This window comes from Mycobacterium sp. E796, assembly GCF_001672815.1.
GTDB lineage: Bacteria > Actinomycetota > Actinomycetes > Mycobacteriales > Mycobacteriaceae > Mycobacterium.
On sequence record NZ_LZKK01000306.1, the window covers coordinates 1 to 41,294 of the forward strand.

A 41,294-nucleotide genomic window follows, 5' to 3' on the forward strand; every position below is an offset into this window, starting at 1 on the left:
CCACGTTCGCCGCCGCCGACAGCGACGTCGTCCGGCTGGACTTCCCGCCGGCGTCGGCGGTGCAGGTGCTCGCCGGCTGGCAGTCGTGGCTGGGTGCCGCGGACCGAAACACTTGGGGGATCGTCGATCTCTCGGTGGGCAGCCAGCCGAACTGCCACGTGCTGGCGACCTGCCCGGCGGGCGCCGGCTCCGGTGTGGTCGACGCTATCAAGTCCGCGGTCGGCGTCGCGCCGACCGCCGTCGTGAACAAGACGCTCGGCCATATGGACCTGGTGACGTATCTGGCCGGGGGCAGCTCGACTGGGTCGCCCGTGGGGTTCGTGGCCGGCTCAGACGTGCTCGCGACGATGAATTCCGCTGCGGCGCACGCCGTTGCGACCGCGATCGGGCAGTGGCCGGCGTCCGGCGGCAAGGCGGCGGTGCTGATCGACCCGCTGGACGGCGCGGTCGGCGACGTGCCGGCCGGAAACACGGCCTTCCCGTGGCGCCAACAGTCGGTGCTCTTGCAGTGGTACGTCGAGCCCGCCGCCAACCAGGTGGCCGCCGCGCAGCAGTGGCTGAGTTCCGCACACCAAGCGGTGCAACAGTTTTCGGTCGGCGGCTACGTCAACTACCTGGAGGCCAACAGCTCGCCGTCGCGCTACTTCGGCCCGAACCTGTCGCAGCTGGCCACCGTTCGACAGAAGTACGACCCCAACCGGGTGATGTACTCGGGGCTGAACGTCTGAAAGGCTAGCGGCCGAGCAGGCGATTTCGCTGCTCGGTGTACTCCTCATCGGATATCAACCCCTCGTCGCGCAGCCGGGCGAACTCGCGGATCTCGGCGGCGATTCCCGTCACCACGGTGCGCGGCTCGCCGTCGGCGGACGCGTCTTCACCCGTTGCCGCCGCCTCGTCGTTAACCGCCCGCCCGGCGACCGCGGTCGCGGCGAGCGGCGCGCGATCGCGCCTCCCGACGGCGTCGCGGACCGCGCTTCCGGCCGTGCCCGCCAGGGCCATCTCGCCGAACGTGCTGTCGAAGCCGGGCGCCAGCGCCGGGGCGGCGGCCGCCGGAGCGGCCGGCAACGCCAGCGCGATGGGGCGCACCGCCGGTGTGCCCGCCGCCCAGGTGGGCGGGACCGAAAGCCCGCCGATCGAGTCGGACTCGCCCAGCCCGGCCGACACGGCGGTGGATACCACGTTCGGCGTTGTCGCCGGGCCTGGCGGCGTCACGGTCCGCACCACCGACAGGGGTGGGCCATTCGCGTCCCAATCACTGACGATGTCGTCGGTGTGCAGACCGGTCTCGGCGCCGATGAGGTCGATCGGCATGGACACCGCCCCCAGGGGTGCCAGCGGGGCGTCGACGCTGTATGCGATCGCGTCGGCGCCGACGTTGATCAGGTCCAACGGCGAGTGCACGCCGAGCGCGTCCGCGGCGCCACCCGCCGCCCCGAACATCGAGGTTGCCGAGGTCCCCGACGTCATGGCGCTCTGCACCGCGCTCTGCGTGGACCCGGCGGGGATTGCGGCGGCCTGGCTGAGGGCGCCTGCCTGAGCGGCCGACCCGGCCGGGTTGGTGCTCTGCTGCGGTGGCGCAAACGGGGCCAGCTGTGTGGCAGCCGCCGCGGAACCCGCATAGCCGTACATCGCGGCCGCGTCCTGCGCCCACATCTCGCCGTACTCGGCTTCGGTGGCCGCGATCGCCGGGGTGTTCTGCCCCAACAGGTTGGTGGCGACGAGCATCGCCAGCTGCGCGCGGTTGGCCGCGACCTCCGGCGGCGGCACGGTCGCGGCGAAGGCGGTCTCGTAAGCGGCGACGGCGGCGATGGCTTGCATCGCCGTCTGCTCGGCCTGTACCGCGGTCGCGCTCAACCACCCCACATAGGAACTGGCGGCCGCCGCCATGGTCACCGCTGACGGGCCCAGCCACGGCCCGGCGGTGAGGCCGGAGACCACCGATTCGTACGAGCCGGCCGCCGAACGTAATTCCGCGGCTATCAAATCCCATGCCTGGGCGGCGGCCAGCATGGGCCCCGACCCGGGACCGGCATACATCAGGCCCGAGTTCACTTCCGGTGGAAGCGTCGCGAAATCCATTGCGCGGCCCTTATTCAGCCGATCGCGAACGGCTCGTGCCGGCGCCGATGCGCCCAGCTATGGACGACAAATGCTCCCCCTTGATGGTCGTGGACGACGCGCGGGCTGGTACGCCATGCGGTCGACGAATGCTGTGCGGTGGTCAATTTGCCGCTATGTCACGTGCTCCCCTGATCGGCTGCAGGCGCCGAACGTTGTCCTCATTCGCCTCCAGTCCTGGCTCCTCACAATCACATTCGCGGTCGTTCTGCGGGTCGTTGGCGACCGGCCGCGGGGAGGGCCGCCCCTTGCGCAGCGTGGCGATGAGCTCTCGATACGGCCCGACCAGGTAGACGGTGTCGCCGGCGCTGAGCCGCGCGTCGCGGCGCGGGTGCAGCCGCACCGGCGCGTCCTCCCGGGTGATCGCGATCACCCGGGTTTGCGTCGAGACCTCGAACATCTGTAGCCCGTCGAGCTCGCTGCCGGCCTGCACATACATTCCGCCGATCAGGAACGAGCGATTCCCGACCGAGAAGGTCCCGAGCACCTGTAAACCCATCGCCGCCCCGATGAACCACGGCGCGGCCAGTTCCACTGTGGACCTTACGTTTTCGAATCCGAACCGCTGGGCGACCACGGACCCCAGGTCGTGGTCGTAAACCCGCAGGACGAGCGGGACCTTGCTCCACCGGGTGCCGATGGGGCCCGGTTCGGAACCCAACATCTCGCGCACCACGATCCCGGTTTCGATGTTGACCATGTCGTCTCGGGTCAGCACCGCGACCGCGCGGGCGGTGTCCACCCGGGCCGCCTCCATGGTCGAGCGTAATGTCGCGTCCCCGAAGATGACCGGCACGTCGAGTTCGGCGGCCGTCGGTAGGAACTGGTTGTTTGGGTCGCGCTCGATCACCGCGACGTCGTACCCGGCCTCGGTCAGGTCGGTGACGACCCGGACCCCGAGCGCGCTCAATCCGACCACGATGATGTGGTTGCGGAGGTGGCGCGCCCGCGGGCCTGCGGACAGCGCCAGAAACCGCCGTGACAACAGCACGTCGGCGATGAATGCGACCAGCAGGGCGGTGGTGGTCACGCCCGCCAGCATCAAAACGGCGGCGTACAGGCGCAGCCAGGTCGGCTGTTTGGCGAAGCTGAAGTCGCCGTAACCCGTCGTCGTGATGGTCTCGTTGGTGAAGTAGAACGCGTCGGTCCAGGACATGCCCGGGTGGGTGTACGAGAAGTGCAGCAGCGTCGTCGAGCCGATCACCAAGAGGATCAGGGCGACGATCACGGGGTAGAAAGCGGGGTTGACCTCGTTCGGTAGCGCTCGCACGGCGTACAGGACGCGGCGCAGCCGGGATTGACGAGACCGCATCCGCGTTTGACGCGGGATCTTGACGCCGCAGGCGTTGACCTCTTCGGTGGTGCCGATCATCGCCGTCCAGTCGCCGGCATTGACCCGGAAGTCCCGTCCCGGGCACACCACCACCTCGCCGGAATCGGCCGAATCCTCGTTGGGCACGGTTGCGACCGGTGCGAGGTCGCCGTAGATCTCGCGCAGCGACGCCTCGAACGGCGCCTCGGCGCCGAAGACCATGAACTCGATGCCCGCCGCCTCGAAGGGATGCGTCGTGCGCGCCAGACACGCCTCGACCACCGCGGCGGCAGCCAGATCGGCGACGCCGAGGATGGAGTTGGGTCCCTCGTCGGCGGCGACCGCTGCGCGCAGCACGTCGTTGGCCACCCGCGCGACCACGCGGATGTCCGGGTTGGCCTTCCGCGCCAGCAGCGCGATCTCGAGGTTGGTGGCGTCGTCGTCTCCCGCGCACACGACCGCCGTCGCCGACGCGACCCCGGCCCGGGCCAGTTCCGTCTTGACCCGGGCGCCGGCGAGTTCGGAGTCCAGGAGCCTGGCGACGCGCGCTCCGGCTCTGTTCAGCTCATCGACAATGGTCGACGCCAGCGCATCCTCACCGCTGACGATGATGCACTGGTTCATGACGTTGCATTCCTCCCCGAACCACAGCTACCCCTCCGTCTAACCGATGACCGGATAACCCACGCGCCCCGATGGTGCGCGGATACGCGAAACCGGTAGTGGCGCAACATCATTTATGCCGCGCCGGCTTTCGCGCGCTCCTCCAAGGAAATGGAGATCTAACTCGATGCTAACAGACAGATTCAGGAGACGGCGAATGACGAAGGGTTCCGGCCCCTGAGCCGGGCCCCTGGGCGGTCCAAGGTTGCCTACTGAATGGGCTGGAGCACAACAGAATCCAGGTGTCACAACTCCATATTGTGGCAATACGCATAAAGATGGGACGTCGAAGATGATCCAGAATCATTGCTGTAGAACGCCGTTGAACTACCTGTGGATCCGCTGTCCAGACATGTGTTCGTCGTCGGATTGCGCGCATTACACAGAAGTGCCTATCCCACAAGGGGTTCCATTGTCATGCCGGCCGTGTCGGGCCAAATCGAATGATGAGCGTCCATTGCCAATAGGGGGCGTTGTGTTACGGACTGGTCACAGCGCTGGGAGATTCCTGGCAATCCCTCTGGCAATTTCCTGTGGTTACCGCCATTGACCGAATGGTGCGATGCGACAAGAGCGATTGGGGCATATACGCTTTCGGCGGGCCGCACGGCTCTGGGGGATCATCTTCGTGTCAGCTCTGAATAGGGGGAAAGGGATCCGTTTCTGTGGCAACACCTTTGGCTGAGCGGCGCGCTGTCGATCACAAGCCGTGGTCATCATTTTCCGACGTCTGCAAACGCGGCTTGCTGGGCAAGCCCCTGATCAACTCGCAGCTCGAGCATGAGAAGCTCTCGAATCCCGTCGCGCTCGGTGTGCTGTCGCCCGACGCGATCTCGTCCACTGCATACGGCTCCGAGCAGATCATGATCGAGCTGTTGCCGGCGGCCGGGATGGCGGCGTTCGCCCTGCTGCTGCCCATCACCGGGGTCATCCTCTTGATCCTGGTGCTGGTCGCGGCGTCGTATCGCCAGGTCGTCATGGTGTACACGCGGTCCGGCGGGTCTTATGTGGTCGCGCGGGAGAACTTCGGGCCGCGGGTTGCACAAGTGGCCGCCGCGGCGCTGCTGATCGACTATGTGGTCACCGTCGCGGTCCAGTGCGCGGCCGGAACGGTCGCGGTGGCATCGGCGATACCCGTTCTGGGGCCCTACAGCCTGGAGATCACCGTCGGCATGGTGCTGTTGATGTGCTTTGCCAACCTGCGCGGATTGCGCGAGGCCGGGGCGCCATTCGCGATGCCCACCTACGCCTTCGTGACCATGGTCTCGCTGACGATCGTCGTCGGGATCGTCCGTGAACTGTCCGGCAACCTGCCGACCTATGATCCTCAGCACATCGCCGGGGCGGTGCCGGTCCACCAGGGCAGCGGGCTGGTGATGGGCGCGACGATCCTGGTCGTGTTACGCGCGTTCGCCAACGGCGGCTCGTCACTGACCGGGGTCGAGGCCATCTCCAACACCGTCACCACCTTTCGTAAGCCGGAGGGCGTCAACGCCCGCCGGGTGATGACGATCATGGCCGGCATCCTCGGATTCCTGCTCGCGGGCGTGGCGTGGCTGACGCACGTCACGCACGCCGTTCCGTACGCCGACGGGTATCCGTCGATGCTGTCCGAGATCGCGCGGGCCGTTTTCGGCCACGGGGCGATCGGCAATGTCCTCTACATCCTGGTGCAGGTGTCGACCGCGGCGATCCTCTACACGGGCGGGAACACCAGCTTCAACGGCTTCCCCGCGTTGGCGAGTTTCGTTGCCGGAGATCGGTTTCTGCCACGGCCGCTGATGAAGCGCGGCCATCGGCTGGTGTTCTCCAACGGCATCATCGCCCTGACCGCCCTGGCGGTGGCGCTGCTCGTCATCACCGGAGGTTCGGTTGACGCGCTGGTGCCGTTCTATGCGATCGGGGTGTTCACCGGCTTCTCCATGGCCGGTTACGGCATGACCAAGCACTTCTGGACCCGCCGCGGCTCCGGCTGGCGTCGCAAGGTGCTGATCAACCTGTCGGCCGGAATCCTCTCGACCGTCGTGGTCGGGATCTTTGCGGTGGCCAAGTTCACCGAGGGTGCCTGGCTGATCGTCATCGTCTTCCCGCTGCTGGTGCTGGGCCTGATGCGACTCAACAAGCAATACCGCGCGGAGGCGTCCGTGTTGGAGATGTCCCGCACTGAAACGCCGGTCCTGGCCAAATACACCCGGCATCGCGTCTTCGTGTTCGTGGATGCCGTCGACCTCGCGGAGGTCGAGGCGCTGCGGTACGGAAACGGCCTGCACGCCGACGAGCTGACCGTGGTGCACTTCGTGATCGACTCCGACCACGCCGCCCGCCTGCAGAAGCGTTGGGAGGTCTTCGAACACGACACTTCGCTGCGGATGGTCGACTGCCCCGACCGTCACCTGGGGCGCGCCGCCCATGCGCTGGTGTTGCGGGTGCACGACCAGCACCCCGACACCAGGGTGACCGTGCTGTTGCCGCGGCGGAGCTACTCGCCGCTGGTCGGCCGGCTGCTGCACGACCGGACCGCGGACAAGATCGCTCGCGCGGTCAGCCGGATTCCGGGTGCGGCCGCGCAGATCGTCCCGTACGACATCGAGTCCCGGATCGCGGAAGTCACGCGCGCGGGATGAGGCAATCCGGCCCTCGAGAAAGGGATGCTGTGACGCAACTGGGTGGCGAAATACCGCTCTCCTTCACCGACAAGTGCAAGCGGCTGTTCCTGGGACAGCCGCTGACCACCGACAAACTGGACGGCGAGAGATTGCCGAATCCCATTGCGCTGGGAGCCCTTGCGCCGGACGCCATTTCGTCGACGGCGTACGGCACCGAGCAGATCATGATCGAGCTGTTGCCGGCGGCCGGCATGGCGGCGTATGCGTTGGTGCTGCCGATCACCGGGGTAATCCTGGTGATCCTTGCCCTGGTGTCCGCGTCGTACCGTGAGGTCGTGATGGCCTACACGCGGGCCGGCGGTTCCTACACGGTCGCACGGGAGAACTTCGGACCGCGGGTAGCGCAGGTGGCGGCGGCGGCGCTGCTGATCGACTACGTGGTCACCGTGGCGGTGCAGCCCGCGGCGGCGACGGTGGCGTTGGTCTCGGCGATTCCGCCGCTGCGGCCCTACCACCTGGAGATCACGCTGGGGGCGGTAGTCCTGATCTGCCTGGCCAACCTGCGCGGCCTGCGGCGGTCGGGTCGCACGTTCGCGATGACCACCTACGCCTTCGTCGCAATGATCACGGTGACGATCCTGACCGGCTTCGTTCGCGAAATGTTCTGGGGTCTACCGAGATACGATCCGCAGCACATCGCCGGTGCGGTGCCGGTCCATCAGGGTGGCGGTCTGGTGATGGGTGCGTCCATCCTGATCGTGTTGCGCGCGTTCGCCAACGGCGGCACCTCACTGACCGGCGTCGAGGCCGTGTCCAACACCGTCAACGTCTTTCGGAAGCCGCAGGGCCCCAACGCCCGTCGCGTTCTGACGTGGATGGCGTGCATCCTCGGGTTCTTGCTTGCGGGTGTGGCCTGGCTGGCGCACGTCACCCACGCGGTGCCCTATCTCGACGAGTACCCGTCGATGCTGTCAGAGATCACCCGTGCGGTCTTCGGCCACGGCGTGATCGGCAACGTCCTGTACTTCGGGGTGCAAGCATCGACGGCAGCCATCCTGTTCACGGGATGCAACACCAGCTTCAACGGCTTTCCCGCGTTGGCCAGTTTCGTTGCCGAGGACCGCTTCCTACCGCGGCCCCTCACGAAACGCGGGCATCGCCTTGTGTTCTCCAACGGCATCTTCGTGCTGACCGCGCTGGCCATGGTGCTGCTCGTCATCACCGAAGCCAAGGTGAGCGCGCTGGTGCCGTTCTTCGCGATCGGCGTGTTCACCGCGTTCGCGATGGCCGGGTACGGCATGGCCAAGCATCATCTGACCGGGCGCGGGCCGGGCTGGCGATTCAAGCTGGCGGTGAACCTGTCGGCGGGGATCATGTCGACGCTCGTGGTCGGGATCTTCGTGGTAGCCAAGTTCACCGAGGGCGCCTGGCTCATCGTCATCATCTTCCCGCTGCTGGTGCTGGCCCTGATGCGGCTGAACCGGAAGTACCGCGACGAGGCGTCGGTCCTGGAGATGACGTGCGCCGAGGACCTCGACCTCGCCCGGCATCCGCGCCTGCAGGTGCTGGTGTTCGTGGACACGATCGATCTGGCCGAGATCGAGGCGATGCGGCTCGGCTATGGGTTGCACGCTGACGAACTCACCGCGGTGCACTTCGTGATCGACGTCGATCATGCCGTCCGGCTCCGGGAACGTTGGGATCGCTTCGAGCATGACACCGACCTGTGGTTGATCAACTGTCCGGATCGTCACCTGAGCCGTGCCGCACACGAATTGGTGCTGCGGGTGCTCAAGGACCACCCGGACACCAGGGTGACGGTGCTGTTGCCGCGCCGCACCTACTCGCCCCTGTTGGGTCGGCTACTGCACGACCGCACCGCGGACAAGATGGCCCGCACCGTGAGCCGCGTCCGGGGTGCGACCGCCATCATCGTTCCCTACGACATCGAGTCGCGGATCGCGCGGTTGGCCCCCGGCGGCGTCGACGCCGCCCCCACCGAAGTGGTCGGCGCCGTACCGTCGCCCATCTCGGCGCTGGTTGGCGACTGACCTCAGCCGGCCGCGGGTCGTTTGGGGTCACGGGACCGGCCCGAAGGCCCTATCGAACGGAGCCACGCCGGAGCCAGGTGGCCCGTGTGGGTTTCCGGAACGGCATCATCAGCGGCGCGGGCGGCGACATATTCTGCTGCGGGATACCTTCGGCAATCTTCGTGGAACTATTCCGGCCCGCACCGCGTCTAACGACGAAGCCGACGAAATAACCTGTGCCACTTTGGGTTCGGTCGTCACATTGCGGCGGTTCTTGTCGGTGGGCGTGGTTAGTTTGGGGTCATGAGTTCTGGCAGCGGTGACCGGGAGGCGTTGTCGGCTGCCCTGGATCGCTGGGACGCCGACTTCGAAACGGTGGCCGCGTTTGACTGTGAGGCGTTGACGACCCGCGAGCACCTCGCGTTGCTCGAGCGTTTCGAGAGGATGCGCCGGCGCATCCCGTCTCTGGAGCATCCGATCATCAATTCCGTTGCCCGGCAGGCGACCGCCGAGGAGTTGGGCGGCAAGCTGTCGCATGCGATCGCCGAGGCCACGCTGATCACCCGCGCCGAGGCCTCGCGGCGCATCAGTGAGGCGGCCGAGCTGGGGCCGCGCCACGGCCTGACCGGGGAGCGGTTGGCGCCGGTGCTGCCCGCCACCGCCGCCGCCCAACGCGAAGGCAGCCTGGGCACCGGACAGGTCGCGGTCATCCGCAAGTTCTGGCATCAGCTGCCCGGCTGGATCGACCAGGCCACCCGCGAACAAGCCGAAGCAAAGCTGGCCAGCGAGGGCACCCGGTTTCGTCCCGAACAACTGGGCGCGCTGGCCGACACGCTAGCCGACTGCCTCAACCCCGACGGCACCTACACCGACGACGACCGCGCCCGCCGGCGCGGGCTGACGTTGGGTCCTCAAGGCCCCGATGGGATGTCAGAACTGCGCGGCTGCCTGACCCCGGAAGCCCGCGCGACGTGGGAAGCAGTGTTGGCCAAGCTGGCCGCCCCCGGCATGTGCAACCCGAGCGATGACACGCCGACGGTGGACGGAGCGCCTAGCCAAGACGCGATCGACAAAGACGCCCGCTCGCCCGCACAGCGCAACCACGACGCCCTCAACGCCGCGCTACGTGCGCTGCTGTGCTCGGGCACGCTGGGCCAGCACAACGGGCTGCCCGCCTCGATCATCGCCACCACCACCCTGGCCGAACTCGAAGCCGCCGCCGGACGCGCCCTGACCGGCGGCGGCACCATCCTGCCGATGAGCGACGTCATCCGTCTCGCCCGCCACGCCCGGCACTACCTGGCCATCTTCGACAACAACGGCAAAGCCCTGGCGCTGTATCACACCAAACGCCTGGCCTCCCCCGCGCAACGAATCGTGTTGTACGGCAAGGACCGCGGCTGCACCGCCCCCGGGTGTACGGTGCCCGGCTATTACAGCGAAGTCCACCACGTCACCGACTATGCGCAATGCCACACCACCGACGTCAACGACCTCACCTTCGCCTGTGGCTGCCAACACCGCATGCTCCACCCCGACGGCTGGACCACCCGCAAAAACACCAAGGGTGAAACCGAATGGATCCCCCCACCCCACCTCGACCGCGGCCAACCCCGCACCAACACCTACTGGCACCCCGAAAAACTCCTCCGCACCGGCGACGATGAAGAGGACGACGAAAGCCACGCCTAGCGTCCCGGCCGCGAGTAGCCTCACAGCCACCGATCGGGGGCAAGGAGGCGCCAGGTGTCGTATATCCTCGCCGCGCCCGAATGGTTGTCGGCTGCTGCCGAGGATCTGGCCGGGATCGGGTCCGCGGTGGACGCGGCCAACGCGACCGCGGCGAACTCCACGACGTCGCTGTTGGCGGCCGGCGCCGACGAGGTGTCGACGAGCATCGCCGGGTTGTTCGGCGCACACGGCCTGGCGTTCCACGCGATCACCGCGCAAGCGGCGCAGCTGCACGAAAAGTTCGTCCTCACCCTGCAGGCCAACGCCGGCGCGTATCTGAGCACCGAGATCGCAACGGCCGAGTCGCTGTTGGGGACCCCGCTCGTCCAGGGGGCGGCGGCGGGTACGCGGATCACGGTCCCCGGCGCGGGACCGCTGTACTACCCGAACTTCATCAGCGAGCTGCCGTATCTAGGGCAGTTGCTCTATGCGGGCAGCGTCCCGGGCCCCATTTCCGTGTCGATCCTGCAGGGGTATGACCTGCTGAACCATGCCATCGGCGAGAATTGGTTCCCCGGCACCACTTCTCAGGTGGTCAACTACCCGGCCAGCATCGGCCTCATCAGCGGGAGCCTGGCCGCTCCCGGAGTCAACGAGGCCCTCGCCATGGGGCAGCGGGCGCTCAACGACCAGATCTTCAATGCCTTCGCAAACGGCAGCGGTGCACCGGTGCGCATCGCCGCGCTGTCGGAGGGAACGCTCGTCGTCAACCGCGAATTGGCCGCCCTGGCGGCCGACCCGACCGCTCCACCGCACAGTGCCCTGCAGTTCGCCCTGTTCAACGGCCCGGAAACCGGCCTGTTCCACGTCTACCTGCCGAACGGCGTGACCGTGCCCTTCGTCGACTACACGTCGCAGGGCCTGCCGAACACCCAGTACGACGTCAGCGTGGTGTTCGGCCAGTACGACTTTTTCGGCAACCCGCCCGACCGGCCCTGGAACATCCCGGCGTGGATCAACGCGCTGGCCGGCGGGATGTACCACCACAACACCACATCGCTGGCTTCGATGTCGGACGCGGTGCAGCTGTCCAGCACGACCACTTCCCTGGGCGGCACGATCACCACCTACATGATCCCGTCACTGACCCTACCAATGTTGTTGCCGCTTCAGCAGGTTGGCGTCCCGCAACCGATCGTCGACAATCTCAACTCGTTCCTGGAACCAATCGTCAACGACGGCTATTCGTCCCTGACACCGAACGCGGGGCCGTACTTCTCCCAAGGCGTGCTGCAAGGCTTGCCCCCGCTGCCGAACCTCTTCTGGTGACGCGAATGAACTACGCGGCCAACGCCGCTCGAATGCACACGGTGACGTACGGCAGCGCCAGACCGTTCGAATTTGCCAGCGCCGGATGGGTGGCCAGCAACTGGCGCACCTGGTCAAGCGTACGGGTGCGGACCTCGGTCGGCGAGGTGATGCAGTAGCTGCGCGACGCCACCAGATCGATCAACGCTTGCGGCGTAAGGTAATTCGTCCACTCGACCTGATGACGCTCGGGCTCGGTGAACGACGCCGACAGCGACACGTCGAAGCGGCCCCGGTCACCGTCGGAGCCGATGATCTCGCCCAGCTCGCGCACCCAGCCCATCCGCTCGTCGCGGGTGTTCCACACCAGGCCGAGCCGCCCGCCCGGCCGCAGCACGCGGGCCACCTCGGGGATGGCCCGCTCGGGATCCACCCAGTGCCACGCCTGCGCGACGACCACGGCGTCAACGCTGTTGTCCTCCAACGGAATCTCTTCCGCGGTGCCCAGCAGGGCGCGGGTCTCCGGCAGCGAGGAGCGCAGCACCTCGAGCATGTCGGGAATCGGGTCGACGGCCACCACGTCCAGGCCGCGTTCCACGAGTCGGGTGGTCAGCTTGCCGGTGCCCGCGCCCAGATCCAGGACGTGGCGTGCGCCGCGCGGGATCAACCAGTCGATGGCCTCTGGTGGATAGGAGGGGCGGCCACGCTCGTAGGCGGCGGCCGCCGAGCCGAACGAGAGGGAGCGTTCCTCGCTGGAGCGGGTCACCTCGGACATGCCGAGTCCGCCAAATCGAGCGTCTTGCGGATCAACTTGCCAACGGCCTCGGACTCCACCAGGAACCCGTCGTGCCCGCAGATGGAGTCGACGACGTGCAGCTCGGAGCAGCCGGGCAGCAGCTCGGCCAGCTCCTCCTGCAGCCGCAGCGGGTAGAGCCGGTCGGAGGTGATGCCCCCGACCACCACCGGCACCGGGCAGCCGCGCAGGGCGCGCTCGACGCCGCCGCGGCCGCGGCCGACGTCGTGACTGCTCAGCGCCTCGGTCAGGACGACGTAGCTGCCGGCGTCGAAGCGGGCCAACAGCTTGTCGCCCTGGTGCTCGAGGTAGCTCTGCACGGCGTAGCGGCTGTCCGCGCCGCCCTGCTTGTCGTTGGCGAAGCGGGTGTCCAGCTCGACCTCGCCGCGGTAGGTCAGGTGTGCGAAGCGGCGGGCAATTGTCAGCCCGGCGTCCGGCGACTGCCCTGTCTCGTAGTAGTCGCCGCCGTGCCAGTTCGGGTCGGCCTTGATGGCCGCGACCTGCGTGGCCTGCGTGCCGATCTGGTCCGCGGTGGCACGAGCGCCGACCGCCAACAGCAGCCCGGCGCGCACCCGATCGGGGTGGCCGACTATCCACTCCAAAGCCCTTGCGCCGCCCATGGATCCGCCGACGACGGCGGCCACCCGGTCGATGCCCAGGGCGGCCAGCGCGGCGACGTCGGCCTCCACCTGGTCACGCACCGAGATCAGCGGAAACCTTGAGCCCCAGGGCTTTCCGTCCCGGGCCAGCGAGCTGGGGCCGGTGGAGCCGCGGCAGCCGCCGAGCACGTTGGTGGCCACCGCGCACCAGCGGTCGGTGTCGATCGGCGCTCCCGGCCCGGCCACGCCGTCCCACCAGCCGGGTGTGGGATGCCCGGGCCCGGCGGGCCCGGTGATGTGCGAATCGCCGGTGAGCGCGTGCAGCACCACCACCACGTTGTCGCGCGTCGGCGACAGCTCGCCCCAGCGCTGGACCGCGATGCAGACGTCGTCGATCACCGCACCGCTTTCGGTGGTCAGCGAGCCGATGTGGACGAGGCCGATCTCGCCTTCGGCGGGCAGCGTCTGTGTCGGGACGTCGGAGATCGTCATGTCGAAACCCCTCAGAACGCCGCCACGGCCTGCGGGTCGGCGGCCCCGACACCGATCTTGCGGGCCGCGGCGAAGCCGAGCTCCAGGTCGGCCAGGATGTCGTCGATGCCCTCGATGCCGACGGCCAGTCGCACCAGGCCGGGGGTGACGCCGGTGGACAGCTGCTCCTCGGGGCTCAGCTGGGCGTGGGTGGTCGACGCCGGGTGGATCACCAGCGAGCGCACGTCGCCGATGTTCGCGACGTGGCTGTGCAGCTGCAGCGCGTTCACGAACGCCTTGCCGGCCTCGATGCCGCCGGCCAGCTCGAACGCCAGCACGGCCCCGGTTCCCTTGGGCGCCAGCTTCTTTCCCCGCTCGTACCAGGGCGAGCTGGGCAGGCCCGCGTAGTTGACGGACACGACGCCGTCGTGTGCCTCCAAGAACTCGGCGACCCGCTGCGCGTTGGCGACGTGCCGCTCGACGCGCAGGCTGAGCGTCTCCAGTCCCTGCGCCACCAGGAACGCGTTGAACGGCGCGGCGGCTGACCCGAGGTCGCGCAGCAGCTGCACGCGGGCCTTGAGCGCGTAGGCCGGCGGCCCCAGCTCGGCGAACACCACGCCGTGATAGCTGGGGTCGGGCGTGGTGAATCCGGGGAAGCGGCCCTGCGTCCAGTCGAAGGTGCCGCCGTCGACGATCACGCCGGCGATCGCGGCGCCGTGCCCGCCCAGGTACTTGGTGGCCGAGTGCACCACGATGTCGGCGCCCTGGGTGAACGGCTGGATCAGGTAGGGCGTCGCGATGGTGTTGTCGACGATCAGCGGCACGCCGTTGGCGTGGGCGACCCCGGAAACCCCGGGGGTGTCGAGGATGTCGATCTGCGGGTTGGAGATGGTCTCACCGAAGAACGCCTTGGTGTTCGGGCGCACCGCGGCCTGCCACGAATCGAGGTCGTCGGGATCGTCGACGAAGCTGACCTCGATGCCGAGCTTCGGCAGCGAATAGTGGAACAGGTTGTAGGTGCCGCCGTAGAGCCGCGGGCTGGACACGATGTGATCTCCAGCACTCGCGAGGTTCAATATGGCGAATGTCTCAGCCGCCTGGCCGGAGGACAGGAACAGCGCGGCCACCCCGCCCTCGAGCGCGGCGATGCGTTGCTCGACGACGTCGGTGGTCGGGTTGCCGATCCGGGTGTAGATGTTGCCCGGAACCTCGAGCCCGAACAGCGCGGCGGCGTGCGTGGTGTCGTTGAAGACGTAGGACGTGGTCTGGTAGATCGGCAGGGCGCGGGCGTTGGTCGCGGGGTCGGGACTTTGGCCGGCGTGGACCTGCTTGGTCTCGAATGACCACGTTTCGTATGGCTGATGCGCGGTCGGATCTGTTTCGGGACTGGTTTCGTTGTTTTGGGAGCTCACGTGCGGTGTGCTTTCTTCTCAGAAGGGCATGAATTCGGGTATCGGGAAGTGCGCGGTCGAATTACCGACGGCAGGCAAAGCCGCAGACAAAGCCATGCGAATGAGCTTGATGAATGCGCATCACGTTTCCCCTCTAGTCAGGGGTCCGGTATGGCGGACCCGCGCTTGCCGCGCAGCCTGTGGCTACTAGACCTGGTCTTTCACCCGGGGCACCCCACCGCGGTTGGAGGGTTGCCGGCCAGCAAGCCGGGGCTTAGCGCTGGCGCTCATGACCGATGTGAAGCCTATCTCATAGCGGCTCGCCGATGCCAACAGAGATGCCAACACAGATGCCAACGCCGATGCCAACAGACCGGCTCGCCTGCGGGTCGACACCTGTCCAAACACCCTTGATAACGTGGCAACCAGAACGCTGAGAACCCATCAATGTCTGACCAATGATGCCGGGAGATGGACCGTGTGCGCCGAACAGCCGACCGTCATCTACACGCTGACCGACGAGGCGCCGCTGCTGGCGACCTACGCGTTCCTGCCGATCGTGCGAGCCTTCGCCGAGCCGGCGGGCATCAAGATCAAGACCAGTGACATCTCCGTTGCCGCTCGGATCCTCGCCGAGTTCGGCGACTACCTGACCGAAGAGCAGCGGGTGCCCGACGACCTGGCGGAACTGGGCGAGCTGACGCAGCGGCCCGACACCAACATCATCAAGCTGCCGAACGTCAGCGCCTCGGTGCCCCAGCTGATCGCCGCCGTCAAGGAGCTGCAGGGCAAGGGCTACCAGATCCCGGACTTTCCGCAGAGCCCGAAAACCGACGAGGACAAGGAAATTCGCGCCCGGTATGGCAAATGCCTGGGCAGCGCGGTGAACCCGGTTCTGCGGCAAGGCAACTCGGACCGGCGCGCGCCCAAGGCCGTCAAGGAGTACGCGCGCAGGCACCCCCACAGCATGGGGGAGTGGTCGCCCGCCTCGCGCACCCACGTCGCCACTATGCGGCACGGCGACTTCTACCACGGCGAGAAGTCGATGACGCTGGACCGCGCGCGCAACGTGAAGATGGTGCTGCGGACCAAGAGTGGGGAGACCCTCGAGCTCAAGCCGAAGGTCGAGCTGCGCGACGGCGACGTCATCGATTCCATGTTCATGAGCAAGAAGGCCCTGGTCGAGTTCTACGAGGAACAGATGCAGGACGCCTACGAGACCGGCGTGATGTTCTCGCTGCATGTCAAGGCGACCATGATGAAGGTCTCCCACCCGATCGTCTTCGGCCACGCCGTGAAGGTCTATTACAAGGAGGCGTTCGCCAAGCACCAGGAGCTGTTCGACGAGCTGGGCGTCAACGTCAACAACGGGCTGGTCGACCTCTACGACAAGATCGAATCGCTGCCGGCGACGCAGCACGAGGAGATCATCCGCGACCTGCACGCCTGCCACGAGCACCGCCCCGAGCTGGCGATGGTCGATTCGGCCAAGGGCATCACCAACTTTCATTCGCCCAGCGACGTGATCGTTGATGCGTCGATGCCGGCGATGATCCGCGCCGGCGGCAAGATGTGGGGCGCCGACGGGCGGCAGAAGGACACCAAGGCCGTCAACCCCGAGTCGACCTTCTCGCGCATCTACCAGGAGATCATCAACTTCTGTAAAACCCACGGGCAGTTCGACCCGACGACGATGGGCACCGTCCCCAACGTCGGCCTGATGGCGCAGCAGGCCGAGGAATACGGCTCGCACGACAAGACATTCGAGATCCCCGAAGACGGCGTCGCCGACATCGTCGACCTCGACACCGGGGAGGTCCTGCTGACCCAGAACGTGGAAGAAGGCGATATCTGGCGGATGCCGATCGTCACCGACGAGGCGATCCGCGACTGGGTCAAGCTGGCGGTCACCCGGGCGCGGAACTCGGGCATGACGGTGGTGTTCTGGCTGGACACCGAACGGCCGCACGAGGTGGAGCTGCGCAACAAGGTCAAGAAGTACCTCAAGGAGCACGACACCGAGGGCCTGGAAATCCAGATCATGCCGCAGGTGTGGGCCATGCGCTACACGATCGAGCGCGCGATACGCGGGCAGGACACCATCGCCGCGACCGGGAATATCTTGCGCGACTACCTAACCGACCTGTTCCCGATCCTGGAGCTGGGCACCAGCGCCAAGATGCTGTCCATCGTGCCGCTGATGTCCGGCGGCGGAATGTACGAAACCGGGGCGGGCGGTTCGGCGCCGAAGCACGTCCACCAGCTGGTCGAGGAAAATCATCTGCGCTGGGATTCCCTCGGCGAGTTCCTCGCTCTGGGAGCGTGTTTCGAAGATATCGGCATCAAGACCGACAACCCGCGCGCCAAGCTGCTCGGCAAGACGCTGGACGCGGCGATCGGCAAGCTGCTGGAGAACAACAAGAGCCCGTCGCGCAAGACCGGCGAACTCGACAACCGTGGCAGCCAGTTCTACCTGGCGCTGTACTGGGCCGGGGAACTCGCCGCGCAATCCGACGACGACGAGTTGCGCGAGCACTTCGCCGCGCTGGCCGAGGAGTTGAGCAAAAACGAGGACGCGATCGTCGCGGAACTCGCGCAGGCGCAGGGCGAGCCGGTCGACATCGGCGGCTACTATCGCCCGGACCCGGAGAAGACGACTGCAGTAATGCGGCCGAGCAAAACGTTCAACGAAGCGCTGGCAGCTTCGCAGTCCTCCCAGGGCTGAGAGCCGCGAGAAGAAGGTCGAACTCGATATGTCTGACGAATCCAAGATCAAGGTCAAGGGCCCGGTGGTCGAGCTCGACGGCGACGAGATGACCCGCGTCATCTGGAAGCTCATCAAGGACATGCTGATCCTGCCCCATCTCGACATCAACCTGGAGTACTACGACCTGGGCATGGAGCACCGCGACCGCACCGACGACCAGGTGACGATCGACGCGGCCTATGCGATCAAGAAGCACGGCGTGGGCGTCAAGTGCGCGACCATCACGCCGGACGAGGCGCGGGTTCACGAGTTCAACCTGAAGAAAATGTGGCTCTCGCCCAACGGGACCATCCGGAACATCCTGGGCGGCACCATCTTCCGCGAGCCGATCGTGATCTCCAATGTGCCGCGGCTGGTTCCGGGCTGGACCAAGCCAATCGTCATCGGCCGGCACGCTTTTGGTGACCAGTACCGCGCGACGAACTTCAAGGTCGACAGGCCCGGCACCGTCACGCTGACGTTCACGCCGGCCGACGGCAGCGAGCCCATGGTGCACGAGGTGGTGTCCATCCCCGAGGACGGCGGCGTCGTGATGGGGATGTACAACTTCAAGGACTCCATCCGCGATTTCGCGCGCGCCTCGTTCGCCTACGGCCTGAACGCCAAGTGGCCGGTGTACCTGTCCACCAAGAACACCATCCTCAAGGCCTACGACGGCATGTTCAAAGACGAGTTCCAGCGCATCTACGACGAGGAATTCAAGGAGCAGTTCGAAGCCGAGGGCCTGACCTACGAGCACCGGCTCATCGACGACATGGTGGCGGCCTGCCTCAAGTGGGAGGGCGGCTACGTGTGGGCCTGCAAGAACTACGACGGCGACGTGCAGTCCGACACCGTCGCGCAGGGCTACGGCTCGCTGGGGCTGATGACGTCCGTGCTGATGACGGCCGACGGCAAGACCGTCGAGGCCGAGGCCGCGCACGGCACCGTCACCCGCCACTTCCGGCAGTATCAGGCCGGCAAGCCGACCTCCACCAACCCGATCGCCTCGATCTTCGCCTGGACGCGGGGCCTGCAGCACCGCGGCAAGCTGGACGACACCCCCGAGGTGATCGAGTTCGCCCAGAAGCTCGAAGAGGTCGTCATCGCCACCGTCGAGGGGGGCAAGATGACCAAGGATCTCGCCATCCTCATCGGCCCCGAGCAGGAGTACCAGAACAGCGAGGAGTTCCTGAACTCCATCGCCGAGAACCTGGAAAAGGCCCTAGCCGGCTGACTCCTCGCGGCCCGCGACCGGGCAGTGCTCCTCGATGAATTCGGTGATCACCCGGGTGATGCGCTCGGGCGCCTCGAACATCGGAATGTGTCCCACGCCATCGAGCTTGGTGACTTGGTGACTGTCCTTGGGCAGCTGTTCGGTGAAATGCCGGCTGAACCGGGGGGACGGCAGGATCCGGTCCTTCTCGCAGATCACCAGATGGGCCGGGACGGCGTTCTGCGCGACCTCCCGCAGGCCGTGCAGCAACAGCGCCTTGACCAGCAGCTGGAAGTAGGCCGGGCAGTGCGCGACGTCGTCGATGCAGCCGAGCAGTTGAGCGTCGCTGACGCCGTCGGGCTTCGCGCTGATCGCGTAGGTGGCCAGTTGCCGGCTGAACGGCAGGCGCAGCACCTTGGGGCCGAACGCCCAGGCCGCCACCAGCAAGGGGATGCCCAGGACGAACTTGGCGATCACCTCGAACTTCGCCGGGGTCCAGCGCGTCCAACCGCCGGCCGGGGCGATGCCGGTGACGGTGCGCGCCCGGCCGCGGCGCTCCAGCTCGAAGGCGACCCAGCCGCCCAGCGAGTTGCCCACGATGTGGGCGGTCTTCCAGCCCAGTTCGTCCATCTGCTGCTCGACGTGGTCGGCGAGCACTTCGGACGACAGGAACCAGGTGCCGGCCTTCGGCCCGCCGTTGTGGCCGGCCATCGTCGGGGCGAAGACTTCGTAGCGGCCGGTATCGGCCAGCTGCCGCGCCACGTCCTCCCACACCGCCTGCGACAGCAAGAACGGGTGCAGCAGCAGGATCGGTTCTTTAGAACCTTCTCCGGAACCTTCTCGGAAACCTAGGTGGATCGGCGGACGGCTCCCCACGTTGCTCCCCATGGGTCCGACAGTAATGGCGGTACCGCCGGTACTGCAAACATGGCCCGGTCCGCGCGTGAAAAGATCGGGGCACCATGAGCACCGCTACCGGATCCAGCCGGCTCTTCTCCGGCGTGCAGCCCACGTCCGACTCGCTTCACCTCGGTAACGCGCTGGGCGCCATCACCCAGTGGGTGGCGCTGCAAGACGACCACGACGCGTTCTTCTGCGTCGTCGACCTGCACGCCATCACCATCCCGCAGGATCCCGAGGCGCTGCGACGGCGGACCCTGGTCACGGCCGCGCAGTACCTGGCGCTGGGTATCGACCCCGGGCGCAGCACGGTCTTCGTGCAGAGCCACGTGCCCGCGCACACGCAGTTGGCATGGGTGCTGGGGTGCTTCACCGGCTTCGGCCAGGCGTCGCGGATGACACAGTTCAAGGACAAGTCCACGCGCCAGGGCAGCGACTCGACCACGGTGGGCCTGTTCACCTACCCGGTGCTGCAGGCGGCCGACGTGCTGGCCTACGACAGCGACCTGGTGCCGGTGGGCGAGGACCAGCGCCAGCACCTCGAGCTGGCGCGCGACGTCGCGCAGCGGTTCAACAGCCGCTTCCCGGACACCTTCGTCGTCCCCGACGTGCTCATCCCCAAGGTGACCGCAAAGATCTACGACTTGGCCGACCCGACGTCGAAGATGAGCAAATCGGCGGCCACCGATGCCGGGCTGATCAACCTGCTCGACGACCCGGCGTTGTCGGCCAAGAAGATTCGCTCCGCGGTGACCGACAGTGAGCGCGAGATCCGTTACGACACCGAGGCCAAGGCGGGCGTTTCGAACCTGCTGACCATCCAGTCGGCGGTTACCGGGGTCGGGATCGACAAGCTCGTCGAGGGCTACGCCGGGCGCGGCTACGGCGACCTGAAGAAGGACACCGCGGAGGCCGTGGTCGAATTCGTGAGCCCGATCAAGGCGCGCGTCGACGAATTGATGGCCGACCGTGCCGAATTGGAGTCGGTGCTGGCGGCCGGGGCGCAGCGCGCCGAGGAGGTCGCCGGGAAAACCGTTCGGCGGGTTTACGATCGGTTGGGCTTCCTTCCGGTACGGGAATAGGGTTGCGCATGAGCGAGCCGGCCAAGCCAGGCATCCTGGATCGGCTGCGTTCCCGGTTTCGATGGCTCGACCACGTCATGCGCGCCTATCAGCGTTTCGATGAGCGCAACGGTGGGTTCTACGCCGCCGGCCTCACCTACTACACGATCTTCGCGTTATTCCCCTTGCTGATGGTGGGTTTCGCGGCGTTCGGGTTCCTGTTGGCGCGCCGGCCGCAGCTGCTTGCCACGATCGACGACCACATCCGGTCCGCGGTGACCGGCGCGCTTTCCCAACAGCTGGTCGACCTGATGAATTCGGCGATCGATGCGCGAACCTCGGTCGGCCTGATCGGGCTGGCCACCGCAGCCTGGGCGGGCGTGGGCTGGATATCGCACCTGCGCGGCGCGGTGACCGAGATGTGGTGGGACAAGCGCATCGAATCGCCGGGGTTCCTGCGCAACAAAATCTCCGACCTGCTGGCGATGGTGGGGACGTTCACCGTGGCGCTGGCCACCGTGGCGCTGAGCACGCTCGGGCACGAGGCGCCGATGGGCGCGGTGCTGAGATGGCTTGGCATACCGGAGTTTTCGGTGTTCGACTGGCTGTTCCGGCTCTTCTCGATAGTGATCTCGTTGTTCGTGTCGTGGTTGCTGTTCGCCTGGATGATCGCCCGGCTGCCACGCGAGAAGGTCGACCCGGTCGCCTCGATGCGGGCCGGCCTGCTGGCGGCCATCGGCTTCGAGGCGTTCAAGCAGGTGGCGTCGCTTTATCTGAGGGCGGTGCTGCGCAGCCCCGCCGGGGTCGCCTTCGGCCCGGTGCTGGGCCTCATGGTGTTCTCCTACGTCACCGCGTACCTGGTGCTGTTCGCGGCCGCGTGGGCCGCCACCGCGTCCGACGACCCGCGGGCCAAGCACGTCGACCCCCCGCCGCCCGCGATCATCGCCCCGCGGGTGCAGCTGGACGAGGGACTGTCCACGCGTCAGACGCTGACCGCGATGGGCCTGGGAGCCGCCGGGGCGTTGGCGTTCTCCCGGCTGGCCCGCCGGCTGTTCACGCAGGGAAAATGACCCCTGCTTTACACTCGGTACGCGAGCAGCTGCGCAGCGCGCGGTGACCTGCGTCACACGAGGAGCTACCTGTCCCATGAGTACGGGCGAATTCGAGTTCGTCATCGTTGGAGCGGGCTTCAGCGGCATCGGCGCGGCGATCCAGCTCAATCGGCTCGGCTACCAGGACATCGTCATCCTCGACCGCGAGGACGACCTGGGTGGGACCTGGCACGTCAACCGGTACCCGGGCCTGGCCGTCGACATCGCTTCCACCACCTACTCGTACTGGTTTGAACCCAACCCGTACTGGTCCCGCCTGTTCGCCCCCGGCCCCGAATTGAAGCGATACGCCGAGCACGTCGCCGACAAATACGACGTGCGCCGCTACATGCGGTTCAACACGGTCGTCGAAGGCGCGCGCTGGGACGAGGACGCGCACAGGTGGCGGGTGGAGTTGGCGGGCGGCGAAACGCTGACGGCGCGTTTCCTGATCACCGCGACCGGCTTCCTGTCGCAGCCGCGTACCCCGGACATTGCCGGCATCGAGAGTTTCGCCGGCAAGGTCATCCACACCACGGCCTGGGACGATGACTACGACCTCGAGGGCCGCCGCGCGGCAATCATCGGAACTGGGGCGACCGCGGTGCAGTTGATCCCCGTGCTGGCCGGCAAAGTCGCCGACCTGACCGTGTATCAGCGCACAGCGATCCATGTGGTTCCCAAGATCGACTTCGCGATTCCCGCGTGGCTGCAGCGGGTGTTCGCCCGGGCACCGAAGGTGCAGCGGCTCGTTCGGCATCTGACCGACTTCTTCTTCGAAATCATGATCGTGACGGGTGTGCTGCATTTCCGCACGTTCCGACGGCTGACGATCGTCGCCGCGGACCTGGCCAAGATCAGCCGGTTCGTCTCGATACGGGACAAGGAGCTGCGCCGCAAGCTGACGCCCGACTACGACTTCGGCTGTAAACGGCCCACGTGGTCCAACAGCTACTACCGCACCTTCACCGAACCGCACGTGCACTTGGAGACCAACAGCATCGAGCGGATCGAGCCCGACGGCATCGTCACCGCCGACGGGCGCAAGACCGTCATCGACACCCTGGTGCTCGCAACCGGTTTCGATTTGTGGGACGCCAACTTCCCCGCGGTCGAGATGATCGGCCGGCAGGGCCGAAACCTCGGAAAGTGGTGGCGCGAGAACAGGTTCCAGGCCTATCAGGGGATGTCCGTCCCGTACTTCCCGAACTACCTGAGCCTGGCCAGTCCGTACGGGTTCTGTGGCCTGTCGGTCTTCAACAACGTGGAGTACCAGATGCGGCACATGGACCGGCTTTTCGGTGAGTTGCAGCGGGTGGGTGCGACCGAGTTCGAGGTGACCGAGGAAGCAAACACCCGCTTCCTGGACAAGATGACCGAGCTCCTCGACGACACTATTTTCTACGCCGGCAACTGCGCCACCTCGCGGTCGTACTACTTCAACAGCAGCGGCGAAGCGAGTCTGCTGCGGCCGACGCCGACGGAAAACGCGATCGAGGAGGCGTCAAGCTTTCCGTTGAGTGACTACGCGATCCGCTAACCCGCCAACCATTCGCCGCGCACCATGACGGCGATCACCTGCCAGGCGCCGTCCAGCACAACCAGATTCGCGTCGTAACCGGCCCGCAGGGCGCCCACCCGCTCGAGGCCCAGCGCGCGCGCCGGCGTCGTCGCCGTCATTGCCACCGCGGCGGCCAGCCCCGTGTCTCCGGCGTCCGAGGCGGCCGCGTCGCGGAAGAGCCGATCCATGGTGGCGGTGCTGCCGGCGATCGTGGACGTCCCGTGCACCCGCGCGACGCCGGACACGACGTCGACCGGCACCGCGCCGAGCCGAAACGTCCCGTCGGCGCAGCCGGCCGCGGCCAGCGCGTCGGTCACCAGGGCGACGCGGTCGGGCCCCGCCGCCGCGACGACCGCGCGCGCCACCTCGGGGTGCACGTGCACGCCGTCGGCGATGAGCTCGACGGTCACCCCCGGGTCGCGCAGCAGCGCGAGCGCGGGCCCCGGTTCGCGATGGTGCAGCGGCGGCATCGCGTTGAACAGGTGGGTGGCGACCGTGGCGCCCGCGGCGATGGCCCGTTGGGTCTGCTCGTAGGTCGCATCGGTATGGCCCACGGCCACAACCACATTCGCGTCCGAGAACCGCCGGATCGCGTCGTCGGCGCCCGGCAGTTCCGGCGCCAGCGTGACCATCCGGACGGCGCCGCCGCCGGCGGCGAGCACGGCGTCGATCTCGGCGGGGTCCGGGTGGCGCATCCGGGTGGGGTCGTGCGCCCCGCACCGGGCCGGGCTCAGCCACGGCCCCTCCAGGTGGATGCCCGCGATGGTGCCCCGCTCGGTGGCCGCGGCGAGCGCGCGGACGCCGGCGATCAGCTCGGCCGGCGCGGCGGTGACCAGGCTGGCGAGCGTGCTGGTGGTGCCGTGCCGCTTATGGAAGTCCGCGGCCGCGTCGATGGCGTCGCCGTCGGTGTAGGAGGCGCCGCCGCCGCCGTGCACGTGCATGTCGACAAAGCCCGCCACCACAACGCAATTCGGGAAGTCGCGGTCGGCCGGCCCGGGCGGCGGGCCTGCGCCGCAGGCCCGGATCCGCCCGCCGGACGTCTCGAGCCATCCCGGCCGGCAGACCTGCCCGTCGAGAACCATCGTCCCCGCCGAGATCAGTCCCATCGGCCGCCGTTCTCCCAAAAGTGCCTGATGTCCTCGAGCTGGCGCCCCTTGGTTTCCGGGGCATACCGGTAGACGAAGCCGAAGGCGATCAGCGTGAGGACCACGAAAACCGCGAAAGTCCCCGCGCCGCCCAGTGAATGCAGCAACGTCAGGAAGACGGCGGCGATGATCGCGTTGCCCACCAGGTTGGAGGTGAGCATGGTGCTGGAACCGATGGAGCGCAGCCGCGTCGGGAAGCTCTCGCTGGCGTAGACCCAGCCGAGCGAACCGAAACCCGCTGTGTAGCCGAAGATGAACAGCAGGATGCCGGCGAACCCGAAGACCAGGCCGGCGCCGCCCAGGCGGCCCTGGGCGAACACGGCCATCAGGACGAGGTCGGCGGCGATCATCATGGCTATGCCGCACAACAGGATTGGGCGCCGTCCCACCCGGTCGACCAGAAGCAGCGACGTGCCGACTGCCGCCAGCCCGGCGACCTGTACCAGCGCCGGCAGGGCCAGCAGCGCGAAATTGCCCGTGAAGCCCATCGCTTCGAATATCCGGGGGCTGTAGTAGATGATCGCGTTGATGCCGGTGATCTGAATCAGGAAGCCAAGCGTGACCACGAAGACGGTGGCCCGCCGATACGGCGGTCGCAGCATCTCGGAAAAGCCGCCGCTCCCTTCGCTCAAGGCGGTTGCTATCTCGGCCAGCTCTTCGTCGGTGTTCGCGGTCGGCTCCGCGCGCAGCAGCGCGGCGCGGGCGTCGTCGACCCTGCCCTTGAGCACATACCAGCGGGCCGTGTCGGGCATCCGAATCAGCAAGGGCAGCAGCAGCATTGCGGGCAGGGCGGCCAGTCCCAGCATCCACCGCCAGGCGTGCGCGCCGGCCAGCAGGTAACCCGTCAGGTAGCCGACGACGAGTCCGCTGACGATCGCAAGCTGATAGGCCGTCAACAGCGAGCCCCGCACCGCGGCCGGTGCCGACTCCGCCACGTACACCGGCACCACCACCACCGTCACGCCGATCGTCAGGCCCAGCAGGAAGCGCGCGGCCAACAGCATCGGCAGCGAGACCGAGAACGCACCGAGAAGCGCGAACGCCGCGTAGGCGACGAGGATCGCCACCACCGATTTCTTGCGGCCGATCGCGTTGGCGAGCACGCCGGCGCCGAGCGCGCCGGCGATCTGGCCGATCACCACCATCGTCGTCAGCAGCTCCTGCTGCCGGGTGGTGAGCCCGAAGTCGTCGGTGACGAACAGCTGCGCGCCGGCGATGATCGACAAGTCGTAGCCGTAGATGACCCCGACGCTGGCGGCGGTGAGTCCGAGCGGCAGCCCCCGCCGTGGTCTCAACGGTGCTGCGGTCGGCGGTTCATTGAGCGTGCGACCATGATCAAACTAAACACGATGACGGTTCCGATCGCGGCGACACCCACCCGCACCGGCAGCGCGTCCCCTGACGGCATCAGCGGGGCGGCCTGGGCGCCTTGTCGGTCGGCCGCGCCGTCGTGCCGGGCCGGAATCAGCGACGGGTCGGGTTCGATCAGCGTGCCGACCTGGGTGCCCTGCGGCGTGGAAAACCCGTAGTCCAGCAGGTGCGCCGCCTGCTCCCACGGCGCGATCGGCTGCCGCGTCCCGTGCAGCAGCACCGCCACCAGCCGGCGCCCGTCGTGGTTGGCCGCGCCCACGAACGTCTGCCCGGCGTCGTCGGTGTAGCCGGTCTTGCCGCCCAGCGCGCCCGGGTACTTGTAGAGCAGCTGGTTGTCGTTTTCCAGCTCGTAGCCGGGGTGGTCGCCGTGGCCGGGGAAGTTGAAGGTCCGGGTCGCGACGATGTCGGCGAAGGTGGGGTTCTGCCAGGCATAGCGGTAGAACAGGCCGATGTCGTAGGCCGACGTGCTCATGCCGGGGCCGTCCAGCCCGGACGGGGTCGCCACCCGGGTGTCGCGGCCGCCTAGCTTGGCGGCCAGCACGTTGATCTTGTCCAGCGCCTGTTGCATCCCGCCCAGCTGCACCGCCAGCGCGTGCGCCGCGTCGTTGCCGGAGTGCATCAACAGGCCGTGGAGCAACTGATTGACGGTGAACACGCCGCCCTCGGTCACGCCGACCTTGGTGCCCTCGGCGGCCGCGTCGTCGGCGGTGCCCTCGACGGACTTGTTCAGCGGAAGCGCGTTGATGGACGCCATGGCGACCAGCACCTTGATGATGCTGGCGGGGCGGTGCCGGCCGTGCGGGTCCTTGGCGGCGATGACGGCGCCGCTGTCCAGGTCCGCCACCAGCCACGCGTCGGCCGACACGTCGCCGGGCAGCGGCGGCGTCCCGGGTGCCGCGACGACGCCGCAGCCGCCCAGCGCCTCGCCGCCGACCGGCTTGGGGGGCACCGCCAGCGGGATCGGCGGGTCACCGGCGGCCGGGACCTCCGAGGAGTCCACCGCGGGCGGGGTGTTGACCTGGTACGGGCAATTCGGCGGCCCGGCGTTGGGGCCGGGGGCCGGTTCGGCGGACGCGAGCGGTGCCGCCATCGGGGCGGCGGCCAAGAAAACCACCGCTGCCAGGCACGACGCGGAACGTAACAGGGTCATTGTGTGAGCAGACTAGGCGATCGGACACCGAATTCCCGGGAGCCGCGCTGTGACTGATGGGGCGGATGTTACAAAGCCGCCCGGGTGCGCGGGCGCCGCGCCGGCCCAGTACGCTGACACCATTCAAAGCAACGGGTTTTGGTCTCGCACATGGTCCGGGCGCCGGCGCGACGGCGACGGTCCGCGGTCGCTGGAGCAACTGCTCAAGCAGGTCGAGAAGGGCACCCAGGTTCGCAGTTCCGGGCACGAGCGAATCCTGGAAGAGCTGAAGTCGCATCGCGACAGCGCGGAGGGCGCCGACCTGAAGTCCGCGCTGACCTGGCTGTGCAACGCGCAGACCCGCCTGGGCAGCGATCCGACCACGGCCCATTCCCGCGAGGTACTGCTGGCCGCGTACGAGGTCAAGCGGGTCCTCGCTACAGCCGGCCCGACTCCTCGCTGAGCACGCCGCGCAGGGTGGCCTCGATGGTGTCGAACTCGGGTTGGCCGCTGATCAACGGCGGCGCCAGCAAGATGACCGAATCGCCGCGGTCGTCGGTGCGGCAGTACATCCCTGCCTCGAACAGCGCCGCGGACACCCGAGGCAGCAGCGCCCCGCGTTCGTCGTCGGTGAAGGTGTGCTTGGTCGCCTTGTCCTTGACCAGTTCGACGCTGTAGAAATACCCCTCGCCGCGCACGTCGCCGACGATCGGCAGGTCGTAGAGCTTCTCCAGGGTGGCGCGGAAACTCGGCGCGTTGTGTTTGACGCGCTCGTTGAGCCCCTCGCGCTCGAAGATGTCGAGGTTGGCCAGCGCCACCGCCGCCGACACCGGGTGCCCGCCGAACGTATAGCCGTGCGGGAACATGGTTTTGGCGTCGTTGAACGGCTCGAACAACCGCTCGCTGGCGATCATCGCGCCCAGCGGCGAGTAGCCCGACGTCAGCCCCTTGGCGCAGGTGATCATGTCGGGCACGTAGCCGAGGTCTCCGATGTCTGATGAGCAGGCGAACATCGACCCGATCCGCCCGAAGGCGCAGATCACCTCGTCGGAGACCAGGAGCACGTCGTAGGAGTCGCAGATCTCGCGCACCCGCTCGAAATAGCCTGGGGGAGGCGGGATCGAGCCGCCCGCGTTCTGCACCGGCTCCAGGAACACCGCCGCGACGGTCTGCGGTCCCTCGAACTCGATCGCCTCGGCGATCCGGTCGGCGGCCCAGCGCCCGAAGGCCTTGGAGTCGTGGGCAAACGGCGCGGGCGCGCGGTAGAAGTTCGTGTTCGGCACCCGGAAGCCGCCCGGGGTCACCGGCTCGAACGGCGCCTTGTACTTGGGCAGGCCGGTGATCGCCAGCGCGCCCTGAGTGGTGCCGTGGTAGGCGACCGCCCGCGAAATCACCTTGTGCTTACCGGGTTTTCCGGTCAGCTTGAAGTACTGCTTGGCCACCTTCCAGGCGGTCTCGACGGCCTCGGTGCCGCCGGTGGTGAAGAAGATCCGGTTCAGGTCGCCCGGGGCGTAGCGCGCGAGGCGCTCGGCGAGCTCGACCGCGGGCGGGGTGGCGTAGCCCCACAGTGGGAAGTACGCCAGCGTGCTCGCCTGCCGGGCCGCGACCTCGGCGAGTTCGGCGCGCCCGTGGCCGACCTGCACGGTGAACAGCCCGGACAGCGCGTCGAGGTAGCCCCTGCCGCGGTCGTCGAAGATCCTGACGCCCTCGCCGCGGGTGATGACCGGCGGCGCGATGCCGGGGCCGTGCCGGGCGAAGTGCAGCCACAGGTTGTCAGTCATCTCGTCCGCGAGCGTAGCGTCGCGGTTGTGACCTCCGCAGCGCAGCAGGTCGGCGAGTTCGAGGCCCTGCGACCGCATCTCATGTCGGTCGCCTACCGGCTGACCGGCACGGTGGCCGACGCCGAGGACATCGTGCAGGACGCCTGGCTGCGCTGGGACAAGCACGACAGCGAGGTCAACGACCTGCGGGCCTGGCTGACCACCGTGGTGAGCCGGCTCGGCCTGGACCGGTTGCGGTCGGCCGCGCACCGCCGCGAGACCTACACCGGCAATTGGCTGCCCGAGCCGGTGGTCACCGGCTTCGACGGGGCGGACCCGCTGTCCGCGGTGGTGGCCGGCGAGGACGCCCGGTTCGCGGCGATGGTCGTGCTCGAGCGCCTGTCGCCCGATCAGCGGGTCGCGTTCGTGCTGCACGACGGATTCGCCGTGCCCTTCTCGGAAGTGGCCGAGGTGCTCGGCACCAGCGAGGCCGCCGCGCGCCAGCTGGCGTCACGGGCCCGCAAAGCCGTGACCGCTGAACCGGCCCCAATATCCGGGGCGCCCGATCCCACGCACAACGAGGTGGTCGGCCGGCTGATGGCGGCCATCGCCGCCGGCGACCTGGAGGCCGTCGTCTCGCTGCTGCATCCGGGCGTGACGTTCACCGGCGATTCAAATGGCAAGGCGCCCACCGCCGTTCATGTCATTCAGGGATCGGACAAGGTGGCCCGGTTCATCTTCGGCCTGGCCCGCCGCTACGGCGACGCGTTCTTCACGGCGAATCAGCTGGCGCTGGTCAACGGCGAGCTGGGCGCCTACACCGCGGGCAGCCCCGGCGACGACGGGCACTGGGAGATGCGGCCGCGGATCCTGGCGATGACAGTGCGCGACGGAAAGGTCTGCGCGCTGTGGGATATCGCCAACCCCGACAAGTTCACCGGCTCTCCGCTGCGGGAGCTGCCTCACTAGCCCACGGGATGCGGCACGCGTCACCGGAATTGAAGCCCTGCTCGGTGATGCCCAGCGCCGAGTTCACCCGCGCCCGCATGTTCTCCAAGCCGATCTGGTACGTCAGCTCGAACACGCCGGCGTCGCCGAAGCGGGCGCGCAGGTCGGCGACCTGCTCGTCGGTGACGGTGTGCGGGTCGGCCGTCATCGCGTCGGCGTAGGCGATGGCCGCGCGCTCGTCGTCGCTGAATGCCGGTGAGGTGGCGTAATTGTCGATCTCCTTGAGGCGCTCCATGTCGAGGCCGTCCAGGCGCTGCAGCATGGAGCCGAAGTCGACGCACCACGAGCAGCCAATCTGCCGCGCGGTCCAGTACACCGCGAGCTCGCGCACGCTGACCGGAAGCGTCTTCGACGCCCGGTCGACCATCGTTTCGTGCACGGCGCCGGCGATCATCAACCTGCGGTGGTGCGCCGACACGGCGAACGGCTCGGGGACCTGGCCGTAGCGCCGCTTGGCCACCCGGTACATGGCCCGGGTCAGCAGCCCGGCCCGGTTGGGTGGCAGGGGTTCGATGCGGGTTTTCTGTGTCATACCCCTCTGACGGGGTGGGGTGCGAAAGTGTGACACATACCTGCGGTATGCGGCTACTGTCTCGACCGGGGTAGCGATTGGAAGTTGACGATGACCGCGCTGTTTAGCCGGTGGTGGCGGGCCGACCAGTACGACTGGCTCTCCGGTTACCTTGCGTCGCGGGGCGTCAGCGGTGCCACCCGGGCCGGGCTGGCATTCATTTCGGCGTCGATGGTGCTGTGCCTGATCGCGCTGCTGGCCGGCTCGGACGGTCCCCGTGGGGCGGTTCCGGTGGCGATGATGTGGGCCGCCGCCGGCGGCGGGGTGGCGGGGGTGGTGCTGTGGGCCTGGCGCTGGCCCACGCGCACCCAGTCACTCATTTTCGCCATCACCTGCAATACGGCCGTCGCCCTCGCGTGCCTCGCCCACCCGAACCCACTGGCCGCGCTGATCGGGTGCGTTGCCTTCGCGACCTTCGGCGCCTACATGGCGTTCTTTCACACGATGGGTTTCGTGCTGTACAACTTCGCGGTGGCCGCCGCCGTCGGCTCCTGGGAGGCGCTGTCGCTGGCCAGGTCCGGACATCCCAGCCTCGCGGGGGTGGACCTGTGGCTGGTGATCGAGGTCAACATCGCCCTCCCGGTGGCTATTCTCATCCTGGTGCGCGCCCTGGCCGGGGACCTGCTGCGCGCCGACCGCGATCCGTTGACGGGCCTGCTCAACAGGCGCGCGTTCGCGCACGAGGCGCTGGGGATGATGTTGGCCCGCCGGGGCATCGACTCCCACCTCGTGGTCATGCTGATCGACCTCGACCACTTCAAGGCTCTCAATGACAGGTCCGGCCACGCCGCGGGGGACCACGCGCTGGTCCAGGTCGCCCAGGCGCTGCTGGCCGCCGCCGACGACCAGGCGGTGGTGGCGCGCAGTGGCGGCGAGGAATTTCTGTTGGCCGGGACGTCCGCGGGCTGCAACGCCGAGTCGTTGGCCGCGCGGATGTGCCGGGCCATCGCGGCCTCGGCCGCGGGGGTGACCGCGAGCATCGGCACCGCCTGCGCCCGCCTGGACGACGCCGCTGACGACCCCCAAGCGCTGCTGAAGGAGTTGATCAGCGCCTCGGACGCCGCGATGTATCGGGCTAAACGGTTGGGCGGCAACCGAAGTCATCACCACGAGCTCTGCTGACCCCTGGGCACCGACCGTCGGCCCACTCCGCGTGGTCGAGGTGGTTTCCCGCTAAGAGGTCCGGGTACCCGATTTCGACCCCGCCGGCCAGCCGGTGCGGCAGGGTTCGAGAGGGTGAGGAGACAGTGATGACCTCTCAAAATGATCAGGAATCAGAAAACACGCGCCTGGAGCACTTCGACGATCCCGAATTGGGCAGCGGCGCACGCGACACCGGTTCGGATACCCCGGAGCATGGCACCGGGGACCGTCCAGTCGGAACTGTGGACGAAGACGCCAACCCGCCGATGAGCGATCCGAGCGCGCCGGACACCTACAGCGGCACCGGGGAGTTACCTCCGCAGGACACGGGGAGTGCCGTCCCGCCGTACGAGGGACGCCAATAGGGCGCCGCGGTCGACGCCGCGGCGAAAACAAGCCCCGAGTCGCGGCGCCCTAGCGCGAGAACATGGTCGCGCGCTTGACCTCCTGGATCGCCTTGGTCACCTCGATGCCCCGTGGGCAGGATTCGGTGCAGTTGAACGTGGTCCGGCAGCGCCACACGCCGTCGACCTCGTTGAGGATGTCGAGGCGCTCGGCGGCGGCCTCGTCACGGCTGTCGAAGATGAAGCGGTGCGCGTTGACGATCGCCGCCGGGCCGTAGTAGCTGCCCTCGTGCCAGAACACGGGACAGCTGGTGGTGCAGCACGCGCACAGGATGCACTTGGTGGTGTCGTCATAGCGGGCGCGGTCGGTCGGGCTCTGGATGCGTTCCCGCGTCGGGGGGTTGCCGGTGGTGATCAGGTACGGCTTCACGGCACGGTAGGCGTCGAAGAACGGCTCCATGTCGACGACGAGGTCCTTTTCCACCGGCAGCCCGCGGATCGGTTCGACCGTGATGGTCAGGGATTTCCCCGGTTTGTCGGGCAGCAGGTCGCGCATCAGCACCTTGCAGGCCAGCCGGTTGACGCCGTTGATGCGCATGGCGTCGGAGCCGCACACGCCGTGCGCGCAGGACCGGCGGAAGGTCAGCGTCCCGTCCAGGTAGCTCTTGATGTAGATCAGTAGGTTGAGCATCCGGTCGCTGGGCAGGCAGGGAACCCGAAAGCTTTGCCAGCCACCGGTTTTCGCGAAGGCGTCGGGCTGGTCGGGGTTGAACCGGGCGATCTTCACGGTCACCATCACCGCGCCCTGCGGCACCGGCGGCAGGGGCGGCTCCAAAGTCTCGACCTCTGTTTCGGCCGTCATCAGTACTTCCGTTCCTTGGGTTCGTAGCGGGTCTGCACCACGGGCTTGAAATCCAGCGCGATGTCGCTGAGCAGGTCGGTGCCCTGCTTATCGGCCCCAATTTCCTTGTAGGCCATCGTGTGGCGCATGTAGTTGACGTCGTCTCGGTTCGGGTAGTCCTCGCGGGCGTGGCCGCCGCGGGACTCCTTGCGATTCAGGGCGCCGACCACGGTGACCTCGGCCAGCTCCAGCAGGAAGCCGAGCTCGATGGCCTCCAGCAGGTCGCTGTTGTAGCGCTTCCCCTTGTCGTGCACGGTTATTCGCGAGTAGCGCTCCTTCAGCGCGTGGATGTCGGTGAGCGCCTGCTTGAGCGTCTCCTCGGTGCGGAACACCGCGGCGTTGTTGTCCATCGACTGCTGCAGCGCGCCGCGGATGTCGGCGACGCGCTCGTTGCCGTGCTCGGAGAGGATGTCGGCCACCCACCCGACGACCATCGCCTCCGGCTCCGGCGGCATGTCGACGAAGTCGTGCCCCCGCGCGTAGCCCACCGCGGCGATGCCGGCCCGGCGGCCGAACACGTTGATGTCCAGCAGCGAATTGGTGCCCAGCCGGTTGGCGCCGTGCACCGACACGCACGCGCACTCGCCGGCCGCGTACAGCCCCGGGACGGTGGAGGTGTTGTCCCGCAACACCTGTCCCGTGACGGTCGTCGGGATGCCGCCCATCACGTAGTGACACGTCGGGTAGACGGGCACCAGCTCGTGCACCGGGTCCACGCCCAGATACGTCCGGGCGAACTCGGTGATGTCGGGCAGTTTGGACTCCAGCACGTCCTCGCCCAGGTGACGGACGTCGATGTACACGTAGTCCTTGTGCGGGCCGGCGCCGCGGCCCTCCAGGACCTCCAGCACCATCGAGCGGGCGACGATGTCGCGCGGCGCCAGGTCGACGATCGTCGGCGCATAGCGCTCCATGAACCGCTCGCCCTCGCCGTTGAGCAGCCGACCCCCCTCGCCGCGCACGGCCTCGGAGATCAGGATCCCCAGCCCGGCCAGCCCGGTCGGGTGGAACTGGTGAAACTCCATGTCCTCCAAGGGAAGTCCCTTGCGGAAGACGATGCCGATGCCGTCGCCGGTCAGCGTGTGCGCGTTGGAGGTCGTCTTGTACATGCGGCCCGACCCGCCGGTGGCGATGACGACGGCCTTGGCGTGGAAGACGTGGATCTCGCCCGTCGCGAGCTCGTAGGCGACCACGCCGGTGGCCACCGGCCCGGTCGGGGTCTGGGTGAGCACCAGGTCCAGCGCGTAGAACTCGTTGAAGAACTGCACGTCGTGCTTCACGCAGTTCTGGTACAGCGTCTGCAGGATCATGTGGCCGGTCCGGTCGGCGGCGTAGCAGGCCCGGCGCACCGGGGCCTTGCCGTGGTCGCGGGTGTGCCCGCCGAAGCGGCGCTGGTCGATGCGGCCCTCGGGGGTGCGGTTGAAAGGCATCCCCATCTTCTCCAGGTCGAGCACCGCGTCGATGGCTTCCTTGCACATGATCTCCACGGCGTCCTGGTCGGCGAGGTAGTCGCCGCCCTTGACGGTGTCGAACGTGTGCCACTCCCAGTTGTCGTCCTCGACGTTGGCCAGCGCCGCGCACATGCCGCCCTGGGCGGCGCCGGTGTGGCTGCGGGTCGGGTAGAGCTTGGTCAGCACCGCGGTCCGCACCCGCGGCCCCGCCTCGACGGCCGCACGCATCCCGGCACCGCCCGCGCCGACGATCACCACGTCGTATCGGTGTTGCTGGATCACGGCCGCTCGCCTCCCTCGATCACGAGATGTTCGGGTCGAATGTCACCAGCACGTAGGTGCCTAGCACCAACGTGAACCCCATCGACAACAGCAGCAGGCTATTGAGCCAAAACCGGGTGGAGTCCTTGCGGCTGTAGTCGTCGATGATGGTGCGCAGCCCGTTGCCGCCGTGCAGCTGCGCCAGCCACAACAGCGCCATGTCCCACATCTGCCAGAACGGCGAATGCCACCGCTGGGCCACGTAGTTGAAGTCGATGCGGTACACGCCGTCGTCCCACATCAGCATGATGAACAGGTGCCCGATGGCCAGGAACACCAGCGCGATCCCGGAGAACCGCATGAACAGCCACGCGAACTTCTCGAAGTTGGGGATGCCGGCGCGCCGCCGCGGGGAGCGGGGATTGTCCAGGCTGGCGGGACGGTCGTAGAAGCGCTGTTTGACCGGCGCCGTCTGGCCGCGCCCGAGCTGGAGGTCGGGGCTGCTCATCGCAGGTGCTCCGCGATGTGGATGCCGGTCACCACGCCGGCGGGCACCATCAGCAGCAAAAAGACGACGATGACGATCAGGAACATCAGCCGCTGGTAACGGGGCCCCTGCGACCAGAAGTCGATCAGGATGACCCGGATGCCGTTCAGCCCGTGGAACAGCACCGCGGCGATCAGGCCGTACTCCATCAGGCCGACGATCGGGGTCTTGTAGTCGCCGACCACCGCGTTGTAGGTCTGCGGGCTCACCCGCAGCATCGCGGCGTCCAGCACGTGGACGAACAGGAAGAAGAAGATCGTCGCGCCGCTGATGCGGTGCAGCACCCACGCCCACATGCCGGGGTCGCCCCGATACAGGGTCCGGGGTGGTCGCCGCTTGCGCGCGGCGGCAGTGCTCACCAAGTCCCCACCGCCTTATGAACAGTTAGCCGGACAAGTCAGCCTAACCCTGCCAGCTGGCAGGCCGGACCGTACAGCCGCCAGGCGAAGTGTCGTGTCAGAGTTAGTCTGGCTGTCTTGTATCGGCCCGTAGGCGAGCGGAGTGGGTATGCCTGATGTCGATTGGAAAGCGCTGCGCGACAACGCGATCCGGGCCGCGGCGGGGGCCTACGCACCCTACTCGCGGTTCGCCGTGGGAGCGGCCGCGCTGGTCGACGACGGCCGAGTGATCACCGGGTGCAATGTGGAGAACATCTCATATGGCCTTGGTCTCTGTGCCGAGTGCGGTGTGGTGAGTGCCCTGCACGCCACCGGCGGCGGCCGGCTGGTCGCGCTGGCGTGCGTGGACGCCCGGGGGGCCACCCTGATGCCGTGCGGGCGATGCCGTCAGCTGTTGCTCGAGCACGGCGGGCCGGAGCTGCTGATCGACCATCCCGCCGGGCCGCGCCGCCTCGGCGAGCTGCTGCCCGACGCCTTCACCGCGGACCTGCCCCGGGAACTGCCTTGAGCGACATCACATTTGACGGGGCAATTGACGGAGCCTTCGACGCGCCGACGGTGATCCGGACCAAACGCGACGGCGGGCGGCTGTCCGACGCCGCCATAGACTGGGTGATCGACGCGTACACGCACGGCCGCGTCGCCGACGAGCAGATGTCGGCGCTGCTGATGGCGATCGTGTGGCGCGGCATGGACCGCGGCGAGATTGCCAGGTGGACGGCGGCCATGCTGGCCTCCGGCGCGCGGCTGGACTTCCGCGACCTGGGCGTCCCGACCGTCGACAAGCACTCGACCGGCGGCGTCGGGGACAAGATCACCCTGCCGTTGGTGCCCGTCGTCGCCGCCTGCGGGGCCGCCGTGCCCCAGGCGTCGGGCCGCGGGCTCGGGCACACCGGCGGCACCCTGGACAAGCTGGAATCCATCGCCGGGTTCACCGCGCAGTTGTCCACCGGGCGGATCGCAGAACAGCTCCGCGACGTCGGCGCCGCCATCTTCGCCGCCGGCGAGCTGGCCCCGGCCGACGCCAAGCTGTACGCGCTGCGCGACGTCACCGGCACCGTCGAGTCGCTGCCGCTGATCGCCAGCTCGGTGATGAGCAAGAAGCTGGCCGAGGGCGCGGGCGCGCTGGTGCTCGACGTGAAGGTGGGATCCGGGGCGCTGATGAGCTCGGAGGCGGCCAGCCGGGAGCTGGCGCACACCATGGTCGAGCTGGGCGCGGCGCACGGGGTGCCCACCCGCGCGCTGCTGACGGACATGAACCGCCCGCTGGGCTCGACGGTCGGCAACGCGCTCGAGGTCACCGAGTCGCTGGAAGTGCTGGCCGGCGGCGGGCCGCCCGACGTGGTGGAGCTGACGCTGCGGCTGGCCGCCGAGATGCTCGACCTCGCCGGCCTCGGCGAGGTCGACCCCGCCCGCACGCTGCGCGACGGCACCGCAATGGACCGCTTTCGCCGGCTCGTCGCGGCCCAGGGCGGCGACTTGTCGGTACCGTTGCCGATCGGTTCGTGTTCCGAGACCGTGACCGCTCACCGGGGCGGCACAATGGGCGATATCGACGCGATGGCAGTGGGGCTGGCAAGTTGGCGGCTCGGCGCGGGCAGGTCCCGTCCGGGCCATCCGGTGCAGTTGGGGGCGGGAATCAGGATCCACCGCCGCCCCCGGGAGCCCGTCGCGGCCGGCGAGCCGCTGTTCACCCTCTACACCGATACCCCCGAACGCTTCGATGCCGCGCTGGCCGAGCTGGCCGGCGGCTACAGCGTCGAGGACACGCCGCCGATTTCCCGGCCGCTGATCATCGATCGGATCGCCCAGTGATCGAACTGAACCAGATCAAAAAGGCGCCGAAGGCCCTGCTGCACGATCACCTCGACGGCGGCTTGCGGCCGTCGACGGTGATCGACATCGCCGGCCAGACCGGCTACGACGGGCTGCCCGCCACCGACGTCGACGAACTGGCGAAGTGGTTTCGCACCCGCTCGCACAGCGGCTCGCTGGAGCGCTACCTGGAGCCGTTCTCGCACACCGTGGCGGTGATGCAGACCCCCGACGCCCTGTACCGCGTCGCCTACGAATGCGTGGAGGACCTGGCCGAGGACTCCGTCGTCTACGCCGAGGTGCGGTTCGCCCCCGAACTGCACATCGACCGCGGGCTGTCCTTCGACGAGATCGTCGACGCCGTGCTGGCGGGATTCGCCGCCGGCGAGAAGGCCTGCGCGGCGGCGGGCCGGCAGATCAAGGTGCGGCTGCTGGTCACCGCGATGCGCCACGCCGCGGTGTCCCGCGAGATCGCCGAGCTGGCAATCCGGTTCCGGGACAAGGGCGTGGTGGGATTCGACATCGCCGGCGCCGAGGCCGGCAACCCGCCGACCCGGCACCTGGACGCCTTCGAGTACATGCGAGACCACAACGCGCGCTTCACCATTCACGCCGGTGAGGCGTTCGGGCTGCCGTCCATCCACGAGGCGATCGCGTTCTGCGGCGCCGACCGGCTCGGCCACGGGGTGCGCATCGTCGACGACATCGAGGTCCTCGACGACGGCCGCGTCCGGCTGGGTCAGCAGGCATCCATCCTGAGGGACAAGCGAATTCCGCTGGAGCTGTGCCCCAGCTCGAACGTGCAGACCGGCGCCGTCAACAGCATCGCCGAGCACCCGTTCGATCTGCTGGCCCGCACCCGTTTCCGGGTCACCGTCAACACCGACAACCGGCTGATGAGCGACACCTCGATGAGCCTCGAAATGTCGAGGCTCATCGAGGCTTTCGGTTATGGATGGAGTGATCTGGAGCGGTTCACCATCAACGCGATGAAGTCCGCGTTCATCCCCTTCGACGAGCGACTGGCGATCATCGACGAGGTGATCAAGCCACGGTACGCGGTGTTGATCGGCTAGCCGCGCCTAGCGCGGCAACCCGGTGCGGTGACGACGGCCCGTCACGGCCTCCCAGATCGCGATCAGGACGACGGCGGCGGCGACTCCGATGAAGAACGGGATCCACGCGATTCCGCCGTTGGCGTTGTGGTATCCGAACTGCGCGGCCACGGCCGAGCCGATCAGACCACCGACGGCGCCGATGACGACCGTCATGATCATGCCGATGTTCTGTTTGCCCGGCATAACCAGGCGCGCCACCAAACCGATGACCGCGCCCACGATGATGGCCAGGATGATTGATCCGATCATTGCAGCTCCTGTTGTCTTTACGGCGCCCCTTGCGGGCACCGCCTTGGAATGCGGGTTCCCCGAACCACCCGGCTTGTAACACAATTCGGTTCGGCGCCCTGAGGCTGTGGGCTACACCGACAGCGGATCGACTGTGATGCCGATCGCCCGCACGGTGCTGGCCAGGTGGGTCCGCACGGCGCTCAGCGCGCCCGGCAGGTCGCCGTCGCGCAGCGTCTCGGCGATGACGCGGTGCTCGTCCATGATCGTCGTCGTCCGCGCGGGGTCGCCGAGCGCCGATTCGCCGATCATGCGCATCTGGCGGTCCCGCAGCGACGAGTAGAACCCGGACAGGATGGGATTGCCGGATTCCTCCAGCGTGACCGTGTGAAAGGCGCGGTCGGCGTCCAGGAATTCCCGCCAGTCGCCGGCGGTGGCGGCGTCGCGTTGCCGCTTCAGCTCACCCGACAGCCGTTCGTACACCGCGGCGCGGGCGGCGGGGCCGCGCCCCACCACCTTCGTCGTCGCGAACTGTTCCAAGATCAGCCGCGCCTCGATCACGGAACGGGCCTCGTCGGGCGACACCGGGACGACCAGGGCGCCGCGCTGCGGAAACAACCGCAGCAGCCCTTCGGCCTCCAGCCGGAGGAACGCCTCGCGGACGGGGGTCCGGGACATGCCCAGCGCCGCGGCGACGTCGCCCTCGCTGATCAACTCCCCGCCGGGAAACTGGCCGGTGAGCACCTGCGCCTTGACGTACTGAAGGGCGCGGTCCTTGGCCGTGCCGGCGCGCGGGTTGGTGACAGCCACCATGCCTTCCTTCAGGCCTTCCTTGAGGCCTTTCTTGCAGCTAAGTCGTATCCCAGATGTGTCCCATGAAGGTACACCAAACGAAGGCCGCGGCACTTCGGTTGACTACTGAGATGGTTGACTGCTGAGATACAAGAGAGATACGTTATAGGTACAAGACGCACCCTAGCTGAAGGACTTCTGCCATGTCGACCTTGGGAACAGACCAATCGGTGGTCCCAAACCTGGACCCGACCGTCCCCGCGCCCATGACCAATGTCGCCGAGTTCGGCTTCGAGGGCCGGTTCGAAGACTGGGCCGACGACGCCTGTTATTTCGAGTACTCGAAGGCCGCCAACCCGATCGGGTCCGGACATGCCCCGCAGGTTCCGATTACCCGCTTCGGTCCGGAGGTCTACCTCGATCGGCCGACGGGCGTGTTCCCGCTGGACCTGTCGGGGCAGCTCGGCATCGAGACCGGGCCGGCGACCAGCCCCGCCCTGCTGGCCAACTTCGTCCACATCCGCGCCGGTGAGCAGATCGACGCCTCCCCGAACGCCACCTCGCAGCTGTACTACGTCCTGTACGGGCGGGGCTTCGCGGCGATCAACGGCCGGCTCGTCAAGTGGGAGAAGGGTGACTTCCTGACGCTGCCCGCGGGCAACGAGTCGGTGTTCTACGCCGACGCCGAGACGGTCATGTACTGGGTGCACGACGAGCCGCTGCTGCGCTACCTCGGCGTGACGGCCACCCAGCCGCGGTTCCGTCCCACCAAGTTCTGCCGGTCCGACGCGGTGGCCAAGCTGGAGGAGATCGCCGCCCGCCCGGGCGCCAACGAAAAGAGCCGGGTCAGCGTGCTGCTGGCCAACGCCAACCAGGAGCAGACGATGACCATCACCCACGTGCTGTGGGCGATGTTCGGCGTGCTGCCTCCGCAGCAGGAGCAGCGCCCACACCGGCACCAGTCCGTCGCGCTGGACCTGATCCTCGACGCACCACCCAGCGGCTGCTACACCCTGCTGGGCACCCGCCTGGACGAGCGCGGCGACATCGTCGACCCGATCCGGGTGGACTGGCAGGCCGGAGGCGCCTTCACCACCCCGCCGGGCATGTGGCACGCCCACTACAACGAGACGGACACGCCCGCCCACCTGATCCCGATCCAGGACGCCGGGCTGCAGACCCACCTGCGCAGCCTGGACATCAAGTTCACCCAGCGCCGGGATCTGGTCGCCGGCTAGAGTCCATGCGGCCTCGATGCAGCCTCGTCGTTTGACGAATAGGGTGGCTGGACATGAAGCTGCCGCTGCTGGGACCCGTGTCGCTGACGGGCTTCCAGAACGCCTGGTTCTTCCTGTTCCTGCTGGCCGTGGCGCTGCTCATCGGGATCTACGTCGTGGTGCAGTTCGCGCGCCGGCGCCGGGTGCTGCGGTTCGCCAACATGGAGGTGCTGGAGCGGGTCGCGCCGCTGCGCTCCGGGCGGTGGCGACACGTGCCGACGATCCTGCTCGCCGCGTCGCTGTTCCTGTTGACCACCGCCATGGCCGGGCCGACGTCGGACATCCGGATCCCGCTCAACCGCGCGGTCGTGGTGCTGGTCATCGACGTCTCGGAATCCATGGCGTCCACCGACGTCGCCCCCAACCGGCTGGCCGCCGCGCAGGAGGCCGGCAAGAAATTCGCCGATGAGCTGACGCCGGCCATCAACCTGGGCCTGGTGGAATTCGCTGCCAACGCCTCGTTGCTTGTGTCGCCGACCCCGCAGCACGAGGCGACCC

Annotated in this window: 33 protein-coding genes, 3 pseudogenes and 1 riboswitch; of the genes and pseudogenes, 19 read left to right on the plus strand and 17 right to left on the minus strand. The window is 67.9% G+C overall.

The genetic code is table 11. The features are described 5' to 3' along the window. The coding region (locus A5706_RS23905) for a BBE domain-containing protein (protein WP_197517957.1) at nucleotides 1–728 on the plus strand (728 nt) is incomplete at its 5' end. A gap of 4 nt (nucleotides 729–732) precedes the next feature. Here the strand turns inward: A5706_RS23905 and A5706_RS23910 are convergent. Together A5706_RS23910 and A5706_RS23915 are read right to left on the minus strand one after the other, a co-directional pair. After that, nucleotides 733–2,079, minus strand: coding sequence for a PPE domain-containing protein (locus A5706_RS23910; protein WP_068136262.1), 1,347 nt, complete (start codon nucleotides 2,077–2,079; stop codon nucleotides 733–735). Nucleotides 2,080–2,221: 142 nt separating this feature from the next. Then, nucleotides 2,222–4,054: an NAD-binding protein gene (locus tag A5706_RS23915; protein ID WP_082964584.1), complete on the minus strand. Its 1,833-nt coding sequence runs from the start codon at nucleotides 4,052–4,054 to the stop codon at nucleotides 2,222–2,224. Between the two features lie 716 nt (nucleotides 4,055–4,770). On the opposite strand from A5706_RS23915, the pseudogene A5706_RS23920 reads away from it, so the two are divergent. From A5706_RS23920 to A5706_RS23935, 4 genes and pseudogenes are all read left to right on the plus strand, one after another. After that, nucleotides 4,771–6,699 (plus strand): annotated as a pseudogene (locus tag A5706_RS23920) (APC family permease); the annotation flags it as partial. 47 nt (nucleotides 6,700–6,746) lie between these two features. Continuing rightward, a pseudogene (locus tag A5706_RS23925) lies at nucleotides 6,747–8,675 on the plus strand (APC family permease); the annotation flags it as partial. 357 nt (nucleotides 8,676–9,032) lie between these two features. Beyond that, entirely contained in the window at nucleotides 9,033–10,421 is a 1,389-nt protein-coding gene (locus tag A5706_RS23930) for an HNH endonuclease signature motif containing protein (RefSeq protein ID WP_068136265.1), read from the plus strand. A gap of 54 nt (nucleotides 10,422–10,475) precedes the next feature. Continuing rightward, nucleotides 10,476–11,729, plus strand: coding sequence for a PE-PPE domain-containing protein (locus A5706_RS23935; protein WP_068136271.1), 1,254 nt, complete (start codon nucleotides 10,476–10,478; stop codon nucleotides 11,727–11,729). A gap of 10 nt (nucleotides 11,730–11,739) precedes the next feature. Here A5706_RS23935 and A5706_RS23940 read toward each other — a convergent pair whose 3' ends face one another. The 3 genes from A5706_RS23940 to A5706_RS23950 are packed head-to-tail and all read right to left on the minus strand — an operon-like array spanning nucleotide 11,740 to nucleotide 14,983. Beyond that, entirely contained in the window at nucleotides 11,740–12,483 is a 744-nt protein-coding gene (locus A5706_RS23940; RefSeq protein WP_369831948.1) for a class I SAM-dependent methyltransferase, read from the minus strand. After that, on the minus strand, nucleotides 12,471–13,592 hold the full coding sequence (locus tag A5706_RS23945; protein ID WP_068136275.1) for a homoserine O-acetyltransferase: 1,122 nt from the start codon (nucleotides 13,590–13,592) through the stop codon (nucleotides 12,471–12,473). The genes A5706_RS23940 and A5706_RS23945 overlap by 13 nt, the downstream gene beginning before the upstream one ends. Before the next feature lie 11 nt (nucleotides 13,593–13,603). After that, on the minus strand, nucleotides 13,604–14,983 hold the full coding sequence (locus tag A5706_RS23950; protein ID WP_068136277.1) for a bifunctional o-acetylhomoserine/o-acetylserine sulfhydrylase: 1,380 nt from the start codon (nucleotides 14,981–14,983) through the stop codon (nucleotides 13,604–13,606). Nucleotides 14,984–15,139: 156 nt separating this feature from the next. Further along, nucleotides 15,140–15,257: riboswitch (SAM riboswitch) on the minus strand. Nucleotides 15,258–15,440: 183 nt separating this feature from the next. Here A5706_RS23950 and A5706_RS23955 point away from each other — a divergent pair. Both A5706_RS23955 and A5706_RS23960 read left to right on the plus strand, forming a co-directional pair. After that, the gene (locus A5706_RS23955) at nucleotides 15,441–17,687 is read left to right on the plus strand and encodes an NADP-dependent isocitrate dehydrogenase (RefSeq protein WP_068136280.1); all 2,247 of its coding nucleotides are present in this window, start codon (nucleotides 15,441–15,443) and stop codon (nucleotides 17,685–17,687) included. 28 nt (nucleotides 17,688–17,715) lie between these two features. After that, entirely contained in the window at nucleotides 17,716–18,945 is a 1,230-nt protein-coding gene (locus A5706_RS23960; RefSeq protein ID WP_068136285.1) for an NADP-dependent isocitrate dehydrogenase, read from the plus strand. On the opposite strand, the gene A5706_RS23965 is transcribed toward A5706_RS23960, so the two are convergent. Beyond that, nucleotides 18,934–19,731: an alpha/beta fold hydrolase gene (locus tag A5706_RS23965; RefSeq protein ID WP_068106777.1), complete on the minus strand. Its 798-nt coding sequence runs from the start codon at nucleotides 19,729–19,731 to the stop codon at nucleotides 18,934–18,936. The two genes, A5706_RS23960 and A5706_RS23965, sit on opposite strands and share 12 nt — an antisense overlap. Before the next feature lie 155 nt (nucleotides 19,732–19,886). Between A5706_RS23965 and trpS the strand changes: the two genes are divergently transcribed. The 3 genes from trpS (at nucleotide 19,887) to A5706_RS23980 (ending at nucleotide 23,516) form a co-directional block, all read left to right on the plus strand. After that, a complete protein-coding gene (gene trpS, locus A5706_RS23970; RefSeq protein WP_068136288.1) occupies nucleotides 19,887–20,906 on the plus strand; it encodes a tryptophan--tRNA ligase in 1,020 nt (339 codons plus the stop codon). A gap of 8 nt (nucleotides 20,907–20,914) precedes the next feature. Next, nucleotides 20,915–21,955: an inner membrane protein YhjD gene (gene yhjD / locus A5706_RS23975; protein ID WP_068136290.1), complete on the plus strand. Its 1,041-nt coding sequence runs from the start codon at nucleotides 20,915–20,917 to the stop codon at nucleotides 21,953–21,955. A 76-nt stretch (nucleotides 21,956–22,031) separates the two neighbouring features. After that, nucleotides 22,032–23,516: an NAD(P)/FAD-dependent oxidoreductase gene (locus A5706_RS23980; protein WP_068136293.1), complete on the plus strand. Its 1,485-nt coding sequence runs from the start codon at nucleotides 22,032–22,034 to the stop codon at nucleotides 23,514–23,516. Here the strand turns inward: A5706_RS23980 and nagA are convergent. Genes nagA through A5706_RS23995 form a run of 3 tightly spaced genes read right to left on the minus strand, consistent with a single transcriptional unit; the run spans nucleotide 23,513 to nucleotide 27,203 of the window. After that, nucleotides 23,513–24,643 (minus strand): N-acetylglucosamine-6-phosphate deacetylase, encoded by a 1,131-nt coding sequence (gene nagA, locus A5706_RS23985; RefSeq protein WP_068136294.1) that lies wholly within the window; start codon nucleotides 24,641–24,643, stop codon nucleotides 23,513–23,515. The two genes, A5706_RS23980 and nagA, sit on opposite strands and share 4 nt — an antisense overlap. Next, a complete protein-coding gene (locus tag A5706_RS23990) occupies nucleotides 24,634–25,977 on the minus strand; it encodes a sugar porter family MFS transporter (RefSeq protein ID WP_068136297.1) in 1,344 nt (447 codons plus the stop codon). The genes nagA and A5706_RS23990 overlap by 10 nt, the downstream gene beginning before the upstream one ends. Next, a complete protein-coding gene (locus A5706_RS23995) occupies nucleotides 25,974–27,203 on the minus strand; it encodes a D-alanyl-D-alanine carboxypeptidase family protein (protein ID WP_068136300.1) in 1,230 nt (409 codons plus the stop codon). The genes A5706_RS23990 and A5706_RS23995 overlap by 4 nt, the downstream gene beginning before the upstream one ends. Nucleotides 27,204–27,393: 190 nt before the next feature. Here A5706_RS23995 and A5706_RS35335 point away from each other — a divergent pair, with 190 nt between their 5' ends. Then, nucleotides 27,394–27,645, plus strand: a complete 252-nt coding sequence (locus A5706_RS35335; protein ID WP_068106779.1) for a hypothetical protein — start codon at nucleotides 27,394–27,396, stop codon at nucleotides 27,643–27,645. Here A5706_RS35335 and A5706_RS24005 read toward each other — a convergent pair. Next, nucleotides 27,620–28,963, minus strand: a complete 1,344-nt coding sequence (locus A5706_RS24005) for an aspartate aminotransferase family protein (protein ID WP_068136337.1) — start codon at nucleotides 28,961–28,963, stop codon at nucleotides 27,620–27,622. The two genes, A5706_RS35335 and A5706_RS24005, sit on opposite strands and share 26 nt — an antisense overlap. A gap of 81 nt (nucleotides 28,964–29,044) precedes the next feature. Between A5706_RS24005 and A5706_RS24010 the strand changes: the two genes are divergently transcribed. Next, the gene (locus A5706_RS24010; RefSeq protein WP_068136340.1) at nucleotides 29,045–29,911 is read left to right on the plus strand and encodes a sigma-70 family RNA polymerase sigma factor; all 867 of its coding nucleotides are present in this window, start codon (nucleotides 29,045–29,047) and stop codon (nucleotides 29,909–29,911) included. On the opposite strand, the pseudogene A5706_RS24015 reads toward A5706_RS24010, so the two are convergent. Then, nucleotides 29,877–30,536, minus strand: a pseudogene (locus A5706_RS24015) (carboxymuconolactone decarboxylase family protein); the annotation flags it as partial. The gene A5706_RS24010 and the pseudogene A5706_RS24015 sit on opposite strands and share 35 nt — an antisense overlap. Before the next feature lie 36 nt (nucleotides 30,537–30,572). Here A5706_RS24015 and A5706_RS24020 point away from each other — a divergent pair. Both A5706_RS24020 and A5706_RS24025 read left to right on the plus strand, forming a co-directional pair. Next, nucleotides 30,573–31,643, plus strand: a complete 1,071-nt coding sequence (locus A5706_RS24020) for a diguanylate cyclase (RefSeq protein ID WP_068136306.1) — start codon at nucleotides 30,573–30,575, stop codon at nucleotides 31,641–31,643. Between the two features lie 128 nt (nucleotides 31,644–31,771). Further along, nucleotides 31,772–32,029: a hypothetical protein gene (locus A5706_RS24025; protein WP_068136309.1), complete on the plus strand. Its 258-nt coding sequence runs from the start codon at nucleotides 31,772–31,774 to the stop codon at nucleotides 32,027–32,029. A 49-nt stretch (nucleotides 32,030–32,078) separates the two neighbouring features. Here the strand turns inward: A5706_RS24025 and A5706_RS24030 are convergent, their stop codons facing one another. The 4 genes from A5706_RS24030 to sdhC are packed head-to-tail and all read right to left on the minus strand — an operon-like array spanning nucleotide 32,079 to nucleotide 35,464. Then, nucleotides 32,079–32,870, minus strand: a complete 792-nt coding sequence (locus tag A5706_RS24030) for a succinate dehydrogenase iron-sulfur subunit (protein ID WP_068136314.1) — start codon at nucleotides 32,868–32,870, stop codon at nucleotides 32,079–32,081. Beyond that, the gene (gene sdhA / locus A5706_RS24035) at nucleotides 32,870–34,642 is read right to left on the minus strand and encodes a succinate dehydrogenase flavoprotein subunit (protein WP_068136316.1); all 1,773 of its coding nucleotides are present in this window, start codon (nucleotides 34,640–34,642) and stop codon (nucleotides 32,870–32,872) included. Before sdhA ends, A5706_RS24030 begins: the two co-directional genes overlap by 1 nt. A gap of 19 nt (nucleotides 34,643–34,661) precedes the next feature. Beyond that, nucleotides 34,662–35,129, minus strand: a complete 468-nt coding sequence (locus tag A5706_RS24040) for a succinate dehydrogenase hydrophobic membrane anchor subunit (protein ID WP_068136320.1) — start codon at nucleotides 35,127–35,129, stop codon at nucleotides 34,662–34,664. Beyond that, nucleotides 35,126–35,464, minus strand: coding sequence for a succinate dehydrogenase, cytochrome b556 subunit (gene sdhC / locus A5706_RS24045; RefSeq protein ID WP_068106765.1), 339 nt, complete (start codon nucleotides 35,462–35,464; stop codon nucleotides 35,126–35,128). Before sdhC ends, A5706_RS24040 begins: the two co-directional genes overlap by 4 nt. Nucleotides 35,465–35,675: 211 nt before the next feature. Between sdhC and A5706_RS24050 the strand changes: the two genes are divergently transcribed. The 3 genes from A5706_RS24050 to A5706_RS24060 are packed head-to-tail and all read left to right on the plus strand — an operon-like array spanning nucleotide 35,676 to nucleotide 38,457. Then, nucleotides 35,676–36,074 (plus strand): cytidine deaminase, encoded by a 399-nt coding sequence (locus A5706_RS24050; RefSeq protein ID WP_068136322.1) that lies wholly within the window; start codon nucleotides 35,676–35,678, stop codon nucleotides 36,072–36,074. A gap of 23 nt (nucleotides 36,075–36,097) precedes the next feature. Beyond that, nucleotides 36,098–37,381, plus strand: coding sequence for a thymidine phosphorylase (locus A5706_RS24055; RefSeq protein ID WP_068136343.1), 1,284 nt, complete (start codon nucleotides 36,098–36,100; stop codon nucleotides 37,379–37,381). Beyond that, nucleotides 37,378–38,457, plus strand: coding sequence for an adenosine deaminase (locus A5706_RS24060; RefSeq protein WP_068136325.1), 1,080 nt, complete (start codon nucleotides 37,378–37,380; stop codon nucleotides 38,455–38,457). The genes A5706_RS24055 and A5706_RS24060 overlap by 4 nt, the downstream gene beginning before the upstream one ends. A gap of 6 nt (nucleotides 38,458–38,463) precedes the next feature. Here the strand turns inward: A5706_RS24060 and A5706_RS24065 are convergent, their stop codons facing one another. Together A5706_RS24065 and A5706_RS24070 are read right to left on the minus strand one after the other, a co-directional pair. Further along, complete coding sequence (locus A5706_RS24065; protein WP_068136327.1) at nucleotides 38,464–38,748, minus strand: GlsB/YeaQ/YmgE family stress response membrane protein; 285 nt, start codon at nucleotides 38,746–38,748, stop codon at nucleotides 38,464–38,466. A gap of 111 nt (nucleotides 38,749–38,859) precedes the next feature. Further along, entirely contained in the window at nucleotides 38,860–39,537 is a 678-nt protein-coding gene (locus A5706_RS24070; RefSeq protein ID WP_068136344.1) for a GntR family transcriptional regulator, read from the minus strand. Nucleotides 39,538–39,722: 185 nt separating this feature from the next. Here A5706_RS24070 and A5706_RS24075 point away from each other — a divergent pair, with 185 nt between their 5' ends. Together A5706_RS24075 and A5706_RS24080 are read left to right on the plus strand one after the other, a co-directional pair. Next, a complete protein-coding gene (locus A5706_RS24075) occupies nucleotides 39,723–40,757 on the plus strand; it encodes a cupin (protein ID WP_068136330.1) in 1,035 nt (344 codons plus the stop codon). A gap of 53 nt (nucleotides 40,758–40,810) precedes the next feature. Continuing rightward, nucleotides 40,811–41,294: VWA domain-containing protein (locus A5706_RS24080; RefSeq protein WP_156767303.1), on the plus strand; the 484-nt coding region annotated here is incomplete at its 3' end.

Coding starts and splice junctions, on each gene's coding strand:
- A5706_RS23960 (WP_068136285.1), top strand. CDS start 17,716: ATGTCTGACGAATCCAAGATCAAGGTCAAGGGCCCGGTGGTCGAGCTC.
- A5706_RS23930 (WP_068136265.1), top strand. CDS start 9,033: ATGAGTTCTGGCAGCGGTGACCGGGAGGCGTTGTCGGCTGCCCTGGAT.
- nagA (WP_068136294.1), bottom strand. CDS start 24,643: ATGGGACTGATCTCGGCGGGGACGATGGTTCTCGACGGGCAGGTCTGC.
- A5706_RS23915 (WP_082964584.1), bottom strand. CDS start 4,054: ATGAACCAGTGCATCATCGTCAGCGGTGAGGATGCGCTGGCGTCGACC.
- A5706_RS23995 (WP_068136300.1), bottom strand. CDS start 27,203: ATGACCCTGTTACGTTCCGCGTCGTGCCTGGCAGCGGTGGTTTTCTTG.
- A5706_RS24050 (WP_068136322.1), top strand. CDS start 35,676: ATGCCTGATGTCGATTGGAAAGCGCTGCGCGACAACGCGATCCGGGCC.
- A5706_RS24010 (WP_068136340.1), top strand. CDS start 29,045: ATGTCGGTCGCCTACCGGCTGACCGGCACGGTGGCCGACGCCGAGGAC.
- A5706_RS24020 (WP_068136306.1), top strand. CDS start 30,573: ATGACCGCGCTGTTTAGCCGGTGGTGGCGGGCCGACCAGTACGACTGG.
- A5706_RS23910 (WP_068136262.1), bottom strand. CDS start 2,079: ATGGATTTCGCGACGCTTCCACCGGAAGTGAACTCGGGCCTGATGTAT.
- A5706_RS24005 (WP_068136337.1), bottom strand. CDS start 28,963: ATGACTGACAACCTGTGGCTGCACTTCGCCCGGCACGGCCCCGGCATC.
- trpS (WP_068136288.1), top strand. CDS start 19,887: ATGAGCACCGCTACCGGATCCAGCCGGCTCTTCTCCGGCGTGCAGCCC.
- A5706_RS23940 (WP_369831948.1), bottom strand. CDS start 12,483: ATGTCCGAGGTGACCCGCTCCAGCGAGGAACGCTCCCTCTCGTTCGGC.
- A5706_RS24065 (WP_068136327.1), bottom strand. CDS start 38,748: ATGATCGGATCAATCATCCTGGCCATCATCGTGGGCGCGGTCATCGGT.
- A5706_RS24040 (WP_068136320.1), bottom strand. CDS start 35,129: ATGAGCAGCCCCGACCTCCAGCTCGGGCGCGGCCAGACGGCGCCGGTC.
- yhjD (WP_068136290.1), top strand. CDS start 20,915: ATGAGCGAGCCGGCCAAGCCAGGCATCCTGGATCGGCTGCGTTCCCGG.
- sdhC (WP_068106765.1), bottom strand. CDS start 35,464: ATGTGGGCGTGGGTGCTGCACCGCATCAGCGGCGCGACGATCTTCTTC.
- A5706_RS24075 (WP_068136330.1), top strand. CDS start 39,723: ATGTCGACCTTGGGAACAGACCAATCGGTGGTCCCAAACCTGGACCCG.
- A5706_RS23945 (WP_068136275.1), bottom strand. CDS start 13,592: ATGACGATCTCCGACGTCCCGACACAGACGCTGCCCGCCGAAGGCGAG.
- A5706_RS23980 (WP_068136293.1), top strand. CDS start 22,032: ATGAGTACGGGCGAATTCGAGTTCGTCATCGTTGGAGCGGGCTTCAGC.
- A5706_RS24025 (WP_068136309.1), top strand. CDS start 31,772: ATGACCTCTCAAAATGATCAGGAATCAGAAAACACGCGCCTGGAGCAC.
- A5706_RS24030 (WP_068136314.1), bottom strand. CDS start 32,870: ATGACGGCCGAAACAGAGGTCGAGACTTTGGAGCCGCCCCTGCCGCCG.